This is a genomic window from Streptomyces sp. NPDC002566 (assembly GCF_042889585.1).
GTDB lineage: Bacteria > Actinomycetota > Actinomycetes > Streptomycetales > Streptomycetaceae > Streptomyces.
Genome location: NZ_JBIARD010000005.1, coordinates 108,942 through 165,953, shown reverse-complemented (window position 1 = coordinate 165,953; position 57,012 = coordinate 108,942). Strand labels below are relative to the sequence as shown.

At 72.1% G+C, this 57,012-nt stretch carries 49 protein-coding genes and 1 riboswitch (2 of these 50 running past the window's edge); of the genes, 23 read left to right on the top strand and 26 right to left on the bottom strand.

The window, feature by feature from the left end; genetic code table 11:
- Positions 1–492 carry the 3' portion of a DUF4344 domain-containing metallopeptidase gene (locus ACFYXA_RS22330; protein WP_389035426.1) on the top strand. The gene continues 429 nt to the left of window position 1, outside the view, so the window shows 492 of its 921 coding nt (coding positions 430–921); the start codon falls outside the window, past its left edge; its stop codon occupies positions 490–492.
- Positions 493–1,091: 599 nt separating this feature from the next.
- Here ACFYXA_RS22330 and ACFYXA_RS22325 read toward each other — a convergent pair.
- From ACFYXA_RS22325 to ACFYXA_RS22315, 3 genes are all read right to left on the bottom strand, one after another.
- On the bottom strand, positions 1,092–1,466 hold the full coding sequence (locus ACFYXA_RS22325; protein ID WP_389035422.1) for a DUF6086 family protein: 375 nt from the start codon (positions 1,464–1,466) through the stop codon (positions 1,092–1,094).
- Positions 1,466–5,062, bottom strand: a complete 3,597-nt coding sequence (locus ACFYXA_RS22320; RefSeq protein WP_389035419.1) for an ALF repeat-containing protein — start codon at positions 5,060–5,062, stop codon at positions 1,466–1,468. Before ACFYXA_RS22320 ends, ACFYXA_RS22325 begins: the two co-directional genes overlap by 1 nt.
- A 403-nt stretch (positions 5,063–5,465) precedes the next feature.
- Positions 5,466–7,499, bottom strand: a complete 2,034-nt coding sequence (locus ACFYXA_RS22315) for a trypsin-like serine protease (protein ID WP_389035416.1) — start codon at positions 7,497–7,499, stop codon at positions 5,466–5,468.
- A gap of 889 nt (positions 7,500–8,388) precedes the next feature.
- Between ACFYXA_RS22315 and ACFYXA_RS22310 the strand changes: the two genes are divergently transcribed.
- Positions 8,389–8,595 (top strand): hypothetical protein, encoded by a 207-nt coding sequence (locus ACFYXA_RS22310; protein WP_389035413.1) that lies wholly within the window; start codon positions 8,389–8,391, stop codon positions 8,593–8,595.
- Positions 8,596–8,631: 36 nt separating this feature from the next.
- On the opposite strand, the gene ACFYXA_RS22305 is transcribed toward ACFYXA_RS22310, so the two are convergent.
- Together ACFYXA_RS22305 and ACFYXA_RS22300 are read right to left on the bottom strand one after the other, a co-directional pair.
- Positions 8,632–11,757, bottom strand: coding sequence for a sacsin N-terminal ATP-binding-like domain-containing protein (locus ACFYXA_RS22305; protein ID WP_352246560.1), 3,126 nt, complete (start codon positions 11,755–11,757; stop codon positions 8,632–8,634).
- 227 nt (positions 11,758–11,984) lie between these two features.
- Positions 11,985–12,911, bottom strand: a complete 927-nt coding sequence (locus ACFYXA_RS22300) for a DUF3027 domain-containing protein (protein WP_352246561.1) — start codon at positions 12,909–12,911, stop codon at positions 11,985–11,987.
- A 336-nt stretch (positions 12,912–13,247) separates the two neighbouring features.
- On the opposite strand from ACFYXA_RS22300, the gene ACFYXA_RS22295 reads away from it, so the two are divergent.
- The 4 genes from ACFYXA_RS22295 to ACFYXA_RS22280 all read left to right on the top strand — a co-directional run bounded on the left by ACFYXA_RS22295 (position 13,248) and on the right by ACFYXA_RS22280 (position 17,020).
- Complete coding sequence (locus tag ACFYXA_RS22295; protein ID WP_352246562.1) at positions 13,248–14,690, top strand: MFS transporter; 1,443 nt, start codon at positions 13,248–13,250, stop codon at positions 14,688–14,690.
- A gap of 209 nt (positions 14,691–14,899) precedes the next feature.
- Positions 14,900–15,412 (top strand): DUF2771 domain-containing protein, encoded by a 513-nt coding sequence (locus tag ACFYXA_RS22290; RefSeq protein WP_389035408.1) that lies wholly within the window; start codon positions 14,900–14,902, stop codon positions 15,410–15,412.
- Between the two features lie 26 nt (positions 15,413–15,438).
- Entirely contained in the window at positions 15,439–16,182 is a 744-nt protein-coding gene (locus tag ACFYXA_RS22285; RefSeq protein WP_389036163.1) for a futalosine hydrolase, read from the top strand.
- Positions 16,166–17,020, top strand: a complete 855-nt coding sequence (locus ACFYXA_RS22280) for a 1,4-dihydroxy-6-naphthoate synthase (protein WP_352246563.1) — start codon at positions 16,166–16,168, stop codon at positions 17,018–17,020. Before ACFYXA_RS22285 ends, ACFYXA_RS22280 begins: the two co-directional genes overlap by 17 nt.
- An 11-nt stretch (positions 17,021–17,031) precedes the next feature.
- Here ACFYXA_RS22280 and ACFYXA_RS22275 read toward each other — a convergent pair whose 3' ends face one another.
- On the bottom strand, positions 17,032–17,415 hold the full coding sequence (locus ACFYXA_RS22275; RefSeq protein WP_130441994.1) for a cold-shock protein: 384 nt from the start codon (positions 17,413–17,415) through the stop codon (positions 17,032–17,034).
- 342 nt (positions 17,416–17,757) lie between these two features.
- On the opposite strand from ACFYXA_RS22275, the gene ACFYXA_RS22270 reads away from it, so the two are divergent.
- Positions 17,758–17,961 (top strand): hypothetical protein, encoded by a 204-nt coding sequence (locus ACFYXA_RS22270; RefSeq protein WP_352246685.1) that lies wholly within the window; start codon positions 17,758–17,760, stop codon positions 17,959–17,961.
- Here ACFYXA_RS22270 and ACFYXA_RS22265 read toward each other — a convergent pair.
- Both ACFYXA_RS22265 and ACFYXA_RS22260 read right to left on the bottom strand, forming a co-directional pair.
- Positions 17,940–18,575, bottom strand: a complete 636-nt coding sequence (locus tag ACFYXA_RS22265) for an HAD family hydrolase (RefSeq protein ID WP_389036159.1) — start codon at positions 18,573–18,575, stop codon at positions 17,940–17,942. The genes ACFYXA_RS22270 and ACFYXA_RS22265 overlap by 22 nt on opposite strands.
- Positions 18,576–18,625: 50 nt before the next feature.
- Positions 18,626–19,612 (bottom strand): hypothetical protein, encoded by a 987-nt coding sequence (locus ACFYXA_RS22260; protein WP_389035403.1) that lies wholly within the window; start codon positions 19,610–19,612, stop codon positions 18,626–18,628.
- A gap of 175 nt (positions 19,613–19,787) precedes the next feature.
- On the opposite strand from ACFYXA_RS22260, the gene ACFYXA_RS22255 reads away from it, so the two are divergent.
- Entirely contained in the window at positions 19,788–22,361 is a 2,574-nt protein-coding gene (locus tag ACFYXA_RS22255) for a helicase-associated domain-containing protein (RefSeq protein ID WP_389035400.1), read from the top strand.
- Between the two features lie 33 nt (positions 22,362–22,394).
- Here ACFYXA_RS22255 and ACFYXA_RS22250 read toward each other — a convergent pair whose 3' ends face one another.
- On the bottom strand, positions 22,395–22,937 hold the full coding sequence (locus tag ACFYXA_RS22250; protein ID WP_389035397.1) for a hypothetical protein: 543 nt from the start codon (positions 22,935–22,937) through the stop codon (positions 22,395–22,397).
- 173 nt (positions 22,938–23,110) lie between these two features.
- Between ACFYXA_RS22250 and ACFYXA_RS22245 the strand changes: the two genes are divergently transcribed.
- Positions 23,111–24,754, top strand: a complete 1,644-nt coding sequence (locus tag ACFYXA_RS22245) for a DNA repair helicase XPB (protein WP_352246567.1) — start codon at positions 23,111–23,113, stop codon at positions 24,752–24,754.
- A gap of 209 nt (positions 24,755–24,963) precedes the next feature.
- Here the strand turns inward: ACFYXA_RS22245 and ACFYXA_RS22240 are convergent, their stop codons facing one another.
- Positions 24,964–25,140 carry a hypothetical protein gene (locus ACFYXA_RS22240; RefSeq protein ID WP_351091678.1) on the bottom strand — a complete coding sequence of 59 codons (177 nt, stop codon included), beginning with the start codon at positions 25,138–25,140 and terminating at the stop codon, positions 24,964–24,966.
- 347 nt (positions 25,141–25,487) lie between these two features.
- Between ACFYXA_RS22240 and ACFYXA_RS22235 the strand changes: the two genes are divergently transcribed.
- On the top strand, positions 25,488–27,557 hold the full coding sequence (locus ACFYXA_RS22235) for a HelD family protein (protein WP_389035393.1): 2,070 nt from the start codon (positions 25,488–25,490) through the stop codon (positions 27,555–27,557).
- Here the strand turns inward: ACFYXA_RS22235 and ACFYXA_RS22230 are convergent.
- Positions 27,554–28,273 (bottom strand): copper homeostasis protein CutC, encoded by a 720-nt coding sequence (locus ACFYXA_RS22230; protein ID WP_389035390.1) that lies wholly within the window; start codon positions 28,271–28,273, stop codon positions 27,554–27,556. The genes ACFYXA_RS22235 and ACFYXA_RS22230 overlap by 4 nt on opposite strands.
- A 187-nt stretch (positions 28,274–28,460) precedes the next feature.
- Between ACFYXA_RS22230 and ACFYXA_RS22225 the strand changes: the two genes are divergently transcribed.
- Together ACFYXA_RS22225 and ACFYXA_RS22220 are read left to right on the top strand one after the other, a co-directional pair.
- A complete protein-coding gene (locus tag ACFYXA_RS22225; protein WP_389035387.1) occupies positions 28,461–29,144 on the top strand; it encodes an HD domain-containing protein in 684 nt (227 codons plus the stop codon).
- 52 nt (positions 29,145–29,196) lie between these two features.
- Complete coding sequence (locus tag ACFYXA_RS22220) at positions 29,197–29,757, top strand: GNAT family N-acetyltransferase (protein WP_389035384.1); 561 nt, start codon at positions 29,197–29,199, stop codon at positions 29,755–29,757.
- A 37-nt stretch (positions 29,758–29,794) separates the two neighbouring features.
- On the opposite strand, the gene ACFYXA_RS22215 is transcribed toward ACFYXA_RS22220, so the two are convergent.
- Both ACFYXA_RS22215 and ACFYXA_RS22210 read right to left on the bottom strand, forming a co-directional pair.
- Positions 29,795–30,061 carry a DUF4031 domain-containing protein gene (locus ACFYXA_RS22215; protein ID WP_351091684.1) on the bottom strand — a complete coding sequence of 89 codons (267 nt, stop codon included), beginning with the start codon at positions 30,059–30,061 and terminating at the stop codon, positions 29,795–29,797.
- Between the two features lie 7 nt (positions 30,062–30,068).
- Positions 30,069–30,467 carry a hypothetical protein gene (locus ACFYXA_RS22210; RefSeq protein ID WP_352246571.1) on the bottom strand — a complete coding sequence of 133 codons (399 nt, stop codon included), beginning with the start codon at positions 30,465–30,467 and terminating at the stop codon, positions 30,069–30,071.
- 316 nt (positions 30,468–30,783) lie between these two features.
- Between ACFYXA_RS22210 and murQ the strand changes: the two genes are divergently transcribed.
- The 3 genes from murQ to ACFYXA_RS22195 all read left to right on the top strand — a co-directional run bounded on the left by murQ (position 30,784) and on the right by ACFYXA_RS22195 (position 33,859).
- Positions 30,784–31,743, top strand: a complete 960-nt coding sequence (murQ, locus tag ACFYXA_RS22205) for an N-acetylmuramic acid 6-phosphate etherase (protein ID WP_389035379.1) — start codon at positions 30,784–30,786, stop codon at positions 31,741–31,743.
- 16 nt (positions 31,744–31,759) lie between these two features.
- Positions 31,760–33,181 carry a PTS transporter subunit EIIC gene (locus tag ACFYXA_RS22200; RefSeq protein ID WP_389035376.1) on the top strand — a complete coding sequence of 474 codons (1,422 nt, stop codon included), beginning with the start codon at positions 31,760–31,762 and terminating at the stop codon, positions 33,179–33,181.
- A 105-nt stretch (positions 33,182–33,286) separates the two neighbouring features.
- Positions 33,287–33,859 (top strand): hypothetical protein, encoded by a 573-nt coding sequence (locus tag ACFYXA_RS22195; RefSeq protein WP_130442596.1) that lies wholly within the window; start codon positions 33,287–33,289, stop codon positions 33,857–33,859.
- A gap of 81 nt (positions 33,860–33,940) precedes the next feature.
- On the opposite strand, the gene ACFYXA_RS22190 is transcribed toward ACFYXA_RS22195, so the two are convergent.
- The 6 genes from ACFYXA_RS22190 to thrC all read right to left on the bottom strand — a co-directional run bounded on the left by ACFYXA_RS22190 (position 33,941) and on the right by thrC (position 41,497).
- Positions 33,941–35,485 (bottom strand): carboxylesterase/lipase family protein, encoded by a 1,545-nt coding sequence (locus ACFYXA_RS22190; protein ID WP_389035373.1) that lies wholly within the window; start codon positions 35,483–35,485, stop codon positions 33,941–33,943.
- A 330-nt stretch (positions 35,486–35,815) separates the two neighbouring features.
- Positions 35,816–36,943, bottom strand: coding sequence for an NADH:flavin oxidoreductase (locus ACFYXA_RS22185; RefSeq protein ID WP_352246576.1), 1,128 nt, complete (start codon positions 36,941–36,943; stop codon positions 35,816–35,818).
- 257 nt (positions 36,944–37,200) lie between these two features.
- Positions 37,201–38,823: a chaperonin GroEL gene (gene groL / locus ACFYXA_RS22180; RefSeq protein ID WP_130441965.1), complete on the bottom strand. Its 1,623-nt coding sequence runs from the start codon at positions 38,821–38,823 to the stop codon at positions 37,201–37,203.
- A 371-nt stretch (positions 38,824–39,194) separates the two neighbouring features.
- Entirely contained in the window at positions 39,195–39,398 is a 204-nt protein-coding gene (locus ACFYXA_RS22175; RefSeq protein WP_004986573.1) for a cold-shock protein, read from the bottom strand.
- Between the two features lie 452 nt (positions 39,399–39,850).
- Positions 39,851–40,126, bottom strand: a complete 276-nt coding sequence (locus ACFYXA_RS22170; protein ID WP_130441963.1) for a MoaD/ThiS family protein — start codon at positions 40,124–40,126, stop codon at positions 39,851–39,853.
- Positions 40,127–40,189: 63 nt separating this feature from the next.
- The gene (gene thrC / locus ACFYXA_RS22165) at positions 40,190–41,497 is read right to left on the bottom strand and encodes a threonine synthase (protein ID WP_389035368.1); all 1,308 of its coding nucleotides are present in this window, start codon (positions 41,495–41,497) and stop codon (positions 40,190–40,192) included.
- Positions 41,498–41,515: 18 nt separating this feature from the next.
- Positions 41,516–41,663: riboswitch (SAM riboswitch) on the bottom strand.
- Between the two features lie 179 nt (positions 41,664–41,842).
- Between thrC and ACFYXA_RS22160 the strand changes: the two genes are divergently transcribed.
- Positions 41,843–42,814 (top strand): glucosyl-3-phosphoglycerate synthase, encoded by a 972-nt coding sequence (locus ACFYXA_RS22160; protein WP_352246578.1) that lies wholly within the window; start codon positions 41,843–41,845, stop codon positions 42,812–42,814.
- 64 nt (positions 42,815–42,878) lie between these two features.
- Positions 42,879–44,327 carry a trehalose-6-phosphate synthase gene (locus ACFYXA_RS22155; RefSeq protein ID WP_389035365.1) on the top strand — a complete coding sequence of 483 codons (1,449 nt, stop codon included), beginning with the start codon at positions 42,879–42,881 and terminating at the stop codon, positions 44,325–44,327.
- Here ACFYXA_RS22155 and otsB read toward each other — a convergent pair.
- The 3 genes from otsB to ACFYXA_RS22140 all read right to left on the bottom strand — a co-directional run bounded on the left by otsB (position 44,315) and on the right by ACFYXA_RS22140 (position 46,918).
- Positions 44,315–45,151: a trehalose-phosphatase gene (gene otsB, locus ACFYXA_RS22150; protein WP_389035363.1), complete on the bottom strand. Its 837-nt coding sequence runs from the start codon at positions 45,149–45,151 to the stop codon at positions 44,315–44,317. The two genes, ACFYXA_RS22155 and otsB, sit on opposite strands and share 13 nt — an antisense overlap.
- A 264-nt stretch (positions 45,152–45,415) precedes the next feature.
- Complete coding sequence (locus ACFYXA_RS22145) at positions 45,416–45,658, bottom strand: DUF3263 domain-containing protein (RefSeq protein ID WP_352246581.1); 243 nt, start codon at positions 45,656–45,658, stop codon at positions 45,416–45,418.
- A gap of 24 nt (positions 45,659–45,682) precedes the next feature.
- Positions 45,683–46,918: an extracellular solute-binding protein gene (locus ACFYXA_RS22140; RefSeq protein ID WP_389035359.1), complete on the bottom strand. Its 1,236-nt coding sequence runs from the start codon at positions 46,916–46,918 to the stop codon at positions 45,683–45,685.
- Between the two features lie 220 nt (positions 46,919–47,138).
- Between ACFYXA_RS22140 and ACFYXA_RS22135 the strand changes: the two genes are divergently transcribed.
- The 3 genes from ACFYXA_RS22135 to ACFYXA_RS22125 all read left to right on the top strand — a co-directional run bounded on the left by ACFYXA_RS22135 (position 47,139) and on the right by ACFYXA_RS22125 (position 50,408).
- On the top strand, positions 47,139–48,080 hold the full coding sequence (locus ACFYXA_RS22135; RefSeq protein ID WP_389035356.1) for an ROK family protein: 942 nt from the start codon (positions 47,139–47,141) through the stop codon (positions 48,078–48,080).
- 68 nt (positions 48,081–48,148) lie between these two features.
- Positions 48,149–49,312, top strand: coding sequence for an N-acetylglucosamine-6-phosphate deacetylase (gene nagA / locus ACFYXA_RS22130; protein ID WP_389036155.1), 1,164 nt, complete (start codon positions 48,149–48,151; stop codon positions 49,310–49,312).
- A 175-nt stretch (positions 49,313–49,487) separates the two neighbouring features.
- Complete coding sequence (locus tag ACFYXA_RS22125) at positions 49,488–50,408, top strand: 1-phosphofructokinase family hexose kinase (RefSeq protein WP_389035353.1); 921 nt, start codon at positions 49,488–49,490, stop codon at positions 50,406–50,408.
- Positions 50,409–50,415: 7 nt separating this feature from the next.
- On the opposite strand, the gene ACFYXA_RS22120 is transcribed toward ACFYXA_RS22125, so the two are convergent.
- Both ACFYXA_RS22120 and cdgB read right to left on the bottom strand, forming a co-directional pair.
- Entirely contained in the window at positions 50,416–51,372 is a 957-nt protein-coding gene (locus ACFYXA_RS22120) for a carbohydrate-binding protein (protein ID WP_389035351.1), read from the bottom strand.
- 172 nt (positions 51,373–51,544) lie between these two features.
- A complete protein-coding gene (cdgB, locus tag ACFYXA_RS22115; protein ID WP_352246585.1) occupies positions 51,545–53,248 on the bottom strand; it encodes a diguanylate cyclase CdgB in 1,704 nt (567 codons plus the stop codon).
- Between the two features lie 495 nt (positions 53,249–53,743).
- On the opposite strand from cdgB, the gene ACFYXA_RS22110 reads away from it, so the two are divergent.
- Together ACFYXA_RS22110 and ACFYXA_RS22105 are read left to right on the top strand one after the other, a co-directional pair.
- Positions 53,744–54,262, top strand: a complete 519-nt coding sequence (locus ACFYXA_RS22110) for a flavin reductase family protein (RefSeq protein WP_352246586.1) — start codon at positions 53,744–53,746, stop codon at positions 54,260–54,262.
- Between the two features lie 57 nt (positions 54,263–54,319).
- On the top strand, positions 54,320–54,823 hold the full coding sequence (locus tag ACFYXA_RS22105; RefSeq protein WP_389035346.1) for a GNAT family N-acetyltransferase: 504 nt from the start codon (positions 54,320–54,322) through the stop codon (positions 54,821–54,823).
- A gap of 113 nt (positions 54,824–54,936) precedes the next feature.
- Here the strand turns inward: ACFYXA_RS22105 and arfB are convergent, their stop codons facing one another.
- The gene (gene arfB / locus ACFYXA_RS22100) at positions 54,937–55,398 is read right to left on the bottom strand and encodes an alternative ribosome rescue aminoacyl-tRNA hydrolase ArfB (RefSeq protein ID WP_352246588.1); all 462 of its coding nucleotides are present in this window, start codon (positions 55,396–55,398) and stop codon (positions 54,937–54,939) included.
- A gap of 222 nt (positions 55,399–55,620) precedes the next feature.
- Here arfB and ACFYXA_RS22095 point away from each other — a divergent pair, with 222 nt between their 5' ends.
- Positions 55,621–56,196, top strand: coding sequence for a TerD family protein (locus ACFYXA_RS22095; protein ID WP_130441939.1), 576 nt, complete (start codon positions 55,621–55,623; stop codon positions 56,194–56,196).
- A 138-nt stretch (positions 56,197–56,334) separates the two neighbouring features.
- Here the strand turns inward: ACFYXA_RS22095 and ACFYXA_RS22090 are convergent, their stop codons facing one another.
- On the bottom strand, positions 56,335–57,012 hold the final stretch of the coding sequence (locus ACFYXA_RS22090) for a M1 family metallopeptidase (protein ID WP_352246589.1). Its footprint extends 738 nt past the window's final position; only the last 678 of its 1,416 coding nucleotides appear in the window; its start codon lies off the right edge, out of view — the gene reads right to left on this strand; the stop codon is at positions 56,335–56,337.

Sequence of the window (57,012 nt, the reverse complement as noted above, 5' to 3'; positions counted from 1 at the left end):
GGTCACGAGGTGGGTCATGCTCTGCAGCGCCAGCTTCTGCTGGCGAACCTCGGACTGGAGGAGGACGCCGCCGACGGGTTCGCGTCGTTCTACACCGTCAACGAGGTCGGTCCGGGGCCGTCGCTGGCAGCCGCGCTCCTCTTCGACGAGCTCGCCCGCGAGGAGGGCAAGCTGACCCTGGAAGGGTTCTCGAGCGATCACCCCGTCACCCAGCAACGGGTCTTCACCTTCCTCTGCCACCTCGAGGGCAGCGACCCCAAGAGGTTCTACGAGCCGCTGGTCGGGGCGGGGTACCTGCCGAAGACCCGCGCCCCGCTCTGCCCGCAGGCCTGGGCGATGCTGGACTACGGCTGGTGGACCCAACTCCAGCCGCATTTCCGCCGGGCGTTCGAGGGTCAGGGCGACAGGACGCAGGAGAACGCACATGAGCGTCTGATCGCCGAGACGAAGGCCCTCGCGGAGAAGCTCGACGAGATTCGCACCGGGCAATGAGCCGTCGATCAAACAGGGTTCGCGCCGGGCGCCCGCGCTTCCGCCAGATCTCGACGAGGCGGCGCGCGTACTCCTGGGCGCCCCCCGGTTCCGGGCTAACCGGCGGTCACATGCCCGTCCGGCTCCTCGAGAGGCGCTGACCGATCGCTCGGCGTGGAGGGAGCCGGACGTCGAGGCGGTGGGCACGGTCGCGGCGGGGAGAGTCGGCCCTGCGGTGGCAGGGCGCTCGGAAGCGGGCCGGCCGGGCGCTTGCCGAGGTCCTTCAGCCGGAGCGCGGGCCGCTCGACCAGGTGCCAGGAGGCGACGGCGAGGATCAGGGTGAAGGAGAGCCTCAGCGTCGCACTTGGGCTTGCGTGAAGGTTTGATACTGACCTGTTGGGCTTTCTTGGCTATTTTGCCCGCTTTTCGGGCAGCTCCGGCAGTTTCGTCGCGGCGCTTTTCCAGGACGGCGGCATGGGCCTCACCGGCGACAGCCGACTGTAAGGGTGCCCATTCGTGCAGACAGACTCCGAGGGCGACGGCACTGCAGCGTTCCAGAGTTTGGCGGCAAAGTATTGAGCCCGGCCGCAGTGGCGGCCGGGCTCAAAACCACGGCAAGGTTAGCCATCCGTCCACATGGCTCGCGTGTAGGCCTCGTGGCCTTCCGTTAGCCCTTCTTCGCCTTCCAGTGTTCGGGTGATCGAACCGCCGCCGTTTTCGAGCATCACGATCGAAGCGAGCAAGAGTCCACGCAGAAGACCGTGCAGGACGAAGTTGTTGGTGTTGAAGTACCTGTCGTACAACGCCTGGGTGAACCGCTGGAACGCGGCCAGATCCACGCTGCTCCCGCCGAGCCGCTCATCGAAGGCCAGCCCGGTGGGCACACCCAATAGGTCACCGGTCTGTTGTGCGAGCGCGGCGAAGGTCTGCCCCACCCCGACCCCTGGATCCCAAATGACCCTCGAACCGTCGGCGGTCTGGAACGGGTAGCCCATTAGTCCCACCTTGTCATGATCACGACGCCTGGATACTCCTCCCTGAGCTGCTGAATCCGGGCCTCGACCGCTTCAACGAATCGCTGATCTTGGTTCCCATGGGTGAACCGGAAACCGATCGGGGCGTCCGCGTAGAACTCGGGAAGTTGCTTGCGGGCGTTCAGGTACTTGGCGAACTTTCCGTTTATGTGGGTCTTGAGCCACACGGCATCGTCCCAATATCCAATCACGTCCTTCAATTCCCAAAGGACGTCACCGGAGAAGTGGTCGATGTCAGTGATCAAGTTCCCGGTGACCGGATCGAAGACGTCGTAGTCCCTCTTTCCCTCGAGGCAGCCCTTCGCGGCCGAGGCGGCAGCCACCTGGACACCCATCATGGTCGCCGCACCGGACGGGGCCGCCTTGGCCGTCGCGCCTATTAACTTGCAGCCGCGTCGGATGAGCTTGAGGGCGTCCCATGCCTTGTCAAGTGCCTTCATCTTGGCTCCGATGAGAGCATCGGCCGCCAGGGGTCCGCAGTCCTCGAAGCTCTTGTTATCGAGGCATGCCTCCAGGTTTCCGAGACCTGTAACCGCACTGGTGAAGGTGTACAGGTTCTCCAGCGCCTGCTTGAGTTCAGGGCTGGTGATGATGTCGCAGAAGATTTCCTTGTGCTGGCACCATCGGGCAGATTCTTGCGGATCGCACGGGACGATGGCCTGCTGACAGCGGTAGATCTTGCGTGCCTGGTAGCCGGGGTCCTGCTCGGCCTTCTGTTTTGCTTCGAGGGCGGCCTTGCGACGGACCTCTTCTTCCTCCCGGTACTTCTTCACGGAGATGGCGAAGGTCTCCTGGGCCGCCTTGAGTGCGGCGTCCGCGTCCTGGCCGGCCGCAATGGCCGACTGCCGTGCCTGCTCGGCATAACCCCAGGCGGAGGAGGCAGAGGCCTGGGCCATCTCGGAGGAGAGTGTCGCGTCGGAAGCGGACAGGGCTGCGGCCTCGGATGCCGTGCTGGCTTCGTTGGCTGCCTTGCGTGCGCGGGCCGCGGAGGCGGCGGCACTGGCGGCTGAGGCTTCGGCGTCCTTGGCATACTGGGCCGCCTTGGCCGCGCTGGACTGGGCCTCCTTGGCGGCAGCGTCAGCCTTCAGCGCCCAATCGTTGGCTTCTGCGGCGGCCTTGCGAGCCGTGGCAGCGACCTTATGCGCCGTCGCGGCGTTCTTCTGTGCTTCAGCCGCGATCTTGGCAGCGTCCGCGATCAGTTTCTGGACCTGTGCCTCGTGCGTGGCGTCGAGATGGTCCTGGCGTGCCGCCTTGTACTGGCCGTAGACGATGAATGCGTGGACGGTTTGCGGTGAGCCTTCGAGCGCAATCCGGGCGGCGGCCTTGACCTCGTCCCGGCCCGTGCTTAGCAACTGGGCAGATCGGACGCGTTCGTCCTGGGTGCGAGCGGTGAACTGGGTCGTGGCCAGGAACTGGCTGTACTTCTTGGGGTCTCCGCTGTTCAGCGCCGCCTGGGCGGCATCGGCGAGCACCGGACCGCCCTCGGATGCGACCTGCGCAACAGCGACGCGCATGCCCTGAGCGGCGGCCAGGTACTGGCCGTCGTTGATGAAGGCGGTGACAGCTGCCGCGTCTCCGCGGAGCGCCGCCTCGGCCGCAGTACGCACCTCAGGGGCTGCGCTCTCTTCGGCGAGGCGCTCAGTGTAGGATCGTTCGTCCTGCTCGCGAGCGGTTTTCCAGCCGTTCTTCAGGTAGTCGATGACCACCTCATCGGGCCCGGCGAGTGCGGCTTCGGCTGCGGCCCGTCCCCAGGCCGTTCCGTTCTTGGCCGACAGCAGGGCCAATCTGCGGCCTTCGGTGGCAATGATCGCGAGGTCGGCCCCCGGTTCTGCGGCCTTGGTCACGAGCCGGTCGCGTTCGGTGTCCCGGTCCTTGACCGCCTGCAGCAATTGTGCGGCCTCGGCGACCTGGGCGTTGTACTTCGCCTTTTGGTCCTTGGCGAGCGCTATGCCGGCGTTGGTGCGGCCCAGCAGGTCCTCGGCCTCCACCTCGCGGGCGAGGGTGTAGACCTCCTGCGCCTTGGCCACCGCTGCCGATGCGGTGGTCGCGGCCTCGGTGGCCGCGTTGGCGTACGCGGTGGACTTGGCGGCCGCGGTAGCCGCGTCGCCAGCGTGGTGTGCGGCATCTTCGGCCGATGCTGCGGCGTTGTTGGCGTGGGTGGCGGCCTTGCGGGCGGCGTCACGGGCTTCGCCTGCTGCCTTCGCGGCCTTGCGGGCGAGTGCCGCTGCTGCGTTGGCGGCGCGGTTGGCCTCCGCCGCATGCCGCTTGGCGGAGGCAGCGGCGGCACGCGCCTCGGCGGCGGCGGCACTGGAGCTGCCGGCGTAGTCGCTGGCAGCGATCGCTGCGTCTGCGGCAGCGGTGGCGTCCGTACCGGCGGCCACGGCCGAAGCCGCAGCATTACCGGCGGCGGTCGCGGCCTTTTCCGCCTGGTCCGCGGCGTCGGCTGCGAGATTAGCGCCCTTGGCAATGGTACGAGCGTTCTCGGCAGCCACGCGCGCCGCGTCGGCCTTGCCCGCATCAGTTGCGGCGTCAGCTGCGGCCGACTGCGCACGTGCCGCAGCCTGGGCGGCGGACGCGGCCGCAGCCGCTGCCCGGGACGCGGCGTTCGCGGCGACACGGGCGGAGTTCTTCGCGGCGCTGGCAGCGTCGATCGCCTTCTGCGCCGCGACGGCGGCCTGGGAAGCCGCCTTCGCGGCATCGGCGGCTGCGCGGGCTGCCTTGCCTACTTCGCCGTTGGCAGCCGCCGCTTCTGCCTTGGCGGCGAGCGCGGACTCCTTGGCTAGCCGGGCCGACTCTACGGCCTTGGCCGATTGCGCCTTGGCGGCCGCGGTTTCCTTGGCGGCCTGCCGGCCAGCTTCCGTCGCCTGCTCGGCGAGCTCGGCGACGGTGGCGTGCTCTTCGTCCTTGTTGCGTGCGACGAATTGGCCGACCTCCAGAAACGCCCGACGGTCATCCGGTGTGCCATTCAGCGCGAACTGGCCGGCTGCCTGGACGTTTCTGCCACCCAAGCTGATGATTTGGACGACCTGAAGACGATCGTCCTGCTCACGGGCGGTGTACTGCCCCTCGCGGAGGAACGCCACGATGTCTGCCGGAGTGCCGTTGAGCGCGGCCCGCCCAGCGTCCGCTTCGACTTGTCGTGCGGTGCTGACGATCTGGGCGACCTGCACACGCTGGTCCTGTTGCAACGGCTCTTCCCAGCCGTCGTCCAGGAAGTCTTCCAGTGCGGAACGGCCGCCGGCCAGCGCCGTTCGGGCAGCGGCGAGGAGTTCCATACCTCCGATACTTCCGAGCTGTGCCGCATTGACTCGCTTGTCCTGGAGGTTCAGGCTCTCAGCGACAGCAAGAAAGCTCTCGATGTCGGCGGCACTTCCTATCAGCGCCGCTTCCGCAGCCGCCTTCACGTTCGGGCCGCCGTCGCGCCAGTAGTCCACCACCTGGCCACGGTCTGTGGGCGTCACGTCCGACAAGGCCGTGAGCCGTCCCGCACCGGTCTGCCGGCCCGCCGAGGCGGGCGAGGCTCCCAGGAGGCCTAGGGTGAGGGCCATGGTCAGCATGCCTAATGCGGAGGCGCGTAACGCGCGCCTGATTCTTCCCGGGTGCTGAGGCCCGTGGAGTGTTGGTTTCACCAGACTCTCATCTCATCACCGGCGACTCACTTCAGTGGGAGGCGGGCCGACGGCCCACCTCCCACATCAGGTGCCACCGTTTTGCATCATTTCTCGGTCAGTTGATCCCGGCCAGGACGATGCCGCCGAGGGTGCCGCTCAGCCCCTATCGTCCACTGGGACAGCAGCACCCTGGTGCCATTGGCGCGACGGACGGTGTCAATAGACGGGCTGTCCTGGGCGGTCGCGCCGATGGGGAACTGGTAGGGGCTGGGACAGCGAGGGCGTCCTGGAGATGGCTGAGCAGCATTCCATAGCGCTTGGTTGTCGCCGTCCGGCGTCGGGGTTGGGTTCAGGAACTGGTGGCGGTGGTGGAGATGTCTTTGATGCCGCTGCTGTGGACGGCGGTGAATGCGCTCCAGGTGCCGGCAGTCTCCTTGTCGGCGGTCCAGATCTGGCTGTCGCTGCCGATCGCGAAGAGACGGACCTTGTCACCGAGCGTGGTAGCGGCAATGCCCTGAATGCCGCTGCTGGCCATGTACTTGAAGGCGGACCAAGTGCCAGCGGCGTAGTCGCCGATGGCCGCCTTGATCTTGGCGTCGCTGCCGACAGCAAACAGGTGAACCTGGTCCCCAACGGCGGTGGTGGCGATGTACTTGATGCCGGTGGTGCCGGGGACAACCTTAAAGGCGCTCCAGGTGCCGGCGGTGTAGTCACCGTTGGCGCCGTAGATCCGCCCATCACCGCCGATAGCGAACAAGCGGACCTTGTCGCCCATCGCAACAGCAGAGATCCGCTGGAACGCGCCGTCACCGGGGACGACCTTAAAGGCGCTCCAGGTGCCGGCGGAGTAGTCACCGTTGGCGCCGTAGATCCGCCCATCACCGCCGATAGCGAACAAGCGGACCTTGTCGCCCATCGCAACAGCAGAGATCCGCTGGAACGCGCCGTCACCGGGGACGACCTTAAAGGCGCTCCAGGTGCCGGCGGAGTAGTCACCGTTGGCGCCGTAGATCCGCCCATCACCGCCGATAGCGAACAAGCGGACCTTGTCGCCCATCGCAACAGCAGAGATCTGCTTCATAGAGCTACTGCCAGGCACGTGGGCGAAGGAGGTCCACTCGCTAGCCGTGTCATAGTCACCGGAATTAGCATGGATTTTCTCGTCGCCACCGATGGCGAAGAGCCGGTTCACAGGCCGGGAGGCCTTCACACCCTCTACCCACGAGCGGAGATCGTCCACACGGGTGTCGTAGGCGCCGCTCTTGCTCTCGTCGAGCCTGCCGTCAAGGCAGTTGGTCTGCCAGGAGCGGCTCACTAGCGCGACAAGCGCGGGCTTGCCGGCCTCGGTGCGGAGGGTGGGGGCACCGGCGTCGCCCTTGCAGACGGACGCGTCGGCCGGTGTCTTGGCTGTGATGGCGAAGCCGGCCTCGGCCACGGCGCCGACGGTAAAGGACGCCGTATGCAGCTTGGAAGGAGCCCACTCGGTGGCAGTGCGGCCGAATCCGGCTGTCGTCAGCTCCTCGCCGTCGACAGCCGCCGTCGACGACAGGGCGACAGGGCTGATGCCAGTTGCGGGCTGTGCAAGGCGCCCCATGACCAGATCCCGGTCGGCGTGCGGCATGAGCTCGACAATGTCGGTGATGTGACCGCCGGAAGTAGCCAGGTCGGTCCGGCCGACGGTGACGCTCGTCCTTTCCTTCGGGGCCCCAGCGGCAACAGTGTTGTTCTCGACGGGGTTATCGGCGAAGCAGCTCTTGGCTGTCAACACCCATCGGGGGTCGACGAGCGTGGCGGTGCAGAACCGCTTGCTGTCGCCCACCGTCAGCTTGCCGGTGAACGCCAGAGTGGCGTCTGAAGGGGCGGGGGCGGTTCCGATGGGGCCGGTAACCCTGATCTCGACCAGCCTGCTACGGTTGCCGCCCACGACACCCTCGCCAACCGGTGCATAGCCGTCCTTGGGGATCGTGACGGCCTTGGTAGTGCCGTCCTCGGCGGTTAACGTGGCTGTCACCGGCTGGTCGGCCGCATCGATCCAGAAGGCCCGATTAAGGTCCAACGTCAGCAGACCCGTGCTGGCTCGGGAGACGAAGCAATACATCTCCTGCTTGTTCACAGGCGGCCCGACGACCTGCACTCGTATCTGCTTGGCATCTAAGTTGCAGCTGGCGAGCGTAATGTTGCCGTCACCACGGATCAGTTTGATGCCCTTGTCCGCTTCGGTCTTGGCGGCGTTAGGGTACGCACCGTCCTCGAAAGCGAACGGCATGACCTCCGTTGCGCCTTCACCGGAGGTATCGACGGCATAAGCGTTGCTGCCCACGAGGGCGGTGAGGGCGGCGACGGCCGTCACCGCGATGGCAGTTCTGGTGACACGAGTGTGCACCTGGTTGATTCCTTCCCAAGGCGGGTCAAAACACCGCACGAAAATGACAAAGCACCGTGACCTGTCCGTTCCGGGCCGGGCAACGATGCACCCAGAAGGATCCTCCTCGGCACCACCACATGCGCAAGATCAAAGCTGGATGAAAATGATCACAATCCATCCAGTACAACCTTTCACCAACACAGCAACAGGGATCGGGTGGCGTCGGCGTGGGCAGAGCGACTGCAACGCTTTCGCCTCGAACGCCAGGGTTCGCACTGAACGGTCGCCCTCGATGTACAAAGCGGGTTAGCGTGCCGCGCGCCCGGAACTCAGCCGTTCACCAGGGCCTCAGGAGTGGCGAAAATGACACCCGACGCCTCGCTCCACACACGACCGCTGCGGTGCATATCGGATTGCACCACCGCATGACCGGCTTGAAACCCGCTCACCGCGTCCTCTCTCACACTCGACCGCTTGGTCCAGGTGCAGTCGATCCTCCCTCGCCCTGCCCGCATCACGTTCGGCTGCTCACGGCAGTGGCGCGTCGGCTCTGGCGGGGCGGGCGCGCGATGCCGTCGCTGTGCAGGCGCGAGGCCTTCACTTGGCCGCACGGTGGCGGTTATTTATCGGCGGTGGCCGCCCCATGACTCCTTACTGGAAAATCAATTTCCTTCACCTGCCAGCGGCATCCAATCCTCGTCCACAAGTCTTGACAGTTAATCCAGGTAGCACACGGTGAGCCCAAAAAGGGTGTAACCGGCGACGGCAAGGGTCTGCTGCACGAGGAAGCCATAGGTGTGGACACTGTGGGAGTCGTGTCCGACCCGAATACTGGGGCTAGACGAAGCTCGCAGCCCTATCCCGGCCGAAGCTGACGCCATGACCGTGTACTTCCTGATCGCGCTACTTGAAGCACGAGGACCACCCCGACTCGACCACTGATGTCACCACGGTCGGCGCGGGAGCCTTCAGCCAGCTGCTAGGGATGCCGACCGAGCAACTGGCCGATGTGTATCCGTTGACACAGGAGCACGCTGAGCGTGTCCAGCAGTTGACGGGTATCACGCTCAACCAGGAGAAGTACGAGTACTTCCTCGAAACCGAAGCAGACTGACAAAACGGGGGCCGTCCGGCGGGACGGCCCCCGTCTTCAGTCGAACCAGCGGTCCCTGGCCAGTTCCTCCGTGCGGGACGGGTCTTCCAAAAGGGCTGCCACCTCGAAGCGGCGGGGCCATTGGGTTGTGGACCAGGCCAGGCCGGCGGCTACTCCCTCCAGGGTGGCGGCGTGGAGCGTGCCGTCGGGGGTCAGGCGCCAGTCGATCTCCACGCCGTCGACGATCAGTTCCTCGTGTTCCACGTACGAGTGAGGAGTGCTCGGGCCGAGCAGAGTGCGTACCGACGCGGGGACTTCGTGTTCCGTGCCCTCGGAGTCGATCGCGGCCGTCACGGACTCGCTGAGGCGGCGGACCTGGAAGAGTTCCGCCAACTCGGCCGCACGGGAAGGGCGTACGGGGAGCAGGGGGATGCCCTGGGTGAAGGGGAGGAGGTCGGGTGAGTCGACCACCATCGCCTCGGTCGCGTCCACGATCCTCACCTCGCCGTCGACGACGGCTCGCAGGTCGTCGGGGAGGGTGACCTGCTCGGGGTCGAGGTCGGCCAACGCCGTGTACAGACCGTGCAGTTGGGTCGCGGAGACCTCGCGGTCCGGGTCTGCCAGGCGGTCCAGGAGTTCGGCCGCGCCGCCCGGCTCGTCGAGGAGCGCGGACACCGACGTGCGGACGCCGAGCGCGCGCAGCACCTGCTCGTCGTCGAAGCCGGTCGCGTCCGCCTCGTCGTAGAGGCCGTGGAGCAGCGGGTCGCCGCCCGCGGCCAGCAGGCCCGCGGGGCGGCGGCCGTCGAGCACCGGGTTCCCGCGCAGCCACCACGCCGTGTACGGGCGTACGACCTCGTGGGTGCCGTCGTGCAGGAGGACGCGGACCGGCTGGGTGATGGCGTCGCGCAGGGGCGGCCGGGCGAGCAGGGCGAGGGCCTCGGGCCACTTGTCGTCGTCGACGAGGTCAAGGTCGCGGACGGCGACGAGCTCGGTGGCGACGGGCGGCACCGGTGCGTCGGGGAACCGGTCGAGGACGTCCTCGCACCACACGTCCACCGCGTCCAGCAGCCCCGCGTCGTCGGGCTCGGGGAAGTCGCCCTCGCGGGGCTCCAGTTCGTCCGGGTCGAGGACGACGTCCGTGGCGCGCACGAGGGCGAAGCCTGCCAGCACCCCGCAGGCGGCCAGCGGCTGTTCGCCCCACTTCTCCGCCAAGTCTGCGTCCACCATGCCGAGTTCGTCCTCGCGGATGACGGAGGCGAACGGGCTGCCGGGCAGGACGAGTTCACCGGCGGGGGCGAGCTCGCCGTCCTCGTCGGGCAGGGCGAGCGCGCCCAGCCAGGGTTCGTCGCCGGGCGCGAGGTCCGCGTCCCGGACCAGCGCCAGGACGGTGTCGGCGAGTTCCTCGGCGTCCGGGGCGTCCTGGTCGTCGTAGAAGGCTCCGCCGTCGTCGTCCAGGGACGCGGCGACGGCTGCCCGCACCTGCGGGGTGGTGAGGACCGCGCGCGGCGTCGCGGGCAGGGCGCCGAGCTTCTCCAGGAGCGGGTGCGCGGCGTCGGGGTGGGCGACCTTGAGGCCGAGGCGGGCCAGGACGTCCGCGTCCACGCCGGTCGTGTCCGCGGTCGGCAGCAGGACCTGACGGGGTCCGATGGTCGTGCGCCGGTCGGCCAGCGGCACGGGCAGGCCGGTCAGCCGGTCCGGGTCGACGCCCGCGAGGCTGTCGTAGAGCCGGTGCCACCAGTCCGGGTCCTTCTCAAGCCCCGCCAGCCGGTCGATCGCGTCGGCCAGCGGGATGCGGGGCACGCCGAGGGTGCGCAGCTCGACCCGCCGTTCCAGGCCGGCCGGCAGCAGCGTGGGCAGGACCTCCGCCAGCACGCGCACGGTGTCCGCGCCCGCGCCTTCCACGATCTCCGCGTCCCGTGGGCGCAGCGCCTGCGGAAGCTCGTCCTCCGGCGCCGGCGGGACCGCGGGCGGCAGGAAGGCGGTGCGCGGGAGCCGCTCCAGGATCGCCTGGCGCAGGGCGCCGTCCAGTTCTCCCTTGCCGAGCGGGCCCGGCACCAGGTCGATGATGCCCGCGCCCACCGGCCGCCACGCGGCGAGCAGCCCGGCGTAGGCGTCGGCGGCGCGCTGGACGAGGAAGTCGGTCAGCGGGCCGGGCGCGGCGTGCCGGCGGGTGGTGTCCAGCGGCAGCGAGGCGATGAGCAGCGCGGGCACGCCGAGGGGTTCGTCGCTGGGTGTGGGCGCGTGCACCACGGGGCCGGTGCGGGGCCGCGCGGGTGCGCCGTCGCCGTCGACGGGGACGGCCCAGGTCACCGACCAGTACGGTCGCAGCCGTTCCTCCACCGGCCGGTCGGCCAGCAGGTCCGGCGTGAGGGGGCCGTCGGCGGCGGCGATCCGCCAGCGGGTGCTCCCGTCGCGGGAGTCCTCGACGACGGTCAGCTCGCCGTCGGCCGCGCGGCGCAGGGTGCGCGGCTCCTGGTCGTGCACCTCGACGACGACCTCGTGCAGGCCGGGCAGGGCGAGGAGCAGCGCGTCGTCCACGGCGGTCAGGAGCCGCTCGGCGAGGTCGGCGGCGGCCGGGTCGCGCAAGGGCAGGATGACGGCCGTGTCGTACGGGTCGGGCGCGGTGCCTTCGGCGGCGAACGGCAGCCTCAGCAGGGGGACGTGGCCGTCGCGGCGGCGGATCTCGTCGCCGAGGCCGGGGCTGTGGCGGGCGGTGTCCGAGGCCAGGTCGCGGGCCTCCGCGAGCGACCAGCGCACCCCGCCGTGCCGGCCGACGACGGCGGGTTCGTCGGTGACGGCGAGCACGGCGGCGAAGCCGACGCCGAACCGGCCCACCGCCGACTGCCGTGTGTCCCGCTTCGCCGACGCGCGGAGCGTGGCGAGCGACTCGACGCCGGCCGCGTCCAGCGGGGCGCCGGTGTTCGCGGCGACGAGGACGCCCTCGCGGAGGGTGAGGCGCAGCCGGCCGGGGACGCCGGCCCGCGCCGCCGCGTCGGCCGCGTTCTGCGCCAGCTCGACGACGAGACGGTCCCGGTAGCCGCCGAGGACGAGGTCCTCCTCGGCGTTGGCGTCCTCCCGGAAACGGGCGGGACTGGTCGCCCAGGCGTCCAGGACACCGCGGCGCAGACGGGCCGTGCCGAAGGGGTCCGCTCCCTCGGGCGCCGGCCGCACGAACTTGCTCACGTCGGTTTCCCTCTCGTCGTCTGCGTGAGGAGAAGGTATCGCGCGAGGAAGGGGGTCAGCTTCCGGAGGAGTGCGGGACGCGGACGGCCGCCGCCGCCGGAAGGCGAAGCCGTAGCGGCACCAACGCCGGCGCACACCGGCACATGATCCCGGAGTTGCCCGGCCCGCCCCTCAACTCTCCGACGTGAAGGGACACTTCACAAACGCACGAGACGAGCGCACGAGCACTACGAGTGCCCCAGCTCCGCCGACTCCTCGTCCGTGGCCGCCGGCACCGAACCCGAGTCGGCGGACGGGCGCAGCGGGAAGGGGTCCACCCGCGTCTCGTCGATGACCGGCGGGGCCGGCCGCGGGGGCTTCGGCATGACCGCGGCCTCGGAGTGGCCGCCGCAGCCGTACGCCAGCGACACCACGCGGCCGTCCGCCGGTGAGAACTCGTTGGCGCAGACGCCGAAGGCCTGGCCGAGGGAGCCGCCGATGGGGGTGAGGAAGCCGCAGCTGGCGCAGGTTGCGGGGGCCGCCTGGGCCATGGGCGTCTTGGAGCCGTAGGCCTCCTCCCAGCGGTCGGCGGCGGCGTGCAGGCCGTAGCGGGAGAGGACCCGGGCCCGGCGCATGCCGAGTTCCTCGGCGACGGCGGGGATGGAGCCGCGCGCCGGGGCGGACGGCAACCGCGCGGGCGGGCCCTCCGTCACCTCGGCGTCCTCCGCCTCGACCAGCTCCGCCATCTCGTGCGAGACGGCCGAGTTCGGCGGCGGGGCGTCCTCGCCGGTGAAGCCGGGCTCGAGGCGCAGGTCCTCGGCGTCGGTGGGCAGGAGGTCGCCGGGGCCCATGTCGCCGGGGCGCAGGCGCTCGCTCCACGGGACCCACTCGGGGGCGAGGACCGCGTCCGGGCCGGGCAGCAGCACCACCTCGTCGAGGGTGACGGTCTTCGCGCGGGAGGCCCGCGCCACCGTCGCCGCCCAGCGCCAGCCGCGGTACCCGAGCTCCTTGCACTCGAAGAAGTGCGTGACCACGCGGTCCCCGTCGGAGACCACCCCTACGTGCTCCCCGACGACGCCGGGGGCGGCGGCCTCCTCCGCCGCGGCGCGGGCGAGGTCGACGGCCTCGGCGCACAGGCGGTCGGGGGTGCGGCTTCGCGTGGTCGCTGCGCTCACAGGTATCGCTTCTCTCCTACGCCGTCTCTCGAGTGCGCCGGCCTGAAGGCGGGCGGGTGCGGACGGAGCGGACCTGAGGGCCGCGTCGACGTCCGCGCCCGATCGCGCTCGGACGCACCTGCTGTCATCCATTCTGCGGGATGGCCGGGAGGCGCGCGGCCGAGAACAATCGCCACGGCGCGCTACGCACGCTACCTGTTCACCGCCGCTCGGCCTACACCGACGGGACGTTTCCCACCCTACGACGCCCGCGGGCCCGCTCCGCCACCCCGCCCCCGCACGCCCATACGCGCGGTATCCGCACTACGTCCGCCCATCTCGGGGCACTATGACGGGGTGGCAACCGCGAGGACGCCCCATGACGCCGCCGGGACGGGCGGGGCCGAGGGGCACAAGGGGTTCAAGGAGGAGAGTCGGGTGAGCGGTTCGGGCCGGGTCGGAGGGTCCGTCCGCGCGGTGGGCCGTGCCCTGCACCTGCCGTTCACCGGCACCGCGCGCGGCATCCGCAAGGCCACCCACGCGCACGGCGCCGGCGAGTCCGGCCTCGGCAAGCTGATCGAACTGCACGGGGTGAACGGCGCCGGCGACGTCATGATCACCATCGCGCTCGCGTCGACCGTCTTCTTCTCGGTGCCGACCGACGAGGCCCGCGGCCGCGTGGCGCTCTACCTCGCCATCACCATGGCGCCTTTCACGGTGCTCGCGCCGGTGATCGGCCCCCTCCTGGACAAGGTGCCGCACGGCCGCCGGGCCGCCATGGCCGGTGCGATGGGCGCGCGGGCGCTGCTCGCGCTGGTGCTGTCGGGCGCCGTCGTCACCGGCAGCATCGAGATGTACCCGGCCGCACTCGGCGTGCTCGTCGCGTCGAAGGCGTACGGCGTGGTCAGAAGCGCCGTCGTGCCGCGTCTGCTGCCGCCGCGCTTCTCCCTGGTGAAGGCCAACTCGCGCGTCACGCTGGGCGGGCTCCTCGCCACCGGGATCGCCGCGCCGGTCGGGGCCGGGTTGCAGGCGCTCGGCCCGCGCTATCCGCTCTACGGCGCGTTCGTCATCTTCGTGGTGGGGACGTTCCTGTCGTTCTCCCTGCCGCCGAAGGTGGACTCGGCGAAGGGCGAGGACACCGCCCTGCTCGCGGCGGACGAGCAGCATCTGCACGGCCCGCACCGGCAGCCGGTGAAGCGGCCGGGCCTGCGGACCGTCGGCATCGCCGTCACGCACGCCCTGGGCGCGAACACCGCGCTGCGCTGGCTGTCGGGGTTCCTGACGTTCTTCCTGGCGTTCCTGCTGCGCGAGCACCCGCTGACCGGGCAGAGCGCGGCGGTCTCGCTCGGCATGGTGGCCGTCGCGGCGGGCGCGGGCAACGCGCTCGGGACGGCGGTCGGGGCGTGGCTGCGGTCCCGGGCGCCGGAGCTGATCATCGTGACGGTGGTGGCGGTCGTCCTCGGCGCGGCGATCACGACGGCGGTGTTCTTCGGGGCGCTCCTGGTGGCGTGTCTGGCGGCGGTGGCCGGCTTCTCGCAGGCGCTGGCGAAGCTGTCCCTGGACGCGCTGATCCAGCGGGACGTGCCGGAGCTGGTGCGCACGTCGGCGTTCGCGCGTTCGGAGACGCTGCTGCAGATGTCGTGGGTGTTCGGCGGCGCGGTCGGCATCGCGATGCCGCTGAACGGCACGCTGGGCCTGTCGGTGGCGGCCGCGGTGGTCGCCCTCGGCTGGGTCACCACGGTCCGCGGCCTGCTCGTCTCCTCGCGCCACGGCGCCGGCCCACGCGCGCGCGTGGCGTGAACGACCCTGACACGCCGCACCCCGCGCCACCCTGACACGCGGGCACGCCGTACCCCAGAGACCCTGACACGCCGCACCCCGCACGACCCTGACACGCGGGCTGCCGTACCCCAGAGACCCTGACACGCCGCACCCCACGCGACCCTGACACGCGGGCACGCCGTACCCCACGTAGAGAGACCTCGGGGCCTGCCAGATAGCCTTCCGCCATGACCACGATGCCCCGCGGCGGAGCCGCTGATGTTCACGGCGTTGTGCGACGCCGCCGCGCCGTCGCCGCCGCCGGCGCCGTTTGTGCCGGACTGCTCGTCCTGTCGGCCTGCGACAAGCCGACCCCGCTGTCCACGATCACCGTCGGCCAGTCCTCGGTCAGCGAGGAGGCCACCTGCGGCGGTGAGGGCAAGACGCTGACCACCGAGGCGCTCACGGCGTGCCTGAAGGACACGGACATCAAGTCGATCAAGGTCGACCCGGACGAGACGGTGCGCTTCGGCGTCGACCCGGACGTCGCCAAGAAGCGCTGGACGATCCTGATGAACGGTCAGCCGCTCGTCGAGGACAGCGACAAGACGTACCGCACGATCCCCGGCAGCGTCTTCTTCAACGCCCAGTACGGCGCGCAGGGCGACTCCACGCTCGTCTCCATCAAGGCGGGGGACGGCAAGAAGGAGAGCCAGGCGGTCACCGGGCTGTGGTCGTTCAAGCTGAAGAAGGACGACTGATCGCTTCCGTCGGGCGGCGCGTGCTGGTGGCCACCGCGGTCCCCGTGGAGCGGGACGCGGTGGCACAGGCGTTCGACGGGCCGGGGCGCGAGGTGCGGCTGCCCGGGGCGAGCCTGCTGAGGACGACGTCGGGGCCGCTGACGGTGGATCTGCTGGCCGCCGGCGTGGGCCCCGCCCTCGCCGGCGCCTCCACCGCGGGCGCCCTGACCGCCGCCGCCCTCGGCGACGCCCCCTACGGCCTCGTCGTCTCCGCCGGGATCGCCGGCGGCTTCACGCCCTCCGCGGGAGCCCCGGCCGGGCAGCACGAGAGCGGCGCGCCCGTCGGCTCCCTCGTCGTCGCCGACGAGATCACCGCCGCCGACCTCGGCGCGGAGACCGCCGACGGCTTCCTGCCGGTCACCGACCTGGGCTTCGGCGCCGTCACCCACCGGCCGCCCGCCGCCCTCGCACGGCAGGCCGCGGCCGCCGTCGGAGCGCGCACCGGCACGGTCCTCACGGTGTCCACCGTGACCGGCAGCGCCGCCCGCGCCGCCGCCCTGCGCTCCCGCCATCCCCGCGCCCTCGCCGAGGCCATGGAGGGCTTCGGCGTCGCCGAGGCCGCCGCCGCGCACGGCACGCCGGTGCTGGAGATCCGCGCGGTCTCCAACCCGGTCGGCCCCCGCGACCGGGCCGCCTGGCGCATCGGCGACGCCCTGACCGCCCTGACCGGGGCCTTCGGGAAGCTCACACCCGTCCTCAGGAGTTGGAACGCGTATGACCACGACCGGTGACCCGCTGCGGATCGCGTACTCGCCCTGCCCGAACGACACCTTCGTCTTCGACGCCCTCGCCCACGGCCGGGTGCCCGGCGCGCCCGCGCTCGACGTGACGTTCGCGGACATCGACGTCACCAACGGCATGGCCGAGCGCGGCGAGCACGACGTGCTGAAGGTGTCGTACGCCGTCCTGCCGTACGTCCTCGACGCCTACGCGCTGCTGCCGTGCGGGGGCGCGCTGGGCCGGGGCTGCGGGCCGCTGGTGCTCACCCGGGAGCCGGGGCTCGGCCTGGCCGGCCGCACGGTCGCCGTGCCGAGCGAGAAGTCGACGGCCTACCTGCTGTTCCGGCTGTGGGCGGCGGACCAGGTGCCCGGCGGGGTCGGCGAGATCGTCGTCATGCCGTTCCACGAGATCATGCCGGCCGTGCGGGACGGCAAGGTGGACGCGGGACTGGTCATCCACGAGGCCCGCTTCACCTACCGGAACTACGGGCTGCACAAGCTCGCCGACATGGGCGAGCACTGGGAGGACACGACGGGCCTGCCGATCCCGCTCGGCGCGATCATCGCCAAGCGCGCGCTGGGAACGGCCGCGCTGACCCGGCTCGCCGACTCGATCCGCACATCCGTGCGAGCCGCGTGGGACGCGCCGGAGGTCTCCCGCCCGTACGTCATGGCGCACGCCCAGGAGATGGACCCGGCCGTCGCCGACCAGCACATCGGCCTGTACGTCAACGAGTTCACGGCCGACCTGGGCGACGACGGCTACGCGGCGGTGCGCGGGCTGCTGACGCGCGCGGCGGCCGAGGGACTGGTGCCGCCCCTCGGCCCGGACGCGCTCGCTTTCCCCTGAGCCGCCGCGGTTCAGACGTCCAGCTGGTCGGCGACCGCGCGGAGCAGGCCGGCGATCTTCTTGCCGGAGGTCTTCTCGGGGTAGCGGCCCTTCTCCAGCATCGGCGTGATGTTCTCCAGGAGGGTCGTCAGATCCTGGACGATCGAGGCCAGTTCGTCCGGCTTCTTGCGGGTCGCGGCGGCGACCGAGGGGGTCGGGTCCAGGACGACGACGGAGAGGGCCTGGTCACCGCGCTGCCCGGCGACGACGCCGAACTCCACGCGCTGCCCCGGCTTCAGTGCCTCGACTCCGGCGGGGAGGACCGAGGAATGGACGAAGACGTCGCCGCCGTCGTCGCGGGAGAGGAAGCCGAAGCCCTTCTCGCTGTTGAACCACTTGACCTTGCCAGTCGGCAAAGCACACGCTCCCTCGATCGGTCCCGGGCGCTCCTGGACGCCGGTTGAACTGCCGTCATGACACCCTACCGGGGGTCTCTCCAGGCGGGCACGCCTTAAAACGAGCCGAAGCACAGTGCGCCCGGGGGGCGCGAAAGCGCCGGGACGATCACGTTCCGCCGAAGCGGTGACCCTCGTGCCGGACGGTCCCGGGCGGGGCGGGACTACCCTGGAGCGGTGCGTGACGAGACCCAGACGACTTCAGACTCTCCCGGCGCTTCCGGCACATCGGGCGCTTCCGGCACTCCCGGTCTTTCCGGCGCTTCCGGTGCTCGTGGTGAAGCCCCCGCGCCCGGCGACCGGCTGATCCGGGCCGGGGCGCTCGTGTTCTTCGCCGGCGCCGTGGCCACCCTGGTCACCGTGGCTCCGCTGTTCCTCGGGACGAAGCCCTTCCCGACGTTCATGTTCGGGCTGAGCATGCTCATGGGCGTCGGCTTCCTGCTGGCCGGCGCGGGCGTGCTGCGGTCGGTCGCGGCGGGGCGGCGTCAGGCGCGCGCGGGGCGGTAGGCGGCCAGCCAGGCGGGGAACTCCGTGAGGTCCCCGAGGACGACGTCCGCGCCGGCGTCCGTCAGCTTCCGCGCGTCGCACGGGCCGGTGGCCACGGCGACGGAGAGGGCCTCGGCGGCCCGCGCCCCGCGCACGTCCCCGACATGGTCGCCGACGTACACGTCCGCGCCGTGCTCGCGCAGGGCCGCCGCCTTCTCCTCGGCCCACAGGTCTCCGACGAGCGCGTCGGGCTCGATGCCCAGGTGGGCGAGGTGCAGCTCGGCGTTGGGCTCGTACTTGGCGGTGACGACGACCGCCTTCCCTCCGGCGGCGCGCACCGCCGCGATCGCCTCCCGCGCGCCGGGCAGCGCGAGGGTGGGGGCGATGGCCACGGTCGGGTAGATCTCGCGGTACAGGTCCCCGACGGCGTCGACCTCGTCGGCCGGGAACCAGTTGACCAGCTCGTCGGCGAGCGGCGGGCCGAGACGGGTGACGACGAGGTCGGCGTCTATGGGGCGGCCGGTGCGCTCGGAGAGGGCGGTGTAGCAGGCGTGGATGCCGGGGCGTGAGTCGATGAGGGTCATGTCGAGGTCGAAGCCGACCGTGAGCGTGGGGGTGGTGGCCATGGAGGCCATTGTGCTGGCCGGCGGGGCCTGCGCCCCCGCCGCCCCTGCCCGCACGTGCCTTACTTCCGGCGCTGCGACCGCCACACCAGGAACAGGGCCGACGCCACCGCCGCCCCCCGCACGACCCACGGGAAGGTCTCGTGGATCGCGTCGTTCAGGTGGCCCTCGGCGACGGGCTCGCCCCAGCGGCCCTCGGTACGGCCCCACAGCCACACCACGCCGGACGCCACCGCCAGCCCCGGCAGGACCATGACGGCCCACTTCGTCTCCCGCTCGGTCAGCCGGCGTGAGGCGTAGGCGATCAGCCAGCCCACGATCAGGGCGAGCCAGCTCCCGGCCACCGCGCCGGCGACGAGGCAGCCCGCGGCGAGCAGCAGGAGCGGGTTGCTCCAGCGGCCGCCCCGCAGCAGGGGGGCCAGCCGGCGCCGACGTCCCGCCGGGGCGGCTTCCGCCTCCTCTTCCCCCTCGGGCTCCTCGGGGACCTGCTCCTTCTCCGTCCGCTTCGGGGGCGGCGGCTTGAGCATGTCGGGGATCTCTACGCCGCCGACGAAGCCGGGGACCTCGTCGCCCAGGTCGAAGGGACTCGGCTCGCGCCGCCGCCACCAGTCCGGGGACTCGACGCCGTCGCCGAGTTCGTGCGCGCCGGCGCGGTGCGGCGGGGACGGCACGTCGGGAGGGGCGAGCGCGGCGTCCGGCTTCTGCCGGGGGCGCGGCACGATCCGGCGGAACCGCCCGGTCCGCTCGCCCCCGCTCTCGTCCTCGCGGTCGCGCTGCGCGGGCACGGAGGGAGCGGCGGGCTCCTCGGGCGCGTGGGGGGAGCCGCCGGCCGCGGCGGCCACCAGGTCGTCCGGGCTGCCGAGCCGGTCGAGGATACGGCGGACGGCGGCGGGAGAGTCCACGGGCGACCTGGCGCGCCGTTTGTCGATCTCGTTCCGCAGGTCCGACACGAGCCGCATCCGCGTGGCCGACGACAACTGCCGCTGCTGGGCCACGTCACCGACGCGGCTCAGGAACTCGTACACGACCTGGTCGCTCTCGATCCCCACGAAGTCCCTCCGGGGGGTTGGCCGTTGTCGTCCCCTTTGGTCACGGTACCGTGCCGGCGCGGTGCCGCCCCTCAGACCCCCCGCATCGGCCTGAACAGCCGTGTCCTCGACCGCCGGACGGGCTGAGTGATGCTCTCCAGGGTCACCGTCGCACCCACCCGCTAACGTGGGTCAGATGAGCCCTGAGGACGCCCCGGCCCCCCGCTCCCTCGCGGAGGCCCTCCGCGGCAGGGACGACGCCTCCCTGGCCGCCCTCCTGCGCCACCGCCCCGACCTCATCACCCCGGTCCCCACCGACCTCACCCAGCTCGCCACCCGCGCCGGCACCCGCGCCTCCGTCGTGCGCGCGCTGGAGCGGCTGGACCGGTTCGCCCTGCAGACCGCGGAGGCGCTCGCGGTGGCCGGGGACCCGGCGTCGTACGACGAACTGCTGGGGCTGATGGCGGGGGACAAGCCGGACCGGGCCGTCGCCGAGGCGCTGCCCGGCGCGGTCGCCGCCCTGCGGGAGCAGGCCCTGGTGTGGGGCGCCGACGACCGGCTCCGGCTGGTCCGGACCGCGCGGGAGCTGCTCGCGCCGTCGCCGCAGCACCCGTCCCCCACGGGGCTCGGCCCGTCCGTGCGGGAGGCCACGGCGGGGATGTCGCCGGGCCGGATCCAGGAGATCGTGGCGGCGGCCGGACTGCCGTCGACGCACGACTCCGTGTCGGCGGTGGCCGCGCTGAGCTCCCTCTTCTCCGACCGGCGCAGGATGAAGGCGCTGCTGGCCAAGGCCCCGGCCGACTCCCTCGACGTGCTCGACCGGCTGGTGTGGGGACCGCCGTACGGGCAGGTGACCGCGGACCCCGCGCCCAGGCTGCGCTGGCTGCTGGACCGGGCTCTGCTGCTGCCGACCTCGCCCGGCACGGTCGTGCTGCCGCGCGAGGTCGCCCTGCACCTGCGGGAGGGCCGGGCCCACCGCGCGGTGGAGCCGGTGCCGCCCGCCGTGGAACCGGCCGTGGTCCACCGCCCGCAGGTTGTGGACGCGACGGCGGCCGGGCAGGCGTACACGGCGCTGACGACGGTCGAGGAGCTGCTGAAGGACTGGGACGAGGGCGGGCCGGCCGTGCTGCGGGCGGGCGGGCTGAGCGTGCGCGACCTCAAGCGCACGGCCGTCGCCCTGGACGTCCCCGAGCCCGTCGCCGCGTTCTGGGTGGAACTGGCGTACGCGGCAGGGCTGATCGCCTCCGACGGCGAGGCCGACGAGCGGTACGCGGCGACCCCGGAGTACGACGAGTGGCGGGAGCGTCCGGCGGCCGAGCGGTGGGCGCGGCTCGCCCAGGTGTGGCTGTCGGCGACCCGGACGGCCGGGGTCGTGGGCGGGCGGGACCTGAAGGACCGTGCGTTGTCGGCGCTGGGCCCGGGGCTCGACCGTTCGGCCGCGCCGGAGGTACGGCGCCGGGTGCTGACGCTGCTGGCCCGGCTGCCCGAGGGCGGCGCGCCGGACGCGGAGACGGTGCTGGCCCGGCTGCGCTGGGAGCGGCCGTTGCGTACCCAGGGCGTCTCGCAGCCGGCCCAGGGGCAGGCGCATCAGGCGCGGGGCGAGGACGACGACCTGCGCTCACGGCTCGCCCGCTGGACGCTGAGCGAGGCGGAGTTGCTGGGCGTGACCGGCCGGGGCGCGCTGTCGGCGCACGGGCGGGCGCTGCTCGGCGCGGACGCGGAACCGGACGCCGGGGCGGGCGGCACTGCTGTGGGTGCCGCAGCGACCCGGAACCCCACAACCGCCGTACTGGACAAGGCCGTTACCGCTGCCGCTGCCGACACGGGGGCCGCGGCCGCCGACGCCGCCCGGCTGCTCGCCCCGCTGCTGCCCGAGCCGCTGGACCACGTGCTGCTCCAGGCCGATCTGACGGCCGTGGCACCGGGCCCCCTGCACCGCCCGCTCGCCGACACCCTCGGCGTGCTCGCCGACGTGGAGTCGAAGGGCGGCGCGACCGTCTACCGCTTCACGCCCGCCTCCGTGCGGCGCGCCCTGGACTCCGGGCAGACCGCGTCCGACCTGCACGCCTTCCTCACCGCGCACTCCCGCACGCCGGTCCCGCAGCCGCTCGCGTACCTGATCGACGACGTGGCACGCCGGCACGGCCATCTGCGCGTGGGCGCGGCCTCCGCCTACGTCCGCTGCGACGACGACGCCCTGCTGAACGAGATCCTCGCCGACAAGCGTGCCGCGGCCCTGCGGTTGCGCCGGCTCGCGCCGACCGTGATCGCCGCCCAGGCCGACCCGGCGACCCTGCTGGAGGGGCTGCGCGCGATGGGGTACGCGCCGGCCGCCGAGTCCGCGGAGGGGGACGTGGTGATCACCCGGGCCCTCGCCCACCGCACCCCGCCCCGCACGGCTCCCGTGCCGGTCCCGGACGGTCCGCCGGTGCCCGACGCCACCCTTCTCGCCGCCGCGATCCGCGCGATCCGGGCCGGCGACCTGGCTTCCACGGCCCCGCGCAAGGCTCCCGACGCCGCCCCTCTGGCCCCCGGCGAACTGCCCCGCACCGGTCCGGCCGAGACCCTCGCCACCGTGCAGGCCGCCGTCCTCACCGGCGAGGCCCTGTGGATCGGCTACGTCAACGCGGAGGGCGCCGCCAGCCAGCGCGTCATCGCCCCGGTGCGGGTGGAGGGCGGCTTCGTGACGGCGTACGACCACACGGCGGACGAGGTCCGCACCTACCCGCTGCACCGGATCACGGGGGTCGCGGAGCTGGCCGACGACTGACCGGGCCGGGACGCCCTCAAGCGGCCGTCGGTCTCAGCAGTCCCCGACGCCCGCGTCGGCCGGCAGGTCGAAGTGGGCCCGGGCCTCGGCCGCCAGGGCGTCGGAGGACATCGGGTCCTGGACGGCGGACGCGGCGAAGACGCCGAAGCGGGCCCGTACCCACTGCGCGGCGCCCGCACCCTCGGGCGGCTCCTCCCGGGAGACGATCCGGTAGCCGCCGGCGGCCGACCCGTCCCGCTCCAGCCGCACCACCTGCGGGACCTGCGCGCCGGCGCACTCCACGAGGGCGTCCTCGCGCACCCCGTACTCCACGCACAGCGTGTCGACGTCGGCCCGCACGGCGTCGCCGTGCTCCTCCAGACCGAGCGCCTCCGCCCGGCAGAACCAGCGCGCCTTGGACGCCGGCTCGCCCTCGTCGGCCCCGCGCGCCTCCAGCCCGTCCTCCAGGACCGGCCGCACCCGGCCCCACAGCGCGTCGTCGACCTCGGCCGGCCGCATCGCCCACACGCCGCTGGCCACCAGCACCACCACGGCTCCCGCGCCGGTCGCCCAGCCACGGGCCGACAGCACCGTCATACCGAGACCTCCCTCACCACGGCCACGCCCCGCGCGGCCGCAACCCCTGGTCGTCCCCTGGTCAGACGTCCGAGGGGGGCACAGGGTTGTCCGGCCGTTCCGGGGAAGCGGCCCGCCACTCGGACGCGCGGTGCGGCACACTGGAGGTTTGGCCGTGCGGAAGGGATGCGTACGTGAACGGACCGCTGATCGTCCAGTCGGACAAGACTCTGCTGCTCGAGGTCGACCACGAGCAGGCCGACGAGTGCCGTCGCGCCATCGCTCCGTTCGCGGAGCTGGAGCGGGCGCCCGAGCACATCCACACCTACCGGGTCACCCCGCTCGGCCTGTGGAACGCGCGCGCGGCCGGGCACGACGCCGAGCAGGTGGTGGACGCGCTCGTGCAGTACAGCCGCTACCCGGTGCCGCACGCGCTGCTCGTGGACGTCGCGGAGACGATGGACCGCTACGGCCGGCTGACGCTCAGCAAGCACCCGGCGCACGGTCTGGTGCTGACCACCACCGACCGGCCGGTGCTGGAGGAGATCCTGCGCTCGAAGCGGATCACGCCGCTCGTCGGCGCCCGCCTCGACCCGGACACCGTCGTCGTGCACCCCTCCGAGCGCGGCCAGATCAAGCAGACGCTGCTGAAGCTGGGCTGGCCGGCCGAGGACCTCGCCGGGTACGTGGACGGCGAGGCGCATCCGATCGGGCTCGCCGAGGACGGCTGGGCGTTGCGGCCGTACCAGAAGCAGGCCGTGGAGAACTTCTGGCACGGCGGGAGCGGCGTGGTGGTCCTGCCCTGCGGCGCGGGCAAGACATTGGTCGGCGCGGGGGCGATGGCGCAGGCGCAGTCGACCACGCTGATCCTCGTCACGAACACGGTCTCGGCCCGGCAGTGGAAGCACGAGCTGGTGAAGCGGACCTCGCTGACCGAGGACGAGATCGGCGAGTACAGCGGCACGAAGAAGGAGATCCGGCCCGTCACCATCGCCACCTACCAGGTGCTGACGACGAGACGCAAGGGCGTCTACCCGCACCTGGAGCTGTTCGACTCCCGGGACTGGGGCCTGATCGTCTACGACGAGGTGCATCTGCTGCCGGCCCCCGTCTTCAAGTTCACCGCCGACCTCCAGGCGCGGCGGCGGCTGGGCCTGACCGCGACGCTGGTGCGGGAGGACGGCCGTGAGTCGGACGTGTTCTCCCTCATCGGGCCGAAGCGGTTCGACGCGCCGTGGAAGGAGATCGAGGCGCAGGGCTACATCGCGCCGGCGGACTGCGTCGAGGTCCGGGTGAACCTGACCGACTCCGAGCGGCTCGCGTACGCGACCGCCGAGACGGAGGAGAAGTACCGCTTCTGCGCGACGACGGCGACGAAACGGAAGGTGACCGAGGCGCTGGTGCGGCGTTTCGCCGGGCAGCAGATCCTCGTCATCGGGCAGTACATCGACCAGCTGGACGAGCTGGGCGAGCATCTGGACGCGCCCGTGATCAAGGGCGAGACCTCCAACGCGCAGCGCGAGAAGCTCTTCGACGCGTTCCGGGAGGGCGAGATCAGCGTGCTGGTGGTGTCGAAGGTCGCGAACTTCTCGATCGACCTGCCGGAGGCGACGGTCGCCATCCAGGTGTCGGGGACCTTCGGGTCACGGCAGGAGGAGGCTCAGCGGCTCGGCCGGGTCCTGCGCCCGAAGGCGGACGGCCACCAGGCCCACTTCTACTCGGTCGTGGCCCGCGACACCATCGACCAGGACTTCGCCGCCCACCGTCAGCGGTTCCTGGCGGAACAGGGCTACGCGTACCGAATCGTGGACGCGGACGAGCTGCTGGCGGACAGCTGACGCCGGGGGCTTCCCACGGGTTCGGCTGACGGGCGTCTCACCTGAGGCGCGGCTTCCCACGGGCTCGGCTGACGGGCGTCTCACTTGCGGCGCGGCTTCCCACGGGCTCGGCTGACGGGCGTCTCACCTGCGGCGCGGCTTCCCACGGGCTCGGCTGACGGGCGTCTCACCTGCGGCGCGGCTTCCCACGGGCTCGGCTGACGGGCGTCTCACTTGCGGCGGACGCCCGCCTCCTCGCCGTACTCACCGAGGATGATCACGTCGAAGGCGGCGCCGGCGAAGACCTTCACCGCGCGCAGGGCGTCGCCGAGGAGGTGACGGTGGGCGCCCGCGACGGGAGTGGCGCCGGCCGGGAGGCGGGCTGGATGAACGGTCGCTGCACTCATGTCTCCATCATGCGAGCCGCTTCCCCGGTGATGCATCGGCTGCGGCCCCGGGCCGCGCCGAGGCGGACACGGGCGACGGGATCACGGATGGCGCCCGTCTCCCCGCCCCCCCGGGAGAGGGCCGTCAACGGGGCGTCCGCGTCGGCCGTGCGCGGGGGCAGGGGCCGTCAACGGGGGCGTAAATCCATTGGCGCCACCCGGCGCCCCTCACCTACACTCTCCGCTCTTGCCCGCCTCCCTCACGGAGTGCCGTCGTCCGGCCGGAAACCGGACGGCATCCCGCAGCGCCGGCCATCCGGCGCGGTTCCCGCAGCGCCCTTCCCGCAGGTCCCTCCGGAGGCACCCCCTTGTCCACGCCCGCCGTACCCGCGCAGGACTCCCCCGACGCCGTCGACGACCCGCTGGGCCGTGAGCGCGCCCACCTCGGCGCCTCGCGTGCCGCGCTGCGGGCCATGCGCGAGGACGTCGAGGCCCTCGACATCAGCGACGTCACCGCGAACTGGGTCAACGCGCAGATCCTGGAGCGCCAGATCGGCGAGCGCATCAAGGCGCTGGCCGACCTCAGCGACATCCCGCTGTTCTTCGGCCGCCTCGACTACCTGCACGCTCCGGGGGCCGAGAAGGCGGAGGGGGCCGAAGGGGAGTCCTTCTACATCGGGCGGCGGCACGTCCACGACCACGACGGCGACCCCATGGTCATCGACTGGCGCGCGCCGGTCTCGCAGCCGTTCTACCGGGCCTCCAAGAACGATCCCATGGACGTCGGGCTGCGCCGCCGCTTCGGCTACACGGGCGGCGCCCTCACCGCGTACGAGGACGAGCACCTCTCCGACCCCGCCGAGGCGGCGGTCGTCAGCAAGCTGCTCCAGCAGGAGATCGAGCGCCCGCGCGTCGGCCCGATGCGCGACATCGTGGCGACGATCCAGCCCGAGCAGGACGAGATCGTACGGTCGGGGCTCTCGGGCAGCGTCTGTGTGCAGGGCGGTCCGGGGACCGGGAAGACCGCCGTCGGTCTGCACCGCGTCGCCTACCTCCTCTACGCCCACCGCGAGCGGCTGGCCCGCACCGGCACGCTGGTGATCGGGCCGAACCGGTCCTTCCTCCACTACATCGAGCAAGTGCTGCCCGCACTGGGTGAGTTGACGGTCCGGCAGGCCACGGTCGAGGACCTGGTCGCGCATGTGGAGGTGCGCGGCGAGGACGAGGCGGCGGCGGCCGTCGTCAAGGGCGACGCCCGTATGGCGCAGGTGCTCCGCCGGGCCCTGTACTCGCACATCACGATGCCGGCCGAGCCCGTCGTCGTGGTGCGCGGCTCCCGCCGCTGGCGGATCCCGGCGTACGAACTGGAGACGATCGTGCGGGAGTTGCTGGAGCGGGACATCCGCTACGGCGCCGCCCGCGAAGCCCTGCCGCAGCGCGTCGCGCACGCGGTGCTGGTCCAGATGGAGCGGGCCGGGGAAGCGCCTGACGACCGGGTGCAGGACGCGGTGGCCCGCAACAGCGCGGTCAAGGCGGCGGTGAAGGCGGTGTGGCCGCCGGTCGACCCGGCGAAGCTGGTCCTTCGGCTGCTGACCGACGCGGAGTTCCTCGCCGCCCACGCCGAGGGCGTCCTCACCGAGGAGGAGCAGAAGACGATCCTGTGGGCGAAGCCGGTCCGCTCGGTGAAGTCGGCGAAGTGGTCGGCGGCGGACGCGGTGCTGGTCGACGAGGCGTGCGACCTCGTCGAGCGCACTCACTCGCTGGGCCACGTGGTGCTGGACGAGGCGCAGGACCTCTCCCCCATGCAGTACCGGGCCGTCGGCCGCCGCTGCTCCACCGGCAGTGCGACCGTGCTGGGCGACCTCGCGCAGGGCACCACGCCCTGGGCGACGAGAAGTTGGCCGGAAGCCCTCGCCCATCTCGGCAAACCCGAGGCGGTGATCGAGGAGTTGACGGCCGGCTTCCGCGTCCCGACGGACGTCATCGGCTACGCCTCCCGGCTCCTCCCGCACATCGCGCCGGGCCTGACCCCGGTCGCCTCGGTCCGTGAGAACCCGGGCTTCTTCGCCGTCCGCCGGACCTCGGGGGACGATGAAGTGGTCGCCGCGTGCGAGGAGTTGCTGCGCCACGAGGGCTCGACGGGGCTGATCGCGGCGGACGCCCGCATCCCGGCCCTGGCCGAGGCGCTCGGCGCGGCGGGCATCGGCCACCTCGCCCCCGGCGAGGAGACCACCCACGAGACCCGCCTGACGCTGGTCCCCGCGTCCCTCGCCAAGGGCCTGGAGTACGACTACGTGGTCCTGGACGAGCCCCAGGCGGTGGTGGACGGCGAACCCGACGAACGAACGGGCCTGCGCCGCCTGTACGTGTCCCTGACCCGAGCCGTCTCCGGCCTGATCATCACCCACAGGACCCCACTGCCGGCCCAGCTCGGCTAGGTCCTGACCGGCGTCCCGGCCGCATCCAGCGCCTCACGCCACCGCGCCACCGCCGGCGTCGACACCGGCTCGGTCCAGCCTGCGGGCCGGGCCGCTCCTCCGATGTGGAAGGCGTCGACGCCGGCGGCGCGCAGGGTGGGCACGTGGTCGAGGCGCAGGCCTCCGCCGACGAGGAGGCGCTGCTCGTAGCCCGGCTCGCCGCCGCGGGAGGCCTCCGCGAGGAGGGTGGGCAGGCCCTCGTCGACGCCTGCCGGGCTGCCCGCCGTGAGGTAGGCGTCCAGGCCGGGCAGGCCGTCCAGCTGCTTGCGCAGGGCGTCGCGGTCGGCGGCGTGGTCGATGGCGCGGTGGAAGGTCCACCGGCAGCCGGCCAGCTCCGCGACCACGCTCTCCACCGCCGGCAGGTCCACCGCCCCCTCCTCGTCGAGGAAGCCGAGCACGAACTCCCGCGCGCCGGCCGCCGTCAGCTCCCCGGCGGCCCGGACCAGCCGGGCGAGGCCCTCGGGGCCTCCGGCGGCGAAGCCGTCGGTCAGGCGCAGCATCACGCGCAGGTCGAGGTCGACGGCGGCGCGGATCGCCGCGAAGGTCCGCACGGGCGGGGTGAGCCCGTCGGCGGCCATGTCGGCGACCAGTTCGAGGCGGTCCGCGCCTCCGGCCTGGGCGGCGACCGCGTCCTCGGCGTCGAGTGCGATCACCTCCAGGACTGCACGCTTGCTCATGGGTCCCCATTCGTCGGCGTTCACGGGTGGCTGCAGGTGCGGGTCGGATCGGATACAGGTCCGGGTCGGCTATAGGCCCGGGTCGGCTATAGGTCTAGTCCAATTCAAGGGTACGCCGCCCGCCCGGGACGCGGGCATCGGCAGCGCCGTCATCGGCCACGTCGCGCGGCGCGTAAGAATGACGTCCATGACCCCATCGGCCGACGACCGCGAAGCCCCGGCCGCCGGAGGCGGCCTCGACGCCCTGCGCGCCCGCTTCGCCCACGCCCTCGAAAGCGCCCGCGGCCCCGCCCCCGGCCCGGACCCCCTGCCCTACGCCGACGCCCTCCTCGCCCGCTGGCGGGAGCCGCAGCGCCGCTACCACACGCTCACGCATCTCACCGCCGTCCTCGACCACGTCGACGCCCTCGCGGAGCACGCCGGCGACCCGGACGTCGTCCGCCTCGCCGCCTGGTTCCACGACGCCGTCTACCTGCCCGACCGCTCGGAGAACGAGGAACGCTCGGCCCGTCTCGCCGAGCGCGCGCTCCCCGAGGCCGGTCTGCCGGACGCGAAGACCGCCGAGGTGGCCCGCCTGGTCCGGCTCACCGTCACCCACGCCCCGGCCGAAGACGACCCCGACGGCCAGGTGCTCTGCGACGCCGACCTCGCGATCCTGGCCGCGCCGCCGTCCGCGTACGCCGCGTACACGGCCGCGGTCCGCGAGGAGTACCACTTCGTCCCGAACGACGCCTTCCGCGAGGGCCGCGCGGCGATCCTGCGCCAACTCCTCGACCTGCCCCGCCTGTTCCACACTCCGCACGGCGTGGAGCACTGGGAGCCGACGGCGCGCCACAACCTCCGCGCGGAACTCGAACTGCTGACGCGGTGACCTACCTCGGAGTAGCGTCGGGCGCGTCCCCCTACCGGAAGGATCGCGCTCGATGAGCGAACAGCCGCTGCTGCCGGGAGCGCCCGCCGAGACGGTCGTGGCGTCCCCTCACGGCGGCACGCTGCGCATCCCCACGCCGCGCCTCACCCTCGAAGGCGTGGCACCGGACGCCGCCGCCGGTCTCCGGGCGGGCGGCGACGGCGGGTTCGCCTGGCTCGGGGGCGCGCCCTTCGAGGGCACCCGGGACGTCTCCGGGATGCTGACGCAGGCGCACGCCGCCGGGGTGTACCGGCCCGAGTTCGGGATGTTCACGCTCGTGCGGCGCGACGACGGCCTCGCCATCGGCAGTGTCGCCTTCCACGGACCCCCCGACGACGAGGGCCGCGTCGAGATCGGCTACGACCTCGTCGAGGCCGCCCGCGGGCACGGCTACGCCACCGAGGCGGTCGACGTCCTCACCGCCTGGACGCTGGCCAGGGACGACGTGGGCTGCGTGTGCGCGACGGTCGAGGAGACGAACACCGCTTCCCAGAACGTGCTGCACCGGGCCGGGTTCACCCGCACACGGCTGAACGGCGACGAGCTGCTGCTGTACATCCGCAGCCGGGGGTGAGACGTGCGGGCGGGCGCTGCATTCGCACCCCGCCCCGTCAGGCCGGCCGGCCCTTGGGTCTGCGCAGGCCGGCCGCCGTCAGCAGACGGACCACCTCGCGGCTGCTGACCTCGACCGCGCCGGCCGCGACCGCGTCCGCGTAACGGTGCGACGGGAGGTCGTAGTGGTCCCGTTCGAAGGCGCGCCGCGGGACGCCCAACCCCTCGGCGAAAGCGTGCAGTTCGTCGAAGGAGAGGTCGCTGACGAGATGGGACCACAGCCGGCCGTGACCGGGCCAGCTCGGCGGATCGATGTAGACCGTCACCGGGACCTCACGAGGCCGGCGGCCCGCCGACCGCCCCGCCCAGCGCGCCCACCGCCGCGACCCGCACCCCCGCCTTGTGGCACACCCAGTGCGGGTCGGGACCGAGTTCGGGCTCCACCTCGAGGGCGTGCGGGTCGCCCGAGCCGCACACCGGGCACAACGGCCAGCGCCCGTACCGCTCCAGCAGCGCGTCCTGCACGTCCTGCGCGACCAGCCCGGCGACGAACGCCACGCCCTCCGGCCACTGCTCGACCCACCAGCGCCGCTGCACCACGGAGTCCTCGACCATCGAGACGACGTCCGCCGCGGCGACGTCGCCCGCGGCCAGATCGGCGAGCACCAGGGCGCGGGCCGCGTGCAGCGCCTGTTCCAGGGGGGCGACGGGGTTGCCGGAGGAGGGGTCCATGCCCCCATTGTGCGCAACTCCCTCCCCCGACCTCGAACCGGAAGTGCTTTTCGACCCGGGACGCGGACCACGTGCTCACCTGCCCGGCCCACCCGCGACAGCCCGGCGCCCGCCCTGGCCGCGTCGTGCGAGGCGTCGGCCCGCCGGCACCGGTAAACCGTAGGGGTGTTCGCCCCCGGCCGGCCGGGCCCGCCCCATCGGTCGCGCCCCGCGGCGGACCGAACGCCCTGACCGCCGCACGACCTGACCGCCGCACGCCCTACCGCCGCGCGCCCCAGCCGGCCGCATCGACCCCGCACCGGAAAGAGCCCTCCCCATGACCACCTCCTCCTCTCCTCCTCCCGGCCCTCGTGCCCGTCACGACGAACTGCGCTCGCAGCTCGACTCCCTCACCACCGAGGCCTTCCGGCCCGAGCTGGCCGAGATCGACCGGCTCCCCACCCTCGACATCGCCCGCCTGATGAACGGCGAGGACGCCACCGTGCCCGCCGCCGTCTCCGAGCGGCTGCCCGAGATCGCCGCCGCGGTCGACGCCGTCGCCGAGCGGATGGCGCGCGGCGGACGGCTCATCCACGCCGGCGCCGGCACCGCCGGTCGGCTCGGCGTGCTCGACGCCTCCGAGTGCCCGCCCACCTTCGCCACCGCCCCCGGCCAGGTCGTCGGACTGATCGCCGGCGGCCCGGAGGCGATGATCCGCTCCGTCGAGGGCGCCGAGGACTCCCGCGAGCTGGCCGAGGCGGACCTCGCCGCCCTCGCGCTCACCCCCGAGGACACCGTGGTCGGCATCTCCGCCTCCGGACGCACCCCCTACGCCCTCGCCGCCGTCGAGTACGCCCGCTCCCGGGGCGCCCTGACCATCGGGCTGGCCTGCAACCCGGGCAGCGCGCTGGCCGCCGCCGCCGAGCACGGCATCGAAGTCGTCGTCGGGCCGGAACTCCTCACCGGCTCCACCCGGCTGAAGGCGGGCACCGCCCAGAAGCTGGTGCTGAACATGCTCTCGACGATCACGATGATCCGGCTCGGCAAGACCTACGGGAACCTCATGGTCGACGTGCGCGCCTCCAACGAGAAGCTGCGCGCCCGCTCCCGGCGGATCGTCGCCCTCGCCACGGGAGCCGCCGACGAGGAGATCGAGGCCGCCCTCACGGCCACCGGCGGCGAGGTGAAGCACGCGATCCTGGCCCTGCTCGCCGGGGTCGACGGACCGTCGGCCGCCCGCCTTCTGGAGGAGTCCGACGGCAGTCTGCGCGCCGCGCTCGCCGCCGCGGGGCGTTGAGCCGCACCCTCGGGGAGTGCGCATCGACCCCACTGTCACCGCCGCCGCCGTCCTGCCCCTCGTGGGCGGCCCGGCCAACGTCGTCTCCGTCGCCCACTGCATGACCCGGCTGCGGCTGGGCCTGGCCGACCCGTCCCGGGTGGACGAGGAGGCGCTGCGGTCCCTGCCCGGCGTCCTCGGGCTCGTCGTGGACGACGGCTCGTACCAGGTGGTGCTGGGCCCGGGCGCGGTGACGCAGGTGACCTCCGCCCTCGAAGCACTGCTCGCCGCACCCACCGGCGGCGCACCCCCCGATGCGGCGCGCGGCGAACTCGCCGGTGAACTCGCCGCGCGCGGGGACCTGTTGAGGGAGGAGCGGCGGCGGCGCAACGCCACGCCCCTCAAGTCGGCCCTGCGCCGCCTCGCGAACGTCTTCGTCCCCCTCATCCCCGCCCTCATCGGCTGCGGCATCGTCGCGGGAGTCAACGGGCTGCTGGTGAACGCCGGCCTGCTGCCGTGGCTGACGCCCGCGCTGGCCGCCGTCGCCTCCGGCTTCATGGCGCTGATCGCGGTCTTCGTCGGCCTCAACACCGCCAGGGAGTTCGGCGGCACGCCGGTCCTCGGCGGCGCGGTCGCCGCGATCGTGGTGTATCCGGGCGTCGCGAAGCTCACCGTGTTCGGGGTGACGCTCTCCCCCGGCCAGGGCGGCGTCCTCGGCGCGCTGGCCGCCGCCCTGCTGGCGACCCGCGTCGAGAAGTGGTGCCGGGGCCGGGTCCCCGACGCCCTGGACGTGCTCCTCACCCCCACCCTCACCGTCCTCGTCGCGGGCCTCGCCACCCTCTACGGCCTGATGTGGGCGGCCGGCGCGGTGTCCACCGCCATCGGCACGGCCGCGAACTGGCTGCTGACGACGACGGGCCCCGTCGCCGGCCTCGTCCTCGGCGGACTGTTCCTGCCGCTGGTGATGCTGGGCCTGCACCAGGCCCTCATCCCCATCCACGCCACCCTCATCGAGCAGCAGGGCTACACCGTGCTGCTGCCCATCCTGGCGATGGCCGGCGCGGGCCAGGTCGGCGCCTGCCTCGCCGTATACGTCCGTCTGCGTCATGACACCTCCCTGCGTACGACGATCCGCTCGGCGCTCCCGGCGGGTCTGCTGGGCGTCGGCGAACCCCTGATCTACGGCGTCTCCCTTCCTCTGGGCCGCCCCTTCCTCACCGCCTGCGCGGGCGGAGCGGCCGGCGGCGCGTTCGTCGGCTTCTTCGCGATGCTCGGCGACCGCGTCGGCGCGACGGCGATCGGTCCGTCCGGCTGGGCCCTGTTCCCCCTGCTGGCCGGGAACCACGGCTGGGGCTCCCTGCTCGCCGTCTACACGGGCGGCCTGGTGACGGGCTACGCCGTCGGCTTCACCGCGACCTACCTCTTCGGCGTCCCCGACCGCCCGCGCCCACCGGCCTGACCCCGCTCCGCCCCGGACATGTGCGACCGTGGTTTCGAGAACGCCCGCCCCGCGCCGCCCGCGCGACGCAACCTCGGCCAGCAGCAGAAACCGGAGCCGCCCGCCATGAACCACGCCCAGCTCACCCACCTGGGCCGTGCCCTCCGCCTCCTCGGTGAGCACGGCGAGGCCCTCACCGCGGACACCCCGGACGCCAAGCTCCACGAGGTCAAGGCGGACCTGCGGCGCGCCCTGGAGCTGCTGGACGAAAGCGTCACCGCCGCCGCGCCCGCCACCCGCTGCGCCGAGCACCCCGGCGGCCCGGTCGACAAGGCGGCCCCCGACCTCTGCCTCCTCTGCGAGACCCGCCGCCGCGCTGCCCGCCGCGCCGAGTTCAACGGCCCCGCCCCGCACTCATCGAGCCCGGCCGCTCCCACCCCCTCCCGCTACGGCACCCGCGCCGACCGCCCCCAGCCCCAGCAGCGCTGGCTCCCGGAGCTGTGGAACGGACAGGAGTGGCAGCTGTGCGGCACCCCCCGCCGGGACCGCCGCGAGGCCGAGCTCTACCTCGCCGCCCTGCGCCGCGGCTCCCGCCCCGCGATGGCCTACCGGCTGGTGCATGAGTTCACCGACTACGAGGTGCTGCGCATCTGGGGCACCCCGGTCCGCACCGACATCGAACCTCTCGGCAACCTGTAGTCCTTTCTCCGCCCGTCCCTCCGTCCTGTTTCTCCGTCCCGTCCCTTTGCCCCGTCCCTCCGTCCAGTTCCTCCGTCCCGGTCACCGCCCCGCCAGCGGCAGCGCCGGGAAGTCGTAGCCCTCCCACAGCCGCCGCGCCGTCTCCTCCGGATACGCCCGCACCTCCGGCCGCACGTCCAGCACCTGCGTCAGCCGCCGCTGCCCGTCGTACGCCGGCCAGCCCGGATCGCCGGTCCGGGCGAAGGACGTCCACGCGGCCTGGAAGCGAGCCGTCAGCTCCTTGGCCTCCGCCGGCACCTCCACCCCCGCGAACACCAGCGCCCCCAGGTCCGCCTCGTAGGTGCCGAACAGCAGCGGCACGTCCAGGGCGTGGCAGGCGCCGAGCCCGCCGCCCATGCCCGGCGCCGGCCAGGTCAGCTCGTAGAGATGGGCCCGGCCGCCGCCCGCGATCTGCGCCTCGGCCAGCCGCAGGGACGGTATGTGGAACAGCCAGTCCGACTGCACCCGCTCGTACAACTCCCCGGCTCCCGCCTCCGGGTAGGCCGCGCGGTAGGCGGCCTCCCCGCCGTCCGGGGCGAACGTCCGCAGCGCGGCGGCCGCCTGTTCCTCCGTCACCTTGCCCAGGCGGCCCGCCATGGCGACGAACAGGCGGTACTCCTGCGCGTTGTGCCCGACGACCAGTTCCACGTCCCGCCCGGCGCCCGCCGCCAGCGCCTGCCAGGGCGTGGCGGGCAGGACCTCGCCGTCGACGATCGGCGCGAAAGGCGTGGCCGTGGGCGCGACCTGCCCCCAGCGGTCCACCCGCTGCCCCATCTTCGCGCCCAGTGCGGCCCCGGCCTCCGTCAGCCGACGCGGGTCCACCGAGGACAGGTCGCCGGCCGTGGGGCGCAGCCCGGCCTCGGCGGCGATGGCCGCCGCCAGGTCGCGGGCCAGTTCGTCGGAGAAGAACGTGCCGGGCACGCTCTGGGCGATCGCGCGCCCGAACAGCCCGCGCGCGCCCGGTGCGGCGAGCAGCGCGGCCACCGAACCGGCGCCCGCCGACTCGCCGAACACGGTCACCCGGCCGGGGTCCCCGCCGAACCCCGCGATGTTGTCCCGCACCCACTCCAGCGCCGCGATCTGGTCCAGCAGCCCCCGGTTGGCGGGAGCGCCGTCCAGCCGCGCGAACCCCTCTATACCGACGCGGTAGTTGAGGGTGACCACCACGAGGTCGCCGGCGCGGGCTATGTGCTGGGCGTCGTATCCCGGGCTGCCGGAGTGCCCGAGCTTGTAGGCGCCGCCGTAGATCCACACCATCACCGGTCGGGCGGCCTCCGCCGTGTCCGTCCCGGGCCCGCCGGTTTCCGGCGTCCAGACGTTCACCGTCAGCCAGTCGTCGCCCGTGGGTGCCTCACGGGTTGCCGCGAGCCCCTGGAGCCCCGCCTCCTGCGGGGGCGGCGGCCCGAAGGCGTACGCGTCCCGCACGCCGTCCCACGGCTGCGGCGGGCGTGGGGCCTGGAACCGGGCCTCGCCGACCGGAGGCGCGGCGAACGGGATGCCGCGGAACACCGTCAGGTCGTCCTCACGGCGCCCGCGCACGGCTCCCGCGGCGGTGCGCACGACGAGCTGGGACTCGGCGATCGTCATCCAACACTCCTGTCATCGACTGACTTCGACTGGCGTCGACTGGCTTCGACTGACTTCCACTGTCATGGACTGCCGTCGGCTGTGATCAGCTGTCGTCTGCGGTGATCCGCTGTCATCGGCCGGCTGTTCATGGAACGGCCGGCGGTCGGGGGAAGTGCCGGAAGCAGCCGTCACCCCTCGTGTGAGTGACAGTCACCCCGGAAAGTCGTATGACATGAACGGGGCCCGAGGCGGACAGATCTCCACCCCGGGCCCCGCGAGAGCTCACCCCGGACTCAACCGGGGCGAGAGCTCACCCCGGACTCAACCGGGACGCACCCCGGACACCGCTCAGCTCAGCGTGCGCAGCGCCGACGCGTCGTAGGGAGCCAGGTCGGCGAAGCGGCCGGCGAGGACCTTCGCCGCCCACTGCGGGTCCTGGAGCAGCGCGCGCCCCACGGCCACCATGTCGAACTCGTCGCGCTCCAGGCGGTCGAGGAGGTCGTCGATGCCCTTGACCGGCGAGCCCTCGCCCTGGAACCCCTTGATGAAGTCGCCGTCGAGACCGACCGAGCCGACGGTGATGGCGGTCTTGCCGGTGAGCTTCTTGGTCCAGCCCGCGAGGTTGAGGTCGGAGTCCTCGAACTCCGGCAGCCAGTAGCGGCGGGTGGAGGCGTGGAAGGCGTCGACGCCGGCCGCGGCGAGCGGGGTCAGGATGGCCTCCAGCTCCTCCGGGGTCTCGGCGAGGCGCGCGTCGTAGGCCTCCTGCTTCCACTGCGAGTAGCGGAAAATGATCGGGAACTCGGGCGAGACGGTCTCCCGCACGGCGGCCACGATCTCGGCGGCGAACTTCGTACGGGCCACCGGGTCGCCGCCGTAAGCGTCGGTGCGGCGGTTGGTGTGCTCCCACAGGAACTGGTCGACGAGGTAGCCGTGGGCGCCGTGGATCTCCACGCCGTGGAAGCCGATGCGCTCGGCGGCGGCCGCGGCCTGCGCGAACGCCCCGATGACGTCGTCCAGGTCGCGCTGGGTCATTGCCTTGCCGGTGACGTCGTCGCCGTCGACGCGGATGCCGGAGGGACCGACGGCGGGCGCGTCCGCGTAGGGCGGCTCGCCGTCCTTGCGCACCATCCCGATGTGCCAGAGCTGGGGCACGATCGTGCCGCCCGCCGCGCGCACGGCCTCGGCGACCTTCGCCCACCCCGCGAGCTGCTCCTCACCGTGGAACCGGGGCACCCGGTCGCTCTGGCCGGCGGAGTCGTGCCCGACGTACGTACCCTCGGTGACGATGAGACCGACGCCGGCGGCCGCGCGACGGGCGTAGTACGACACGACGTCGTCGCCGGGAACGCCGCCCGGGGAGAACATGCGCGTCATCGGCGCCATCGCGATGCGGTTCGGGACCGTGAGGCCGTTGATCGTGACCGGCCGGGACAGGATCTCGGCAGCGCGGGTGGAAGTGGGCGGGGTGACGCTCACGTGGGGCTCCTCACGACGTAACCATTGGTATGTGCATATGCATTCAGTTCCTGCGAACGGTTCAACCGGCCGGGACGCCTCCCGCATTCCGGCTCACGACCACACCACCCTGTGATCCCGCCCACGCCCCCGCACACACCGGCCGCCCGCCCCCGGAGGCCGGCCGCGGCAGCCGAAACGCCCGAGGGCGGCACCCCCTGCGTCAGCAGGGAGTGCCGCCCTCGGCCCGAAGGACAGGCGATCAACCGTCAGGTCGATCAGAAGTCCATGTCACCGCCCGGCATGCCGCCGCCGGCCGGGGCCGCGGCCTTCTCCGGCTTGTCGGCGATGACGGCCTCGGTGGTGAGGAACAGCGCGGCGATCGACGCGGCGTTCTGCAGCGCGGAGCGCGTCACCTTCGCCGGGTCGATGATGCCCTCGGCGATCATGTCGACGTACTCACCGGTCGCGGCGTTCAGGCCGTGGCCGACCTGGAGGTTGCGGACCTTCTCCACGACGACGCCGCCCTCGAGACCACCGTTGACGGCGATCTGCTTGAGCGGGGCCTCCAGCGCGAGCTTCACGGCGTTGGCGCCGGTCGCCTCGTCACCGTCGAGCTCCAGCTTCTCGAAGACCTGGGAGGCCTGCAGCAGGGCCACGCCACCACCGGCGACGATGCCCTCCTCGACGGCCGCCTTCGCGTTGCGGACGGCGTCCTCGATGCGGTGCTTGCGCTCCTTGAGCTCAACCTCGGTGGCCGCGCCCGCCTTGATGACGGCCACGCCGCCCGCGAGCTTCGCCAGGCGCTCCTGGAGCTTCTCGCGGTCGTAGTCCGAGTCGCTGTTCTCGATCTCGGCGCGGATCTGGTTCACACGGCCCGCGACCTGGTCCGAGGAGCCGGCGCCGTCGACGATGGTGGTCTCGTCCTTGGTGATGACGACCTTGCGGGCCTTGCCCAGGAGGTCCAGGGAGGTGTTCTCGAGCTTGAGACCGACCTCCTCGGAGATGACCTCGCCGCCGGTGAGGATGGCGATGTCGTTCAGCATGGCCTTGCGGCGGTCGCCGAAGCCCGGGGCCTTGACCGCGACGGACTTGAACGTGCCGCGGATCTTGTTGACGACCAGGGTCGACAGGGCCTCGCCCTCGACGTCCTCGGCGATGATCAGCAGCGGCTTGCCCGACTGCATGACCTTCTCCAGGAGCGGGAGCAGGTCCTTGACGTTGGAGATCTTGGAGTTGGCGATCAGGATGTACGGGTCGTCGAGGACGGCCTCCATACGCTCCATGTCGGTGGCGAAGTACGCCGAGATGTAGCCCTTGTCGAAGCGCATGCCCTCGGTGAGCTCGAGCTCGAGCCCGAAGGTCTGCGACTCCTCGACGGTGATGACGCCTTCCTTGCCGACCTTGTCCATGGCCTCGGCGATGAGCTCGCCGATCTGGGTGTCGGCGGCGGAGATGGAGGCCGTCGAAGCGATCTGCTCCTTGGTCTCGACATCCTTCGCCTGCTCCAGCAGGGCACCGGAGACGGCCTCGACGGCCTTCTCGATACCGCGCTTGAGGGCCATCGGGTTGGCGCCGGCGGCTACGTTGCGCAGACCCTCCTTGACCAGGGCCTGGGCGAGGACGGTCGCGGTGGTCGTACCGTCACCGGCGACGTCGTCCGTCTTCTTGGCGACTTCCTTGACCAGCTCGGCGCCGATCTTCTCGTACGGGTCCTCGAGCTCGATCTCCTTGGCGATGGACACACCATCGTTGGTGATCGTGGGGGCGCCCCACTTCTTCTCGAGGACGACGTTGCGGCCCTTGGGGCCGAGCGTCACCTTGACGGCGTCCGCGAGCTGGTTCATGCCGCGCTCGAGGCCGCGCCGCGCCTCCTCGTCGAACGCGATGATCTTGGCCATGTGAAGTGGTCCCTCCAGGACTGGGGGTGATTCCTTCGGACCGCGCCCGCGCCCGCGACGGACGGCTCGCCGGCCTCGTGGTTCCTTCCCACCCGGCCTGCGGGCCTCACCGACCCGGTCCTTCGTTGTCACTCTCACCTTCAGAGTGCTAACGCCAATGATTAGCACTCGGCCATGGCGAGTGCAAGCGCCTTCGTCGGATACGCCGGGACTGTCGGCCATGCGCGAACACCGCCGGCGCCCCCGGAACCGCCGGGACGGGGCCGCGGCCCGGCCCGATGCGCGGCCGACGCGAGGGCCGGATCCACGGCCGGGCAGCACGAAGGGCCCGCACCCCCGTCGGCGGGGTGCGAGCCCTTCGTTTGAAACGTTCAGGCGGTGACGCGAACCATGTCGGCCTGCGGGCCCTTCTGGCCCTGCGAGATCTCGAACTCGACCCGCTGGCCCTCTTCCAGGGTGCGGTAGCCGTCCATCTGAATGGCGCTGTAGTGGACGAAGACGTCCGCACCACCGTCGACCGCGATGAAGCCGTACCCCTTCTCCGCGTTGAACCACTTGACGGTGCCCTGAGCCATGCCTAACTCCCCTATTACTGGCCCTTGCACAGATCCACACTTCGCGGATCCGGGTCAGACCTCACCCCCCAGTTGGTTGGGGGCGTGCGCCGGAACGCGTCGACCGCGGCTGAATGTATCTGTCCAACTGCCGTCTGCAACAGGTCAATCGGACGAGAATTCTGGACGCGCACCGTCCGGAAAGTGGTGAGAATTCGCCCGGATTCAGGGCAAGTCGGACTGCCCATACGTTACAAAAGCCGCAGAAGGCGCACACACTTTGGCTACTTCTTGTCGGACGTAAGGCAGAAATCAAAGGCTCCGGATCATTGAATCGGAGGCCGGTTCCCCAACTGTACCGCGCTCAACCACACTGAATTGCCCCCTCCGCTTCTCTCGCGGAGAGGGCAATTCGATGAACTCTCGGTAATCACTGTTACCGACGGTTACTACCGGCGGGTAGGGACCGCCGCTCAGCCACCCGCGACCGCCGGAATGATGGAAACTCCCGCACCCTCGGGCGTCGCCGTCTCGAGGCCCTGCTCGAAGCGGACGTCGTCGTCGTTCACGTACACGTTGACGAACCGGCGCAGCTTGCCCTGGTCGTCGAGAACGCGGGCGGCGATGCCCGTGTGGTTCTTTTCCAGGTCGGCGATGACCTCCCCGAGGGTCCCGCCCTCGGCGGTGACCTCGGCCGCTCCGCCCGTGTAGGTGCGGAGAATGGTCGGGATGCGGACGGTGACGCTCATGCTCAGGACCTCCGGTGAAGCAGACTGCTGACGGGCGCGGGGGCCGGTGCCCCGACGGACGGACTAGACGAGACCAGCCTCGCGGAACGACTCCAGGTTCGGCCGGATCGTCGCGGTGAGCCCCGTGCCGGCCACCGCGTCCAGGGTCTTCAGACCGTCCCCGGTGTTGAGGACGACGGTCGTCAGCGCCGGGTCCAGCACACCGTTCTCGATCAGCTTGCGCGTCACGCCCACGGTCACCCCGCCGGCGGTCTCCGCGAAGATCCCCTCGGTCCGCGCCAGCACCTTGATCGCGTCGACGATCTGCTCGTCGTTCACGTCCTCCACCGCGCCGCCGGTGCGCCGCGCGATGTCGAGCACGTACGGGCCGTCGGCCGGGTTGCCGATCGCCAGCGACTTGGCGATGGTGTCCGGCTTCTGCGGCCGCACGACGTCGTGCCCCGCCTTGTAGGCGACGGACACCGGGGAGCACCCCTCCGCCTGCGCGCCGAAGATCTTGTACGGCTTGTCCTCGACGAGCCCGAGCTTGATCAGCTCCTGCAGCCCCTTGTCGATCTTCGTGAGCTGGGAGCCGGAGGCGATGGGCACCACCAGCTGGTCGGGGAGCCGCCAGCCGAGCTGCTCGCAGATCTCGTACGCCAGCGTCTTGGAGCCCTCGGCGTAGTACGGCCGCAGGTTGACGTTGACGAAGCCCCAGCCCTCGCCCGCCGGGTCGCCGATGAGCTCGGAGCAGAAGCGGTTGACGTCGTCGTAGTTGCCCTCGATGCCGACGAGTTCACCGCCGTAGACCGCGGCCATGACGACCTTGCCCTGCTCCAGGTCGTGCGGGATGAACACGCAGGAGCGGAAGCCGGCCCGGGCCGCGGCGGCGCCCACCGCGCCGGCGAGGTTGCCGGTGGAGGAGCAGGAAAGGGTGGTGAAGCCGAAGGCGCGGGCGGCCTCCAGGGCCTGGGCGACGACCCGGTCCTTGAAGGAGTGGGTCGGGTTGCCGGAGTCGTCCTTGACGAACAGCTTGCCGGGCTCGACGCCCAGCTCGCGGGCCAGGTTGTCGGCCTGGACGAGCTTGGTCCAGCCGGGGTTGATGTTCGGCTTGTCCGCGACGTCGGCCGGGACGGGCAGCAGCGGGGCATAGCGCCAGATGTCGGCGGGGCCGGCCTCGATGCGCTTGCGGAGCTCCTCCGTGTCGTAGGAGGAGAAGTCGTAGGCGATCTCCAGCGGGCCGAAACACTCCTCGCAGGCGAAGACCGGGCCGAGGGGGACGCGGTGACCGCATTCCCGGCAGCTCAGCGCCGCGGCGGGGCCGAGATCGACGGCGGGGGCGGTGGTGCCGGTGGAAGCGGTGGTTCCGGTCGCAACAGTCTGCGCAGCCATGTGAGGCGAGGCCCTTTCTCCTCATCTTCCTCACGACGCATCTCGCCGTGAGACGGATTTGGCACCTTCCCGAGCCGGGAGCCCCGCCACGTCGATGTGACAAGAGCCGGCTGGAGGGTTGCCGGGGCTTCATCGGGCCGTGTCCCTCTGCCCCTCTGGATGAGCGGTATGCAGTTGTTGATCCCTGAACGCCGGATTGACCCCGGACATGCGATGGTCATCCGCGTTGTTCAAGACTGTAACCGACACCCCGGACAGTTGAGATAGTCGTCCGAAGCGCGAGACGGATCACACGGTCACCCCCTGTGCACCTGGTGTGATCGCGACAGTGAGGAGCCGCAGACCGTGCTGGAAGAAGTCGGGCACTGGCTCGCCACCCGCTCCTGGTCGGTGACCGATCGCCCGCTGCACAGAATCCTGGCCGCCAAGCGCGCCACGGGCCAGTCGGTGTCCGTGGTGCTGCCCGCACTGAACGAGGAGGAGACGGTCGGTGAGATCGTCGCGGTCATCCGTCATGACCTCATGCGGCAGGCCCCGCTCGTCGACGAGATCGTCGTCGTCGACTCCGGCTCCACCGACCGCACCTCCCAGGTCGCCGCGGCGGCGGGGGCGCGCGTCGTCCACCGGGACGCGATACTCCCCCGCATCCCGGCGCTGCCCGGCAAGGGCGAGGTGCTGTGGCGCTCGCTGCTGGTCACCACGGGCGACGTCGTCTGCTTCGTGGACGCCGATCTGCGGGAGTTCTCCTCCGACTTCGTGTCCGGAATCGTCGGCCCGCTGCTCACCGATCCCGGCGTGGACCTGGTCAAGGCCATGTACGACCGCCCCCTGGGCGCCGGAGCCGACACGCCCGCCCCCACCGGGGCGGCCGGCCAGGGCGGCCGGGTCACGGAGCTGATGGCGCGCCCGCTGCTGAACATGCACTGGCCGCAGCTCGCGGGCTTCGTGCAGCCCCTGGGCGGCGAGTACGCGGCCCGCCGCAGCCTGCTGGAGCGGCTGCCCTTCCCCGTCGGCTACGGGGTGGAGCTGGGGATGCTCGTCGACGCGCTGCACCTGGTCGGTCTGGACGCGCTCGCCCAGGTCGACGTGGGCGTGCGCAGGCACCGCCACCAGGACGGGCAGGCGCTCGGCCGGATGGCGGCGGCGATCTACCGCACCGCGCAGCTGCGGCTGGCCCGCGGCCACCTGGTGCGCCCCGCCCTCACCCAGTTCGAGCGCGGCGCGAACGGCTTCGAGCCACGCACCCACCCGGTGGACACCGAGGAGCGGCCGCCGATGGCGGAGATCGCGGAGTACGCCTCCCGCAGGGTGGCGTGAGCGACACCCCCTCGGAGGGCTTCCGTACGTTTGAGCGTTTCCCGCGCGGGCTAGGTTGAGGCGTATGGCTTCCACGGCTTCCCCGCACGACGTCGCTGCTCAGGGTGCTCAGGTGTTGGTCGCGTCCAACCGCGGCCCGGTCTCCTACACGGTCCGCGAGGACGGCTCGCTGCAGACCAAACGGGGCGGCGGCGGCCTGGTATCGGGCCTTTCCGCCATCGGCCCGGAGACGGGCGCCCTGTGGGTGTGCTCGGCCCTCTCCGACGACGACCGCGAGGCGGTCCGTCGCGGGGTAGGCGAGGACGGCGTACGGATGCTCGACATCCCCGCCGACGTGCACGCCGACGCCTACAACGGCATCGCCAACTCCGTGCTCTGGTTCGTCCACCACCTGCTCTACCAGACGCCGCTGGAGCCGGTGTTCGACTCCGGCTTCCGGCGCCAGTGGGCGTCCTACGAGACGTACAACCGCGCCTTCGCCGAGGCGCTCGCCGAGGAGGCGGCGCCGGGCGCGGCCGTCCTCGTGCAGGACTACCACCTGTGCCTCGTCCCCGGAATGCTCCGCGAGCTCCGCCCCGACCTGCGCATCGGCCACTTCTCGCACACGCCGTGGGCGCCCGTGGACTACTTCGGCCTGCTGCCCGCCGACGTCCGCCGGCAGCTGCTGCGGGGCATGCTCGGCGCGGACCGGCTCGGCTTCCTCACCCGCCGCTGGGCGGACGCCTTCACCGCGTGCTGCGACGAGTTCGCCGGCGGTCTCGACGGGACCGAGATCGGCGTGCACGGGCTCGGCGCGGACGCCGACTTCCTGCGCGCCCGCTCCCACGAGCCGGACGTCGACGAGCGCATGGCGGCGCTGCGCGAGGAGATCGGCACCGCCCCCGACGGCGGCGCCCGCCGGACCATCGTCCGCGTCGACCGCACCGAGCTGTCGAAGAACATCGTGCGCGGCCTGCTGGCCTACCGGCAGCTCCTCGACGACCACCCGGAGTGGCGCGAACGCGTCGTCCACGTAGCCTTCGCCTACCCCTCCCGCCAGGACCTCGCGGTCTACCGCGACTACACCGCCGAGGTGCAGCGGGTCGCCCGCGAGATCAACGAGTCGTACGGCACCCCCGGCTGGACCCCGGTGGTCCTGCACGTCAAGGACGACTTCGCCCGCTCCCTCGCCGCCTACCGCCTCGCCGACGTGGCTCTGGTCAATCCCATCCGGGACGGCATGAACCTCGTCGCGAAGGAGGTGCCGGTCGTCTCCGACGAGGGCTGCGTGCTGGTCCTGTCCCGGGAGGCCGGCGCGTACGCGGAACTCGGCGACGACGCGATCGTGGTGAACCCCTACGACGTGCTGGAGACCGCCCGCGCCCTGCACGAGGCGCTCACCACGCCGCCGCAGGAGCGGGCGGAGCACACCAAGAGGCTGACGGCGGCCGCGACCGCGCTGCCCCCGGCCCAGTGGTTCCTGGACCAGTTGCAGGCGCTGCGCAACGTTCAGCCGGGTGTTCAGCCCAGCTGATCCGCGAGCGCGCGCAGCAGTCGTACGACGCCTGCCGGGCCGTCGACGACGAGGTCCGCGCGCTCGGAGAGCTCGGTGACCTCGGCGCTGCCGCTGGCCACGAGCAGGCCGGGCACCCCTTCGGAGCGGAGTTCGTCGACGGCGGCGAAGGCGGGGAGGTCGCCGAGGTCGTCGCCGGCGTAGAGGACGCACTCGGCGCCGATCTCCCGCACGTACTCGGTCAGGGCGACGCCCTTGTCCACGCCGGGCGGCCGCAGCTCCAGGACCATGCGTCCCGGCTCGACGATCAGCCCGTGCCGGGCGGCGAGGTCGGCGAGGGGCTTGCGCAGCGCCTCGAAGGCGGCCTGCGGGTCCTCGGCACGCCGGGTGTGCACGGCGACGGCCCGGCCCTTCTCCTCCACCCACGTCCCCTGCCACGCCCCGGCCGCCTCCAGCACGTCCGGCAGTTCGGCGCGGGCGGCGGCGACGCCGGGGTGGGGTTCGGGCGCGCTGACGGTGTCGGTGCGGGCGTCCCAGCGTTCGGCGCCGTAGTGCCCGAGCACCACCAGCCGGTCCAGGCCCGGCACCCCGGCGAAGCCGCCGTTGCGCACGGCCACGGCGGGCGGCCGGCCGGTGACGACCGCGACGGAGGCGACCTTCGGGGCGAGCGCCGCGAGCGCGGGGACGGCGTCGGGGTGCGCCCGGGCGTCGTCGGGGTTCTCGACGATCGGGGCGAGGGTGCCGTCGAAGTCGAGGGCGACGAGGGTGGCGCCGGGCCGCGCGAGGATCGCCTCGAGCGCTTCCCGGCCGCGGGGGGTCGTGGGGGTGGGGAGTTGGGTGCCCATACGGTGAGGTTATCCACGAGCGCCGACGCCATCCCAGCCCGTCTGGGGTCCCCCCTGGGGGAGTTCGAGGACGAGGCCCGTTCAGGGCCGCTCAGGGGCCCGGGGGCCGGGGGCACCGATCACAGCCCGTCTGGGGGTCCCCCCTCTGGGGGAGTTCGAGGACGAGGCCCGTTCAGGGCCGACAGGGGTCTGGGGGCGTAGCCCCCAGGGCGCGGAGGACACACATGGGCTCACCGATTCGGCGCACCTCCCCCGGAGGGAGTCTCAGCGCTCCGCCCGGCGGGCCTCCCGCACGCGGCGGAGGCGGTTGACCGTCACCGGGTCGTGGGACAGGGCGCGCGGGTCGTCCAGGAGGGCGTTGAGGAGCTGGTAGTAGCGCACCGGGGACAGCTGAAGCTCCTCACGGATCACCCGCTCCTTCGCGCCGGGCCCGGAGAACCCGCGCCGTTCCAGGGCGAGGATGTCCCGCTCCCTCGCCCCCAGCTCCTGCGCCTCAGGCCGTTCCATGCCCTGCACGGTAGCCGAACCGGCTCAACCGGTGGAGTTCTCCGCGGTCGTCGCCGCCGTCTGGAGCTCGCTCAGCACAGCGGAGGGGTTGCCGTTCGCGGTGACGGCGGAGCCGATCCGCTGCTTGATGTCGGCGCTGACCGTCGCCCACGAGGTCAGCCCGGCGGGGTAGGCCTCGGCGACCGGCAGCATGTCCAGGAAGGGCCGCAGGTCCGCGTCCTCGGGGGCGTTGCCCATGGTCTCGGAGGCGGAGTTGGTGACCGGCAGCAGGTCGTACTCGCGGGAGAAGGCGAGCACGTTGTCCTCGTCGTAGACGAAGTCGAGGAAGTCGCCGATCTCCTCGGCGTGCCCGTTCTGCTTGAAGGCGGTCATCCAGTCGGCGACGCCGAGGGAGGTCTTGCTCGGGCCGTCGGCGCCCGGCATGGCCACCATGCCGAACTGCACGCCCTTCTTCTTCGCCGCCTTCATCAGCGAGGGATGCCCGTTGAGCATCCCGACCTGGCCGGCGGTGAACGCCGAGAACGCGGCGGCCCGGTTGAGCTTGCCCGGCGCGACCGGCCCGGTCAGGCCCTTGCCGACCAGCTCGTTCTTCAGCCAGGTGACGGTCTCGACGTTCTCGGCGGAGTCGAAGTTGTAGCCGATGGCGCTCGGGGTGTAGCCGCCCCCGCCGCTGAGCAGCCACTGCAGGGTCTCGGCCTGCGCCTCCTCGGGGCCCAGCGGCAGCGCGTAGGGGTACTTCACGCCCTCGTCCTTGAGCGCCTCGGCGTCGTCGGCGAGCTCGGTCCAGGTGGTCGGCGGGGTGATGCCGGCCTTGGCGAAGAGGGTCTTGTTGTAGAAGAGCAGCCGCGTGGAGGAGGCGAACGGCATGCCGTACTGCACGCCGCGCACCTGGCCCGCGTCGGCGAGCCGGGAGACGAAGTCGGCCTGGACGGGGATGGAGAGCACGTCGTCGGCCTTGTAGAGCAGGTCGGCGGCGGCGTAGTCGGAGTAGGAGCCGATCTGCGCCATGTCGGGCGCGTCACCGGCCTTGACCATCGCCTTGACCTTGGCGTCGACGTCGTTCCAGGAGTACACGCTGACGTCGACGGTGACGCCGGGGTGCTCGGCTTCGTAGGCCTTGACGAGCTTGTCCCAGTACTTCTTCGAGGTGTTGGCGCCGTTGTCGCCGTAGTCGGCGGCCACCAGTCTCAGCGTGACGTCGTCGGAGCCGCCGACACCGCAGCCGGCGAGGACCGCCGTCAGCCCGAGGGCGGTCGTCACCGCGATCGTCCCCGATTTCCCTGCCCGCAGCCGCACTGCCCGTCTCCGCTCCCCTGAGGGCCGTCGCCGCTCAGGGGCTCCGGCCGGCGACCGGCCGGTGAGTACCGGCCGGTCGACATCGAATGAATGTTCCGACCAATTAAACCGCTATCCGGACCGAGGTCTACTCCACACGCAGTGGACTAGACCTCTTGAGGGGGCTCGGTCCACACTGTTCCCCGTGAGACATGTCATCGCCCTCGACGTGGGCGGCACCGGGATGAAGGCCGCCCTGGTCGGCGCGGACGGCACGCTGCTGCATCGCGCCCGCCGGGCCACCGGCCGCGAACGCGGACCCGACGCCGTCGTCGCCGGCGTCCGCGACTTCGCCGCCGCACTGCGTGCCCACGGCGCCGAGCACCTCGGCGAACCCGCGGCCGCGGCCGGCGTCGTCGTCCCAGGCATCGTCGACGAGGCCCGCGGCACCGCCGTCTACGCCGCCAACCTCGGCTGGCGCGACGTCCCGCTGCGCGAACTGATCGCCGCCGACCTGGGCGTCCCGGTCGCACTCGGCCACGACGTGCGCACCGGCGGACTCGCCGAGGGCCGCCTCGGAGCGGGCCGGGACGCGGACCGGTTCCTGTTCGTGGCGCTGGGCACCGGCATCGCCGGCGCCATCGGCCTCGACGGCCGGGTCGAGGCCGGCGCGCACGGCTTCGCGGGTGAGATCGGGCACGTCGTCGTACGGCCCGGCGGAACCCCGTGCCCCTGCGGGCAGCGCGGCTGCCTGGAGCGGTACGCGTCCGCCGCGGCGGTCGGCGAGGCATGGGCCGCTGCCTGCGGGAACCCGGAGGCGGACGCGGCCCACTGCGCGAAGGCCGTCACGGCCGGCGACCCGATCGCCGTCCGGGTCTGGCAGCACGCCGTGGACGCCCTGGCCGACGGCCTGGTCACCGCGCTCACCCTGCTGGACCCCCACACGCTCGTCATCGGTGGCGGGCTCGCCGAGGCGGGGGAAACCTTGTTCACACCACTGAGGGACGCCGTCCGGCGGCGGCTCACCTTCCAGCAACCGCCGCGGATCGTCCCCGCGGCCCTGGGCGACTCGGCCGGCTGCCTGGGAGCGGCACTCCTGGCCTGGGATCTCCTCAAAACAACCGACGGCACGGAGGTAACGCCCTGATGGTCACCCCCCTAGGGGCGCGGGACAGCGCCGACATGCGGCTCCGCCGCGGGGCACGACACGCCACGATGCAGCCGCAGCCCGCAGGCGGCCGAAGCACGAAGGTGCTCACCGGTGCCCGGGTCGTGCTGCCCACCGGCACGGTCCCGGACGGGAGCGTCACTGTCGTCGGCACCCGCATCTCCGCCGCGATTCCTGCAAACGCCCAGTTCATCGACGTAAAGGGCCACTGGCTGATCCCCGGCTTCGTCGACCTCCACAACCACGGCGGCGGCGGAGCCTCCTTCTCCGGCCCGGCCGACGACGTGCTGAAAGCCGTCCACACCCACCGCCTGCACGGCACCACCACCCTCGTCGCCTCCACCGTCACCGACGACATGGACTCCCTGGCCCGGCAGGCCGGCCTGCTGTCCGAGCTGGCCGAGCAGGGCGACCTGGCCGGCATCCACTTCGAGGGCCCGTTCATCTCACCGTGCCGCAAGGGCGCGCACTCCGAACGGCTGCTGCGCGACCCCCACCCGGCCGAGGTGCGCAAGCTCGTCGACGCGGCCCGCGGCCAGGCGAAGATGGTCACCCTGGCCACCGAGCTGCCCGGCGGCATCGACTCCGTACGGCTGCTGAGGGACCACGGAGTGATCGCCGCCGTCGGCCACACCGACGCCACCTACGAGCAGACCGTCGAGGCCATCGAGGCGGGCGCCACGGTCGCCACCCACCTCTTCAACGCGATGCCCGTCCTAGGCCACCGCTCCCCCGGCCCGATCGCGGCCCTCCTCGCGGACGAACGGGTCACCGTCGAGCTCATCAACGACGGCGTCCACCTGCACCCGGCCGCGCTGGAGCTGGCGTTCCGTCACGCGGGCCCGCACCGGGTGGCGTTCATCACCGACGCCATGGACGCCGCCGGCTTCGGCGACGGCCGCTACGACCTCGGACCGCTCGCGGTCGACGTCGTCGACGGCGTGGCCCGGCTGGTCGAGGGCGGCTCGATCGCCGGCTCCACCCTCACCCAGGACCGCGCCTTCAAACGGGCGGTGACGGTCGACCGCATCCCGGTCGAGGACGCCGTCACGGCCCTGTCGGCCACCCCGGCCCGGCTGCTCGGCATGGCCGACACGGTGGGCTCCCTGGAACCCGGCAAGGACGCCGACCTGGTCGTCCTCGACGAGAACTTCGACCTCAAAGGCGTGATGCGCAAGGGGGATTGGGTGGTGGATCCCCAACTGGGCTGAAACGTCCGCCCGTCCGCGGACGGCGGCCGACCCGGGGACTGGGCCGGCCGCCGTCTCTTTGGCATGATCGTGCCTCCGGAAAACGGAGAACCGGCTTCCACACAGGTGGAATCCGCACATGCCACAGCACGCGAACGGACGGCGAACAGCCGGCCCTCGGGGGAGGTCGGACCAGGTGATCCTCACCGTCACGCTGAACACCGCTCTCGACGTCACCTATCGCGTCCCGGCGCTGCGCCCGCACAGCGCGCACCGGGTGACCCAGGTGACAGAACGGCCCGGCGGCCGGGGACTGAACGTGGCGCGCGTCCTGGCCGCGCTCGGCCACGAGGCGACCGTCACCGGTTTCGCGGGCGGCGCCACCGGCCGGGTCGTGCGGGAGCGCCTGACCGGCGTCGCCGACGCGCTCGTGCCGATATCCGGCTCCACCCGCCGCACGATCGCCGTGGTCGACGCCCGCACCGGCGACACCACCCGCCTCGACGAGCCCGGCCCCCTCATCACGCCCGCCGAGTGGACCGCCTTCCTCCAGGCGTACGAGGGGCTGCTGGCCGGCGCGGACGCGGTGGCCCTGTGCGGAAGCCTGCCGCCGGGGGTGCCCGTGGGCGCGTACGCGGGCCTGGTGCGTCTCGCGCGCGCCGCGGGGGTTCCCGTACTGCTGGACACCGGAGGGGAGCCGCTGCGCCGCGCGGTCGCCGCCCGCCCCGATCTGATCGCGCCGACCGGCGACGAACTGGCCGAACTCACCGGCTCGCACGAGCCGTTGCGGGCCACCCAGGACGCCCGCCGACGCGGCGCCCGCTCCGTGGTGGCTTCTCTGGGCCCCGAGGGCCTGGTCGCGGCGACCCCGGAGGGCCACTGGCGGGCCGCACCGCCCACCCGGCCGCGCGGCGGCCTCACCGACGCCGACGGCTTCGTCACCGCCGGACTGCTGTCCGGCCTGGCCGAACGCCTCCGCTGGCCAGAGACCCTGGCCCGCGCGGTCGCCCTGTCCACGGCGAAGGTCCTCGCCCCGGCGGCCTGCGAGTTCGACCCGGCCGCCTACGAGGACCTGCTCGGCCGGGTCGCGGTGACCGGCGAGGTCAACGCGGCCTGACCGCCCGCTACTTCGTGACCTGGCCCTTCTTCAGCCACAACTGGTCGAGCAGCACGTTGCACTTGTCGCCGTTCTCACAGGAGATGGTGAAGGTGTTGGTGCCCTTGGTGAGCGTCGGCCACATGTAGGTGGTCGTCCAGCCCTTTTCGAAGTCACCGGCGGGCGCTTTCGCGTAGTTCTTCACAGGCGCCGGGGAGCCGAACTTCTTGCCGTTGACGGTGAGCGTCATCGACTGGTCCTCACCGGGCACGCTGTAGTGCGCGAACAGCGTGTAGTCGCCCTCCGACGGGATGCCGTCGACGGTCCAGGTCACGGAGTTGCCGACCTGGTTGAGGTTGCCCACATAGACGCCCCCGTCGGACTGCGCGCCCTTGACGTCGGAGGCCAGTGCGGCGGCACCGCCGAGGCGCAGCGCCTTGGCGTCGACCGTCGGCAGTTCGGCCTCCTGGGAGGGCTCGCCGCTGCCGGACGGGCTGGGTGAGGCGCTCGCGGACGCCGCGGGGCCGGGAGAGGCCGAGGTGTCGTCCTTCTTGTCGCCGTCGTCGTCGCCGTTCATCATGGCGATGCCGATGCCGACGACGACCGCGGCGACGACCGCGACCGCGCCGATCAGCAGGCCCTTGGTGTTGGGGCCGCGGCCCCGGCCGCCGCCGGACGGCGCCTGCTGCCGGTTGCCGGTGGGCACGGAACCGCCGCCGGGGAGGGTCTCCGGGGCGGCGTAGTGAGAGTTCGGCTGGCCGTAAGCGCCCTGCTGCGGCAGCGTCGCCTGCCCGTACTGCGCGGTCGACTGCTGCTGCGGCTGGCCGTACTTGCGCTCGCCGACGGCACGCACACGGCTGACCGAGTTCGGGTAACCGTAGCCCCCGGAGGGCGGCTGAGCTCCGTTGGCCTGACCGTCGGCGTAGAGGTAGCCGAACGGGTCGTCGTCCTCGGGCGTGCTCGCGCCGTTGTTGCCGGGCGTCATCCCTTCGTTCTCCTCAACAGGTGCGGGGCGGATGCGGTCCGCGGGCGGAGTTCTTCATTCCGTTCGGTGCGCGGACCGATTCGTGCGGAGAAAGCGAGCCTACCCCCATCCCAACCCCCAAACGGGTGACTCGGGTCGCATCAACTCCGCGACCGGTCAGCTGACCTGGGTGTCAGCCCGCCCGTCTGTGCTGTTTGGGACGAGATCGTTTCTCGACGTACATGCGCTCGTCGGCCGACTTCAGGACCTCGTCGGCGGTCATCCCGCAGTGCGCCCAGCCGATGCCGAAACTCGCGCCCACGCGGACGGCGCGGCCCTCGGCGCGGATCGGCTGGATGATCTCGTTGCGCAGGCGTACGGCGAGGTCCTGGGCGTCGGCCCGGCCGAGTCCGTCGGCCAGTATCACGAACTCGTCGCCGCCGAGCCGGGCGACGGTGTCGCCGTCGCGGACCCCGCTCGAGAGCCGCCGGGCGACCTCGATGAGGACCGCGTCGCCGGCGTTGTGCCCGAACCGGTCGTTGATCGACTTGAAGCCGTCGAGGTCGCAGAAGAGCACCGCGAGCCCCTTGGAGCCGTCGTCGCGGGCGCTCTCCTCGGGGGCGACGGTGTGCACGTGGTGGTCGTAGGCGTCGTACGCCTCGGCGCCGGCCGGCCGGTAGTCGAAACCGTGGTCCTGGGCGTCGAAGGCGGGCCGGCCGTAGGCGCTCTCCACGGTGTCCACGGCGTCCGTCGTGGACAGGGCTTCCATGGCGTCGAGGGCGGCGGGGTGGGCGGACTGGGGGCGCCGGCAGAGCCGGGCGGAGAGGCGGGAGCGCAGCTCGGCGGAGTTCGGCAGGCCGGTGAGGGAGTCGTGGGAGGCGCGGTGGGCGAGCTGGAGCTCGCGGCGCTTGCGCTCCTCTATGTCCTCGACGTGGGTGAGGAGGAAGCGGGGCCCGTCGGCGGCGTCGGCGACCACGGAGTTGCGCAGCGACACCCACACGTACGTGCCGTCACGGCGGCCGAGGCGCAGCTCGGCGCGGCCGCCCTCGGCGGAGGTGCGCAGCAGGGTGCCTATGTCCTCGGGGTGGACGAGGTCGGAGAAGGAGTAGCGGCGCATCGCGGAGGCGGGGCGGCCCAGCAGCCGGCACAGGGCGTCGTTGGTGCGCAGGATCCGCCCGTGCTGGTCGCCGCCCATCTCGGCGATGGCCATGCCGGAGGGGGCGTACTCGAAGGCCTGGCGGAAGGATTCCTCGCTGGCGCGCAGGGCCTGCTGCTCGCGTCCGAGCCTGACCAGCGCTCGCTGCATATTCGCGCGTAGACGTGCGTTGCTGAGGGCTATCGCCGCCTGGAACGCGTACATCTGGAGCGCTTCGCGGCCCCAGGCGCCGGGCCGGCGGCCGTTGCGCGGGCGGTCCACGGAGAGCACGCCGATCAGTTCGCCGCCGGAGCCGCCGCCGGGCGCGGCGGGCGTGTACATCGGTGCGAACAGCCGGTCGGAGGGGTGCCACTCGTCCTCGAAGCGGGGCTCGGGGCCGTCGGTGTACCACTGCGGGACGTCGTCGTCGTCGAGGATCCAGCCCTCGGTGTGAGGTATGAAGACCAGGTCTCCCCAGGTCTCGCCCATGGTGAGGCGGCGTTCCCAGGACTCGCGCGAGCCGACCCGGCCGGTGATGAGGGCCTCGGCGGCGGGGTTGCCGGAGAAGGCGGCGACGACCAGGTCGCCGTCGGGGCGCACGAGGTTCACGCACGCCAGCTCGTAGCCCAGTGCGGTGACCACGCCGTCGGCGACGGTCTGCAGTGTGTCGGCCATGCTCCGTGCCGTGTTCATGTCGGCCATGACCTGGTGCAGCTGTCGCAGGGACGCAAGGCGGACATACGGCTCCGACTCGGTCTCCATGCTTCGCCCTCCCCCCGAGACTTCGCAGCGAATCAAGGGTTGTCTTCGGCGTGACGTCGTTGCTGTCGACGCTGTCGTTTCTGTTTCGATCCGCGCGTGACACGTGTCCCGTGTGTGTCGCGCTGTGTCGACGTTGTGCCTGTCTTCAGTAACGCCTCCGCCACTGAATCACAGCGCGCTCCCCACTCGGTACACAGGGTCAACAATTCATGCCTCTTGTGACTCAAGTCACATAAGAACGTGAACATTTGAGTGATGATTCTGCGTTTTTCCTGTGTCATTCCTGCGCGCATGACGCAGTGTGCCGCAGAGCCTACGGGAATCGGTCCCCGGACCTACGCCCCCTCTCGGGCGGAGGTCCGATGCGGGCCGGCCCCGGCGGACACTAGCGTGCGGAACGTGCCTTCCTCCATGCCCCCCGAACTGCTCCCGCCCCACCCCCCGCCGGCTCACCCCGTCCCGGCCGCCCCGCCGGCCGCCGGGCATGCTGTGGGGGTGAGCGACGACGAGTTCCGCAGCGCCCTGTCCCGGCTCGCCGGCGGGGTCGTCCTGGTGACCGCGCAGGAGCCGCCTCTGGACCCGGACGACCCGCTGGCGCCGCAGGGCGAGTACGCCGGCATGACGGCCACCGCCTTCCTGTCCGTCTCCCTGGACCCCCCACTGGTCCTGGTCAGCCTGCGCACGGGCTCCCGCATGGACGACGTGCTCGACGAACAGCCCCTGTGGGCGGTGTCCGTCCTCGCGGAGAGCCAGCGGCACATCGCCGGCCGCTTCGCCATGAAGGGACGCCTCAGCGACCGCCTCCTCTTCGAGGACATCCCGTACGTGACCGGCGAGGCCACCGGCGCGCCCCTGGTGGGCGGCGCGCTGTCCACCCTGGAATGCCGCACCGAGCAGCGGGTGACGGCGGGCGACCACACCCTGGTGATCGGACGCGTGCTGAGCGCGCGCGTACCGAGCGCCGAAGGCGGCCCGCTGCTCTATTTCAAGGGCCGTTACCGGCAGTTGGGCTGACCCGTACTGAACGCTAATTCAGTGGCCCGCCGCGGATCGCCGCCTTAACGTGCCCGGATGACGACCCCCGCCACCCCCGCCGCGCCTTCTCCTTCCGGGGCTTCCCTCACGCTCGAGGAAATCACCCGCGCGAATGTGGAAGCCGCGCTCGCCATTCAGGTCCGCCCCGAGCAGGAATTCGCGGTGTCCCCCGTCGCGAAGTCCCTCGCCGAGGCGTACGTGTACCAGGACGTCGCCTGGCCCCGCCTGATCGTCGACGCCGGCCGGCCCGTCGGCTTCCTGATGGCCTTCTTCGACATCGACTGGAAGCAGGACGGCGGCAGCGTCATCCGCTCCGGCCTGTGGCGGCTGAACATCGCCGCTACCGAACAGGGCCGCGGCTACGGCCGCTTCGCCGTCGAGTCCGTCGCCGCCGAGATCCGCCGCCGCGGCGGCCGCCAGTTGTACGTCACCTGGCACCCCGGCCCGCACGGCCCCGAGCGCTTCTACCAGACCCTGGGCTTCAAGAACACGGGCGAGAAGAGCGAGGGGGAGACGGTGGGCGTGCTGGAACTGGACTGAGAGCGGGCTCACGGCCCTGGACCTTCCCGGGCCGCGCCCACGTCAGGTCAGGTCAGGGAGCGGGCTCACGGACTGGAGCCTTCGGGGCTGCGCCCACGCCAGGTCAGGTCAGGTCAGGACCAGTCCCGGCTGGTCCTGCCGCGCTTGGTCTCGGAACGCTGTTTCTTCTCCCGCAGCCGGCGCTCGTTGATGCCCCGCGGGATGCGGGTCGGGCGGCGCGGCTTGGGCGGGGGCGCGGTCGCCTCGGCGAGCAGGGCGGTGAGGCGCACCAGGGCGGCCTCGCGGTTGCGCCACTGCGAGCGGTGCTCGGAGGAGCGGACGCTGACGACCCCGTCGACGAGCCGACCGGCCAGCCGCTCCAGGGCCCGCGCCTTCCACACCTCGGGCAGCGCCTCGGTCGCCGCGAGGTCGAAGCGCAGCTCCACCTGCGAGTCGCTGGTGTTGACGTGCTGGCCACCCGGCCCCGACGACCGCGAGAAACGCCACATGAGCTCGGCCTCGGGCAGTGAGACGGAGCCGCGGATGATGAGTCGCCCGGGGGTCGGACCCCCGAGCCCCCGAGAGGAACCGGACATGACGTCCATGTTCCCGGCTGTGACCCGTCCACGTCACCCGAATATCCGACGGAGTCCCCTAGGTCCGCGGGCCGCCGGTGCGGCCGTCCGTGTGACCGTCCGCGGAAGCGTCGGTAAAGAAAGTAAAGACACGGGAACCTTGGACATCCCGCACGGCGTTCATAGGGGTAGCTGTAGCTTCGTGGCGCACGAAGCCTCTACGCAACGAGGGAAAGGACTCCCATGGCTGTAAGCCTGTCCAAGGGTGGCAACGTCTCGCTCACCAAGGAGGCTCCGGGCCTGACCGCCGTCACCGTGGGCCTCGGCTGGGACGTCCGCACCACCACCGGCACGGACTTCGACCTCGACGCCTCCGCGATCGCGGTCAACCCCCAGGGCAAGGTCTACTCGGACGCCCACTTCGTCTTCTTCAACAACAAGCAGACCCCCGACAACTCCATCGTCCACACCGGTGACAACCGCACCGGCGAAGGCGCGGGCGACGACGAGGCGATCAACGTCAACCTGGCGGCCCTCCCCGCCGACATCGACAAGATCGTCTTCCCGGTCTCCATCTACGACGCGGAGAACCGCTCGCAGAACTTCGGCCAGGTCCGCAACGCCTACATCCGCATCGTCAACCAGGCCGGCGGCGCGGAAGTCGCGCGCTACGACCTGTCGGAGGACGCGGCCACCGAGACGGCCATGGTCTTCGGCGAGCTGTACCGCAACGGCGCGGAGTGGAAGTTCCGCGCGGTCGGCCAGGGCTACGCCTCGGGCCTGGTCGGCATCGCCCAGGACTTCGGCGTCAACGTCTGACCCGACACCCCTGCGGCACCCCGGTGCCACGCCTGAGCGAGCAGCACGTCTCGCGGAGCCCCCGGCCGAAAGAGGCCGGGGGCTCCGGCGTGCCCGGCGGAAGCCACCTTCCGCGTCTCCCCCAGGGGCGAGACCCCGTCACGCCCGCTCCGGCTTGCCCTCCCCGTACAGCCAGTCCCGCCAGACGGGGCGGAAGTCCTTGTCCGGCGCCTGCTTCTCCACGAAGGCCGTGAACTGCTCCGTCGTGGCGTTGCCGTGACGGTGGGCGGCGGTCCAGCCCTGGACCAGATCGAAGAAGGCGTCGTCGCCCACGGTCTGCCGGATCTTGTGGATCACCATCGCGCCACGCTGATAGACGGGACCCTGCGCCGAGATGTCCTCGGCGCCGGGCGGCACCGCCGGCGGGAAGGACCACAAGTCCTCGTACTTCTCCTCGCCCTCGTCATACATCTCCTGAAAGGTCTGCTCGGCCGTGGGACCGCCCTCGTCCTCCGTCCACAGCCACTCCGCGTAGGTGGCGAACCCCTCGTTCAGCCACATGTCACGCCAGGTCCGCGGCGTGACGGAGTCACCGAACCACTGATGGGCGATCTCATGGACGAGCAGCCGAGGATCGGGCGAGCCGGGGAACACCGGACGGCTCTGCGTCTCCAGGGCGTATATGACGTCCCCCGGGCGGTCGACGATCGCACCGGCAGAGGAGAAGGGATACGGCCCGAAGTTGAACGCAGCCCACTCCAGCACCTCCGGCAACCGGGCGAGCGCCTCACGACCACGGGCGGCCTGGGTGGAGTCCACGGCGACATACAGGGGCGG

Coding starts and splice junctions, on each gene's coding strand:
- ACFYXA_RS22195 (WP_130442596.1), top strand. CDS start 33,287: ATGAACCACGCCCAGCTCACCCACCTGGGCCGTGCCCTCCGCCTCCTC.
- ACFYXA_RS22230 (WP_389035390.1), bottom strand. CDS start 28,273: ATGAGCAAGCGTGCAGTCCTGGAGGTGATCGCACTCGACGCCGAGGAC.
- ACFYXA_RS22210 (WP_352246571.1), bottom strand. CDS start 30,467: ATGGACCCCTCCTCCGGCAACCCCGTCGCCCCCCTGGAACAGGCGCTG.
- ACFYXA_RS22320 (WP_389035419.1), bottom strand. CDS start 5,062: ATGCTGACCATGGCCCTCACCCTAGGCCTCCTGGGAGCCTCGCCCGCC.
- ACFYXA_RS22240 (WP_351091678.1), bottom strand. CDS start 25,140: ATGAGTGCAGCGACCGTTCATCCAGCCCGCCTCCCGGCCGGCGCCACT.
- ACFYXA_RS22175 (WP_004986573.1), bottom strand. CDS start 39,398: ATGGCTCAGGGCACCGTCAAGTGGTTCAACGCGGAGAAGGGGTACGGC.
- ACFYXA_RS22190 (WP_389035373.1), bottom strand. CDS start 35,485: ATGACGATCGCCGAGTCCCAGCTCGTCGTGCGCACCGCCGCGGGAGCC.
- ACFYXA_RS22265 (WP_389036159.1), bottom strand. CDS start 18,575: ATGGCCTCCATGGCCACCACCCCCACGCTCACGGTCGGCTTCGACCTC.
- ACFYXA_RS22250 (WP_389035397.1), bottom strand. CDS start 22,937: ATGACGGTGCTGTCGGCCCGTGGCTGGGCGACCGGCGCGGGAGCCGTG.
- ACFYXA_RS22095 (WP_130441939.1), top strand. CDS start 55,621: ATGGCTGTAAGCCTGTCCAAGGGTGGCAACGTCTCGCTCACCAAGGAG.
- arfB (WP_352246588.1), bottom strand. CDS start 55,398: ATGTCCGGTTCCTCTCGGGGGCTCGGGGGTCCGACCCCCGGGCGACTC.
- ACFYXA_RS22290 (WP_389035408.1), top strand. CDS start 14,900: ATGACCACGATGCCCCGCGGCGGAGCCGCTGATGTTCACGGCGTTGTG.
- ACFYXA_RS22325 (WP_389035422.1), bottom strand. CDS start 1,466: ATGGGCTACCCGTTCCAGACCGCCGACGGTTCGAGGGTCATTTGGGAT.
- otsB (WP_389035363.1), bottom strand. CDS start 45,151: ATGGGCACCCAACTCCCCACCCCCACGACCCCCCGCGGCCGGGAAGCG.
- murQ (WP_389035379.1), top strand. CDS start 30,784: ATGACCACCTCCTCCTCTCCTCCTCCCGGCCCTCGTGCCCGTCACGAC.
- ACFYXA_RS22225 (WP_389035387.1), top strand. CDS start 28,461: ATGACCCCATCGGCCGACGACCGCGAAGCCCCGGCCGCCGGAGGCGGC.
- ACFYXA_RS22145 (WP_352246581.1), bottom strand. CDS start 45,658: ATGGAACGGCCTGAGGCGCAGGAGCTGGGGGCGAGGGAGCGGGACATC.
- nagA (WP_389036155.1), top strand. CDS start 48,149: ATGCAGCCGCAGCCCGCAGGCGGCCGAAGCACGAAGGTGCTCACCGGT.
- ACFYXA_RS22120 (WP_389035351.1), bottom strand. CDS start 51,372: ATGACGCCCGGCAACAACGGCGCGAGCACGCCCGAGGACGACGACCCG.
- ACFYXA_RS22170 (WP_130441963.1), bottom strand. CDS start 40,126: ATGAGCGTCACCGTCCGCATCCCGACCATTCTCCGCACCTACACGGGC.
- thrC (WP_389035368.1), bottom strand. CDS start 41,497: ATGGCTGCGCAGACTGTTGCGACCGGAACCACCGCTTCCACCGGCACC.
- ACFYXA_RS22105 (WP_389035346.1), top strand. CDS start 54,320: ATGACGACCCCCGCCACCCCCGCCGCGCCTTCTCCTTCCGGGGCTTCC.
- cdgB (WP_352246585.1), bottom strand. CDS start 53,248: ATGGAGACCGAGTCGGAGCCGTATGTCCGCCTTGCGTCCCTGCGACAG.
- ACFYXA_RS22255 (WP_389035400.1), top strand. CDS start 19,788: ATGAGCCCTGAGGACGCCCCGGCCCCCCGCTCCCTCGCGGAGGCCCTC.
- ACFYXA_RS22155 (WP_389035365.1), top strand. CDS start 42,879: ATGGCTTCCACGGCTTCCCCGCACGACGTCGCTGCTCAGGGTGCTCAG.
- groL (WP_130441965.1), bottom strand. CDS start 38,823: ATGGCCAAGATCATCGCGTTCGACGAGGAGGCGCGGCGCGGCCTCGAG.
- ACFYXA_RS22280 (WP_352246563.1), top strand. CDS start 16,166: ATGACCACGACCGGTGACCCGCTGCGGATCGCGTACTCGCCCTGCCCG.
- ACFYXA_RS22220 (WP_389035384.1), top strand. CDS start 29,197: ATGAGCGAACAGCCGCTGCTGCCGGGAGCGCCCGCCGAGACGGTCGTG.